General features: G+C 64.9%; 47 protein-coding genes and 1 riboswitch (1 of these 48 cut by a window edge). Of the genes, 19 read left to right on the forward strand and 28 right to left on the reverse strand.

Going from position 1 to position 57,671, the window contains the following annotated elements:
- A protein-coding gene (locus ACYCVF_RS26065) for a transporter substrate-binding domain-containing protein (RefSeq protein WP_459601115.1) crosses the window boundary here: on the reverse strand, nt 1-453 show its start. The gene continues 708 nt to the left of window position 1, outside the view; the window shows 453 of its 1,161 coding nt (coding positions 1-453); its start codon is at nt 451-453; its stop codon lies off the left edge, out of view.
- Between the two features lie 572 nt (nt 454-1,025).
- Here ACYCVF_RS26065 and ACYCVF_RS26070 point away from each other — a divergent pair.
- Nucleotides 1,026-2,162, forward strand: coding sequence for a GNAT family N-acetyltransferase (locus ACYCVF_RS26070; protein ID WP_459601117.1), 1,137 nt, complete (start codon nt 1,026-1,028; stop codon nt 2,160-2,162).
- Between the two features lie 26 nt (nt 2,163-2,188).
- Here ACYCVF_RS26070 and ACYCVF_RS26075 read toward each other — a convergent pair whose 3' ends face one another.
- On the reverse strand, nt 2,189-3,406 hold the full coding sequence (locus ACYCVF_RS26075) for an FAD-dependent oxidoreductase (RefSeq protein ID WP_459606677.1): 1,218 nt from the start codon (nt 3,404-3,406) through the stop codon (nt 2,189-2,191).
- 461 nt (nt 3,407-3,867) lie between these two features.
- Between ACYCVF_RS26075 and ACYCVF_RS26080 the strand changes: the two genes are divergently transcribed.
- The 3 genes from ACYCVF_RS26080 (at nt 3,868) to ACYCVF_RS26090 (ending at nt 8,188) form a co-directional block, all read left to right on the forward strand.
- The gene (locus ACYCVF_RS26080; RefSeq protein ID WP_459601121.1) at nt 3,868-5,214 is read left to right on the forward strand and encodes a lipopolysaccharide biosynthesis protein; all 1,347 of its coding nucleotides are present in this window, start codon (nt 3,868-3,870) and stop codon (nt 5,212-5,214) included.
- Between the two features lie 233 nt (nt 5,215-5,447).
- Complete coding sequence (locus ACYCVF_RS26085; protein WP_459601123.1) at nt 5,448-6,623, forward strand: glycosyltransferase family 4 protein; 1,176 nt, start codon at nt 5,448-5,450, stop codon at nt 6,621-6,623.
- A 29-nt stretch (nt 6,624-6,652) separates the two neighbouring features.
- Nucleotides 6,653-8,188 (forward strand): glucosamine inositolphosphorylceramide transferase family protein, encoded by a 1,536-nt coding sequence (locus ACYCVF_RS26090; protein ID WP_459601125.1) that lies wholly within the window; start codon nt 6,653-6,655, stop codon nt 8,186-8,188.
- Nucleotides 8,189-8,266: 78 nt separating this feature from the next.
- On the opposite strand, the gene ACYCVF_RS26095 is transcribed toward ACYCVF_RS26090, so the two are convergent.
- The 3 genes from ACYCVF_RS26095 to ACYCVF_RS26105 all read right to left on the reverse strand — a co-directional run bounded on the left by ACYCVF_RS26095 (nt 8,267) and on the right by ACYCVF_RS26105 (nt 11,569).
- On the reverse strand, nt 8,267-9,976 hold the full coding sequence (locus ACYCVF_RS26095; RefSeq protein WP_459601799.1) for an FAD-dependent oxidoreductase: 1,710 nt from the start codon (nt 9,974-9,976) through the stop codon (nt 8,267-8,269).
- Nucleotides 9,977-10,022: 46 nt separating this feature from the next.
- Nucleotides 10,023-10,490: a MarR family winged helix-turn-helix transcriptional regulator gene (locus tag ACYCVF_RS26100; protein WP_459601127.1), complete on the reverse strand. Its 468-nt coding sequence runs from the start codon at nt 10,488-10,490 to the stop codon at nt 10,023-10,025.
- A gap of 155 nt (nt 10,491-10,645) precedes the next feature.
- Nucleotides 10,646-11,569: a LysR family transcriptional regulator gene (locus ACYCVF_RS26105; protein ID WP_459606678.1), complete on the reverse strand. Its 924-nt coding sequence runs from the start codon at nt 11,567-11,569 to the stop codon at nt 10,646-10,648.
- Nucleotides 11,570-11,675: 106 nt separating this feature from the next.
- Here ACYCVF_RS26105 and ACYCVF_RS26110 point away from each other — a divergent pair, with 106 nt between their 5' ends.
- The 11 genes from ACYCVF_RS26110 (at nt 11,676) to ACYCVF_RS26160 (ending at nt 22,543) form a co-directional block, all read left to right on the forward strand.
- Nucleotides 11,676-11,999, forward strand: coding sequence for a Dabb family protein (locus ACYCVF_RS26110; RefSeq protein ID WP_459601131.1), 324 nt, complete (start codon nt 11,676-11,678; stop codon nt 11,997-11,999).
- Nucleotides 11,996-13,075, forward strand: a complete 1,080-nt coding sequence (locus tag ACYCVF_RS26115) for a maleylacetate reductase (protein ID WP_459601133.1) — start codon at nt 11,996-11,998, stop codon at nt 13,073-13,075. Before ACYCVF_RS26110 ends, ACYCVF_RS26115 begins: the two co-directional genes overlap by 4 nt.
- Nucleotides 13,076-13,080: 5 nt before the next feature.
- Nucleotides 13,081-14,454: an amidohydrolase family protein gene (locus ACYCVF_RS26120; protein WP_459601135.1), complete on the forward strand. Its 1,374-nt coding sequence runs from the start codon at nt 13,081-13,083 to the stop codon at nt 14,452-14,454.
- A 21-nt stretch (nt 14,455-14,475) separates the two neighbouring features.
- A complete protein-coding gene (locus tag ACYCVF_RS26125; RefSeq protein ID WP_459601137.1) occupies nt 14,476-15,378 on the forward strand; it encodes an NAD(P)-dependent oxidoreductase in 903 nt (300 codons plus the stop codon).
- A 15-nt stretch (nt 15,379-15,393) separates the two neighbouring features.
- Entirely contained in the window at nt 15,394-16,278 is an 885-nt protein-coding gene (locus tag ACYCVF_RS26130; protein ID WP_459601139.1) for an intradiol ring-cleavage dioxygenase, read from the forward strand.
- Nucleotides 16,279-16,333: 55 nt separating this feature from the next.
- A complete protein-coding gene (locus tag ACYCVF_RS26135; RefSeq protein ID WP_459601141.1) occupies nt 16,334-17,728 on the forward strand; it encodes an FAD-linked oxidase C-terminal domain-containing protein in 1,395 nt (464 codons plus the stop codon).
- Nucleotides 17,725-19,248, forward strand: a complete 1,524-nt coding sequence (locus tag ACYCVF_RS26140; RefSeq protein WP_459601143.1) for a sugar ABC transporter ATP-binding protein — start codon at nt 17,725-17,727, stop codon at nt 19,246-19,248. Before ACYCVF_RS26135 ends, ACYCVF_RS26140 begins: the two co-directional genes overlap by 4 nt.
- Nucleotides 19,241-20,191, forward strand: a complete 951-nt coding sequence (locus ACYCVF_RS26145; protein ID WP_459601145.1) for an ABC transporter permease — start codon at nt 19,241-19,243, stop codon at nt 20,189-20,191. The genes ACYCVF_RS26140 and ACYCVF_RS26145 overlap by 8 nt, the downstream gene beginning before the upstream one ends.
- Nucleotides 20,188-21,165, forward strand: coding sequence for an ABC transporter permease (locus ACYCVF_RS26150; RefSeq protein ID WP_459601147.1), 978 nt, complete (start codon nt 20,188-20,190; stop codon nt 21,163-21,165). Before ACYCVF_RS26145 ends, ACYCVF_RS26150 begins: the two co-directional genes overlap by 4 nt.
- Before the next feature lie 42 nt (nt 21,166-21,207).
- Nucleotides 21,208-22,182 carry a sugar ABC transporter substrate-binding protein gene (locus tag ACYCVF_RS26155; RefSeq protein ID WP_459601149.1) on the forward strand — a complete coding sequence of 325 codons (975 nt, stop codon included), beginning with the start codon at nt 21,208-21,210 and terminating at the stop codon, nt 22,180-22,182.
- A gap of 73 nt (nt 22,183-22,255) precedes the next feature.
- Nucleotides 22,256-22,543, forward strand: a complete 288-nt coding sequence (locus ACYCVF_RS26160; protein WP_459601151.1) for a YciI family protein — start codon at nt 22,256-22,258, stop codon at nt 22,541-22,543.
- A gap of 229 nt (nt 22,544-22,772) precedes the next feature.
- On the opposite strand, the gene ACYCVF_RS26165 is transcribed toward ACYCVF_RS26160, so the two are convergent.
- The 13 genes from ACYCVF_RS26165 to hydA form a co-directional block, all read right to left on the reverse strand.
- Entirely contained in the window at nt 22,773-23,765 is a 993-nt protein-coding gene (locus tag ACYCVF_RS26165; RefSeq protein WP_459601153.1) for an ABC transporter ATP-binding protein, read from the reverse strand.
- Complete coding sequence (locus ACYCVF_RS26170; protein ID WP_459601155.1) at nt 23,762-24,751, reverse strand: ABC transporter ATP-binding protein; 990 nt, start codon at nt 24,749-24,751, stop codon at nt 23,762-23,764. Before ACYCVF_RS26170 ends, ACYCVF_RS26165 begins: the two co-directional genes overlap by 4 nt.
- A 31-nt stretch (nt 24,752-24,782) precedes the next feature.
- Nucleotides 24,783-25,706: an ABC transporter permease gene (locus tag ACYCVF_RS26175; protein WP_459601157.1), complete on the reverse strand. Its 924-nt coding sequence runs from the start codon at nt 25,704-25,706 to the stop codon at nt 24,783-24,785.
- Nucleotides 25,703-26,644: an ABC transporter permease gene (locus tag ACYCVF_RS26180; RefSeq protein ID WP_459601159.1), complete on the reverse strand. Its 942-nt coding sequence runs from the start codon at nt 26,642-26,644 to the stop codon at nt 25,703-25,705. Before ACYCVF_RS26180 ends, ACYCVF_RS26175 begins: the two co-directional genes overlap by 4 nt.
- Before the next feature lie 17 nt (nt 26,645-26,661).
- On the reverse strand, nt 26,662-28,263 hold the full coding sequence (locus ACYCVF_RS26185; RefSeq protein WP_459601160.1) for an ABC transporter substrate-binding protein: 1,602 nt from the start codon (nt 28,261-28,263) through the stop codon (nt 26,662-26,664).
- Nucleotides 28,264-28,417: 154 nt separating this feature from the next.
- Nucleotides 28,418-30,088 carry a nickel ABC transporter ATP-binding protein NikE gene (gene nikE / locus ACYCVF_RS26190; RefSeq protein ID WP_459601162.1) on the reverse strand — a complete coding sequence of 557 codons (1,671 nt, stop codon included), beginning with the start codon at nt 30,086-30,088 and terminating at the stop codon, nt 28,418-28,420.
- Entirely contained in the window at nt 30,085-30,933 is an 849-nt protein-coding gene (locus tag ACYCVF_RS26195; RefSeq protein ID WP_459601163.1) for an ABC transporter permease, read from the reverse strand. The genes nikE and ACYCVF_RS26195 overlap by 4 nt, the downstream gene beginning before the upstream one ends.
- A complete protein-coding gene (locus ACYCVF_RS26200) occupies nt 30,930-31,964 on the reverse strand; it encodes an ABC transporter permease (RefSeq protein WP_459601801.1) in 1,035 nt (344 codons plus the stop codon). Before ACYCVF_RS26200 ends, ACYCVF_RS26195 begins: the two co-directional genes overlap by 4 nt.
- A 28-nt stretch (nt 31,965-31,992) precedes the next feature.
- Nucleotides 31,993-33,612, reverse strand: a complete 1,620-nt coding sequence (locus tag ACYCVF_RS26205) for an ABC transporter substrate-binding protein (protein ID WP_459601165.1) — start codon at nt 33,610-33,612, stop codon at nt 31,993-31,995.
- Between the two features lie 119 nt (nt 33,613-33,731).
- On the reverse strand, nt 33,732-35,168 hold the full coding sequence (locus tag ACYCVF_RS26210; protein WP_459601167.1) for an NAD(P)-binding domain-containing protein: 1,437 nt from the start codon (nt 35,166-35,168) through the stop codon (nt 33,732-33,734).
- Nucleotides 35,165-35,914 (reverse strand): SDR family oxidoreductase, encoded by a 750-nt coding sequence (locus ACYCVF_RS26215; RefSeq protein ID WP_459601169.1) that lies wholly within the window; start codon nt 35,912-35,914, stop codon nt 35,165-35,167. The genes ACYCVF_RS26210 and ACYCVF_RS26215 overlap by 4 nt, the downstream gene beginning before the upstream one ends.
- 1 nt (nt 35,915) lies before the next feature.
- Nucleotides 35,916-36,890: an NAD-dependent epimerase/dehydratase family protein gene (locus ACYCVF_RS26220; RefSeq protein ID WP_459601171.1), complete on the reverse strand. Its 975-nt coding sequence runs from the start codon at nt 36,888-36,890 to the stop codon at nt 35,916-35,918.
- A 16-nt stretch (nt 36,891-36,906) separates the two neighbouring features.
- On the reverse strand, nt 36,907-38,376 hold the full coding sequence (gene hydA, locus ACYCVF_RS26225; protein WP_459601173.1) for a dihydropyrimidinase: 1,470 nt from the start codon (nt 38,374-38,376) through the stop codon (nt 36,907-36,909).
- Between the two features lie 56 nt (nt 38,377-38,432).
- On the opposite strand from hydA, the gene ACYCVF_RS26230 reads away from it, so the two are divergent.
- Nucleotides 38,433-39,095 carry an aspartate/glutamate racemase family protein gene (locus ACYCVF_RS26230; protein ID WP_459601175.1) on the forward strand — a complete coding sequence of 221 codons (663 nt, stop codon included), beginning with the start codon at nt 38,433-38,435 and terminating at the stop codon, nt 39,093-39,095.
- Here the strand turns inward: ACYCVF_RS26230 and ACYCVF_RS26235 are convergent.
- From ACYCVF_RS26235 to ACYCVF_RS26270, 8 genes are all read right to left on the reverse strand, one after another.
- A complete protein-coding gene (locus tag ACYCVF_RS26235) occupies nt 39,092-39,751 on the reverse strand; it encodes a flavin reductase family protein (protein WP_459601177.1) in 660 nt (219 codons plus the stop codon). The genes ACYCVF_RS26230 and ACYCVF_RS26235 overlap by 4 nt on opposite strands.
- A 5-nt stretch (nt 39,752-39,756) precedes the next feature.
- A complete protein-coding gene (locus ACYCVF_RS26240) occupies nt 39,757-40,689 on the reverse strand; it encodes an N-carbamoyl-D-amino-acid hydrolase (RefSeq protein ID WP_459601179.1) in 933 nt (310 codons plus the stop codon).
- A 112-nt stretch (nt 40,690-40,801) separates the two neighbouring features.
- The gene (locus ACYCVF_RS26245; RefSeq protein WP_459601181.1) at nt 40,802-42,466 is read right to left on the reverse strand and encodes a long-chain-fatty-acid--CoA ligase; all 1,665 of its coding nucleotides are present in this window, start codon (nt 42,464-42,466) and stop codon (nt 40,802-40,804) included.
- 14 nt (nt 42,467-42,480) lie between these two features.
- The gene (locus tag ACYCVF_RS26250) at nt 42,481-43,776 is read right to left on the reverse strand and encodes a class-III pyridoxal-phosphate-dependent aminotransferase (RefSeq protein WP_459601183.1); all 1,296 of its coding nucleotides are present in this window, start codon (nt 43,774-43,776) and stop codon (nt 42,481-42,483) included.
- Between the two features lie 10 nt (nt 43,777-43,786).
- Complete coding sequence (locus ACYCVF_RS26255; protein WP_459601185.1) at nt 43,787-45,367, reverse strand: hydantoinase B/oxoprolinase family protein; 1,581 nt, start codon at nt 45,365-45,367, stop codon at nt 43,787-43,789.
- Nucleotides 45,364-47,373 (reverse strand): hydantoinase/oxoprolinase family protein, encoded by a 2,010-nt coding sequence (locus tag ACYCVF_RS26260; protein WP_459601187.1) that lies wholly within the window; start codon nt 47,371-47,373, stop codon nt 45,364-45,366. Before ACYCVF_RS26260 ends, ACYCVF_RS26255 begins: the two co-directional genes overlap by 4 nt.
- Before the next feature lie 447 nt (nt 47,374-47,820).
- Nucleotides 47,821-49,344, reverse strand: coding sequence for a MocR-like pyridoxine biosynthesis transcription factor PdxR (gene pdxR, locus ACYCVF_RS26265; protein WP_459601189.1), 1,524 nt, complete (start codon nt 49,342-49,344; stop codon nt 47,821-47,823).
- A gap of 89 nt (nt 49,345-49,433) precedes the next feature.
- Nucleotides 49,434-50,867 carry an NAD-dependent succinate-semialdehyde dehydrogenase gene (locus tag ACYCVF_RS26270; RefSeq protein WP_459606679.1) on the reverse strand — a complete coding sequence of 478 codons (1,434 nt, stop codon included), beginning with the start codon at nt 50,865-50,867 and terminating at the stop codon, nt 49,434-49,436.
- 273 nt (nt 50,868-51,140) lie between these two features.
- Between ACYCVF_RS26270 and ACYCVF_RS26275 the strand changes: the two genes are divergently transcribed.
- The 3 genes from ACYCVF_RS26275 to ACYCVF_RS26285 all read left to right on the forward strand — a co-directional run bounded on the left by ACYCVF_RS26275 (nt 51,141) and on the right by ACYCVF_RS26285 (nt 53,548).
- The gene (locus tag ACYCVF_RS26275; RefSeq protein WP_459601192.1) at nt 51,141-51,965 is read left to right on the forward strand and encodes an AraC family transcriptional regulator; all 825 of its coding nucleotides are present in this window, start codon (nt 51,141-51,143) and stop codon (nt 51,963-51,965) included.
- Nucleotides 51,966-52,072: 107 nt separating this feature from the next.
- Nucleotides 52,073-52,762 (forward strand): O-methyltransferase, encoded by a 690-nt coding sequence (locus ACYCVF_RS26280; RefSeq protein WP_459601194.1) that lies wholly within the window; start codon nt 52,073-52,075, stop codon nt 52,760-52,762.
- 60 nt (nt 52,763-52,822) lie between these two features.
- The gene (locus tag ACYCVF_RS26285) at nt 52,823-53,548 is read left to right on the forward strand and encodes a siderophore-interacting protein (protein ID WP_459601196.1); all 726 of its coding nucleotides are present in this window, start codon (nt 52,823-52,825) and stop codon (nt 53,546-53,548) included.
- Here ACYCVF_RS26285 and ACYCVF_RS26290 read toward each other — a convergent pair.
- Both ACYCVF_RS26290 and ACYCVF_RS26295 read right to left on the reverse strand, forming a co-directional pair.
- Nucleotides 53,545-54,963 carry a PepSY domain-containing protein gene (locus ACYCVF_RS26290; RefSeq protein WP_459601198.1) on the reverse strand — a complete coding sequence of 473 codons (1,419 nt, stop codon included), beginning with the start codon at nt 54,961-54,963 and terminating at the stop codon, nt 53,545-53,547. The genes ACYCVF_RS26285 and ACYCVF_RS26290 overlap by 4 nt on opposite strands.
- A 12-nt stretch (nt 54,964-54,975) precedes the next feature.
- Nucleotides 54,976-57,333 carry a TonB-dependent receptor gene (locus ACYCVF_RS26295; RefSeq protein ID WP_459601200.1) on the reverse strand — a complete coding sequence of 786 codons (2,358 nt, stop codon included), beginning with the start codon at nt 57,331-57,333 and terminating at the stop codon, nt 54,976-54,978.
- 117 nt (nt 57,334-57,450) lie between these two features.
- A riboswitch (cobalamin riboswitch) is annotated at nt 57,451-57,652 on the reverse strand.
- Between the last annotated feature and the right edge of the window lie 19 nt (nt 57,653-57,671).

Below are 57,671 nucleotides of genomic sequence, written 5' to 3' on the forward strand. Positions count from 1 at the left end.
GTTTTCCCAGGCCCAGATGTAGTTCGAGCCGACGCAGAAGGCACGCGAACCGAGGCGGGATGCCAGGTAGTCGACGAGCGGCAGCACGTGCTGGTTCGGCGCCGCGCCGGTGTAGATGACGTTATCGGAACTCTCGAATCCCTCGTAGTGAGAGGGATACCACAGCAGTCCATCGAGCTTCTCGAAGCACGGGATCACCTCCTTGCGGCTCGACGAGGTGTAGCAGCCGACCACATGCCGGACGCCGGAACCGAGAAGCTCGAGGCTGAGCGAGCGATAGCTCGCGAGGTCGCCGGACGGATTCACGACGACCGGCTCGAGCGCAATATCGCCGCCGCTCGCGTTGATCTCGCGAAAGGCGAGCAGCGCCCCGTTCAGCATCGACCTCGCGACGACGCTGTAGGATCCCGTCGTCGAGAGCATTACGCCGATCCGATATGTCGTCCGCGCCATCACTCGTCCCAAAATGAAAAAGGCGCCCATCGGCCGTTAAGCCGAGGGCGCCCTCGCCGCCAACCGAGCACGCGAAACCCGCGCGATGTTGGAAATGGTTGAAGCTCGTTGCGTTGACGGGCTGAACTGCCCAACGCTTGCGTAGCACGGTCGTTGAGATCAGTTACGAAGTCAAGCGCGTTATTGCAGCGAAAGCTGCCGCGATTCGTATCGTGCTGCAGCAAAACTGTGCAGCCGATCCGAAGCACTGCATCGATACTCCAGAGACATGACGGCACACCTGAAGCCCTGCTTTCACACCTGACGCACGCTATCGAAGCTCGCGCGGTCGAGCCCTGCCGATGGGCCTATGCCAATCCAAGTCGTCGGCACTTCCCACGACGAGCGGTCGCGTCTCTTTCGGCCCAGGGTCCATGCGCCTCGGGCATCTTAAGAACCTGGTAACGATACGAACGTCGTTGAACGCATTGATGCAGATCGCGCGCTGCTGGTGTCTGCCCCGTAACGACCTTGGTATAAGCGGAACCAGGCGCGATCGACCCTCGCGAAAGACCCGGTTTCATTGATTGCTCATGAACAAGCTTAGCAACGCGTTCGACATCGTCATCGAGCAGTCGTTCGACTTTCTGTCCCCGGAATTTGCAGAGCTGTTCGATCGTTCGGCCGCCACGGCGTTCCAGCATCCGATTTGGCTGCATAGCCTCTACACCAGGCTCGCGCCGGAGACGGGTGCAACACCTCTGGTCGTCGTGGTCCGTTACCGAGCGACGGACGCCCTTGCAATGGTGCTGCCCCTGCTCCGGATCAGGCGCGGTCCGCTACGGACCGTCGAGTTCGCCGACCTCCGCGTTTCCGATTATCTGGCGCCGGTTTGTAGCCCGGACGTGTTTTCGCAACTGCTCGACGACGCGGCTGCATGCGCGCAGATTCGGCGCCTTGTCCGTCCTTTCGATCTGCTGCGCATGGTCAAGCTGCCCGACGGGCGGCTTGCGATCGAAAACCTCCTGGGCGCGTCCCGCCGTGTATCGATGGACACCAACGCCTACGCGACGGTTCTCATCGCGCCGTTCGAGCAGTGGCGGGCCAGCGCGATCGACCGCTCCTATCAAAAGGAGCTCGCAAAGAAATATCGTCAGCTCCAGAAGAAGGGCACGCTGAGCTTCTCATGCTGTGGCGACGGCGCCTCCGTGCTCGAGGTGCTGGACGTGATGAGGAAGTTTCGCGGTCCGCGCTTTCACGCACAGGGCGACGGAGATCTGCTCCAGCGCCCCGCATATTACGGCTTCTATTCCGACGTCGCGCTTCGCGGCATGGGCTCCTTTGTCCGCCTCTATGCCATGAAGATGGACGGCGAAGTGATTGCCGCCGTGCTGGGACTGTGCCACCGGGACAGATTCCTCGTCATCATGAGCGCCTTCGACATCACCGGCTACAAGAGCCAGTCCATCGGCGCGTTGATGTTCGAACAAGTGGCGCGGGATTGCATCGGGCGCGGAGATCAGATGCTCGATTTCACCATTGGCGACGAGCCATACAAGAAATTGTTCGGCGCGCAGCCATCCCCGGTGTGGGCGGTGACGCAGGTTGGCAGCACAACAGGCGCCATCGCTGTCTTCGCGCTGAAGCAGGCGCCCTGGCTCAAGCGCGCGGCCAAGCGGCTATCGGATTTGAGGTTGCAGCCCGCCCGCCCTCCGACTCCCACGCGCTGACCGACGGCAGACGAAGGGGGCAGAGCTCAGGCGCGCAATGCGCCGCGGACACGCCCAAGCCAGCCCGGATGCATCTGGTCGACGCGATGTGCCAGACTGCGCCGCAGGAAGTGCAACCGTCGCCGCACGTCCCAGCCGATGTCGTTGCGGGATGTCAGGGCCTCGCGGAAGCGCGCCATCCTCAGCGACTGCTGGTCCGCCGCGATCTTGTCCCGATCGGAATAGAATTGCGAGATCTTCTCCAGGCCCATGCCCGGGGTCATGAGCCACCGCGACGCGTATTCGGTACAAAGACGATCGACGTCCACCAGCAGCCGGGCAACACCGGTGCCGGCGGCGGGACAGTTGGTCTGGAAAGCGTCGCCGATGAGCACGATGCCGGGCTGGAGATGGCCCTCGACGACGGTCAGATCCATCACCCAGTTCTGGACCCGGTCGATCACACCGAAATCGCCAAGATAGCTCCGCAATCCCGGCAGCAGCCGCAAGACTGTGGCCTCCGGTTCGCGACGCAACTCGCGCATGATCGGATCCGTCGGATCGCGGAACATGAAGAGATTGGCCCGCATGCCGGCACGAACGGGAAACAGGCTGAGATAATCGATACCGTCCGCCGTGCGTTCGCCGTAGCAGGTCAACGCCTCGAAATCGAACGGAGCGCCGTCCTGGCGAGCGATCGTGAAGCCGAATGAAACCGAATGGCGCTCGGCCAACACGCGCCGCCTGATGCCGAGCTTGTAACCGAGGACCCCCGCCATGCCCGTTGCCAGAACAACGAGGCGAGCCGTGATGCGCCGTCCGGAGGCCAACTCGAGATGCTGGACATCGTCGCTGCTGCTGATCGCGGTGACCTCGTCGACGATCATGTTGGATGGATCGGGGATCTGGCGACGCGCCATGGCGACGAGATCAGCATAGGGAAATCCGTAGGCTTGGCCGACGCTGACATCGACCACTTTGCCCTCCCGGATATTGAGCACCCGATCATATCGGCAAGCAGCATCCTCGAGCGCATTGAGAAAGCCCAGCTTGCGAAACAGCTCCAGCTGATGGCCGCCGATCTTCTCGACCCGGAATTCGTCCGGATAGATCGCGCGCTTCTCGACGAGAGCAACGCGATGCCCTGCCCGCGCCAGCACGGCCGCCGCAAGCGATCCTGCAAGGCCACCGCCGACAACGGCGATGTCGGAGACGATCGGTGCCGCCTCGTTCTCGTCCGTTGGCTCGGTTCTATCCGTCGTCATGGCCTCGGCTCCCACGGTTAACCGCGGTTCCAGTGCAATTCTCCCGCCTGATGTCGCATCACCGAGCCAAGCGCGATCATTTCCGGAGATTGAGGTTAATGAGCGGGAGCGCTGGCGCATTGCCACCGTCCCGGCACGCGTCTTGCTCGAGACTTTCCGTAGATTCCGGGTTCCGACATCCCGATGGTCGATCCCACCATTCCGCACTCGAACGGCCGATCGCGCCATCTCCGGTCATCGAATGCGGCGCCATGCCGTCAGTCGGTCGAGTTTGACTTTGCACCAACCGGGACAATGAGGACGACGATGTTCCAGAGTGAGGCAGGCGGCGAAGCCGCGATATCGTCGCAACCGGCGATTTCCCGCAAGTCGCCCGTTAACACTCGCGCTGTTTCGGCATGCTAGGTGTCGGCGGTACCGGAACATGCATCTCCAGGGGAACGTAGCCCCTTAAACCCCCCATGATTGAATCCATCCTCCAGTTCATGCGGCGCGATGTCACGCGCGGTGTTGCCGGGACCATCCTTCTCAAGGTTGGCAGCGGCGCCCTCGCGTTCGCATTGTTCTCGCTGGCGGCACGAACGATGTCGCCCGATGGCTTCGGCATCTTTGCGACGTGGCTTTCGGTCGCCCAGATCGCAGCCGTCGTGGGATTGGTCGGCCAGGAATCCCTGTTGGTGCGGTTCCTGAACGAGTATCAGGTCGACGACAGGCCGGACCTTACCAAGGGCCTTCTCCAGTCGAGCTTCAAGATCACCTCGGTCGCAATGCTGATCGTGATCGCCGGGATCGCCGTCGTGACGGGCGCGAGAGGCGACTGGTGGCTGCTGATTCTCGCGGTGTCGGCCTACACAGCCGTCAATGCCGGCGTGATGCTCGGCAGCCAGATTGCGCGCTCGCTTGTCAGCATTCTCATGGGCGAGGGAAATCGCGAGTTCTTCTGGCGAGTCATCGTCGTCCTATTCCTGCTCGCCATGCTGCTCGGCCACCGGCAACTCGATCCCGCCGAGTTGTTCGCCGTCATGACAATGGCCATGTCGGCCGGCCTCGTTGCGCAGATCGTATCGATCGCAAGAGTGCTGCCGGATTTGCGCGGTACGCCGGCGCGCTTCGAAACGACCCGTTGGCGATCGAGCGCCCTTCACTTCTGGCTCGCATCCATCCTTGAAGTCGCCAACCAGTATTTCGACGTCATTCTGGTCTACTGGATGCTGGATCCGGCGACCGCGGGAATCTACTTCGCCGCCTCGCGTCTCGCCAACATCTTCGCCATGCTGTCCGCAGCGCTGTACACTTTCGGCGCGCGCCGGCTTCCTTCACTGTATTTCAGCAAGAATCACCAGGAGTTCGAGCGGACTTTGCGGTTGATGGCCGAAGTGACCGCACTTTGCGTTATCGCCGGTCTCGCCACGATCTGGATCGGCGGCCCATATCTGCTCAACCTGTTTGGACCTCATTTCACCGAGCAGCACTCGGTCCTGGTCGTGCTCGCGATCGGAACCGCCATCCAGGCGGCAGGCGGCCCGTCTGCCGCGATCCTGCAGCTGACCGGCCACGAACGAGTCTATGTTCCGGTCGTTGCCGCCAACGTCGCGCTGCGCCTCGTGGGATTTCTCGTCCTCATTCCCTGGCTCGGTGTGCTCGGTGCGGCCATTTCGGCGACCGTGTCGCTCGGACTCGCGACCATCGCCCTGAACGTCCTCTGCCGCCGGCGGACCGGGGTGGATCCCTCAATTCTCGTGCTCCTGCGCTTCTCGGTCTTCAGGCGCGGCAACTATGCGGTGCGCGGCGCGGACTCGCGCGACTAGGTGTCATCACGCCTTCGCTGGCGTCCGCCGCCAAGCGCCGGCAGCGCGCAAGGCCGATGGTTAACACGCGCACTGCGCACCAGCCGAAAACCAGTGGAATTGCTGCGGGAACGACGCCGTGACCAAGCCACGCATTAACTCCGTTTGCTGCTAGCCAGTGTCCGCGCGATACCCGCATGATAGGTACGGAGTTAAGAAGGTGAAGATTTCGTTTCTTTAGCGGGTCGGGATCCGTGCTCCACTATCAGCCGAACAAGGAATTGGGCGAGACGAGCCCGACGGCACCGGCGCGACCGCACGGCGGCGGGCCGAAGCTGCACGTCCTCCTCGTACAAACCCAGGCCGAGAATGCCGGTGCGCAGGAGATCTCCCGGCTTCTCGGCGCCGGCCTAACCACTCGCGGCTACCGGGTCACCAATCTGTTCTTCTTCCGCAAATCGGACTCTTTCGTCGAGCCGCCCGACACGCTCTACTGCGCGTCGGACCGGCCCGGGAATCCGGTGGCGCTGCTGCGGATGCTCTGGACGCTCGGCCGCCACATCCGGACCACCAGGCCCGACGCCGTCCTGACCTTCCAGCATTTCGGCAACGTCATCGGCGGCGGCGTGACGCGCCTCGTCAGCCGGGCACCGGTTGTCGCAAATCAGGTTTCGTCCGCGCTGTCGATGAGCTGGCCGGTCCGCACTGCTGATGTCGTCATGGGCAGCCTCGGTTTCTTTGACCGCATCACGCTCAATTCGCGGGACATGGAGCGCGAGTATTCGCGTTACCCCGCGGCCTACCGTTCGCGCATGGTACATGTCCCGCACGGCTTCGACGACAAGGCCCTTACTTTGTCGAAGGAAGCAGCGCGACAGAAGTTCAACCTGCCGCCCGATCGCGTCCTGCTCGGCTGCGCGGCGAGGCTGCATCCGCACAAGCGGCTCGATCTGGCGATACGTCTGTTGCCGGATCGGCCATCCTGGCACCTCGCGCTCGCCGGCCAGGGAGCCGACGAGGCCCGGCTGAGGCTGCTGGCGAACGACCTGAACGTCTCGGACCGTCTGCATTTGCTCGGGGAGATCCCTCCCAGCCGGATGGCGGACTTCCTCGCCTGTCTGGACGTGTTCGTGTTTCCGACACAGGCCGAAACCTTCGGTCTGGCCGCGGTCGAAGCCGCGAACGCCGGCGTTCCCTCCGTCGTGACCGATCTTCCCGTCCTGCGTGAAGTGTTGTCCTACGAAGGAAGACCAACCGCGCTGTTCGTCGACGCCTCCGATCACACGAAGCTCTCAGCAGCCGTCTGCACGCTGCTGACGGACAAGCACCTGAACAACGAACTGCGACAAAATGCCAAAGGCCTGAGGTTGCGCTATTCGGTAGATGCCATGGTCGAGCAATACGTTCGAATTCTCGACCAGGTCGTTTGACCTGACACGTGGGACTAGATTGGCTCGGCATGATCATCGAGTTTCGCTGTGAACGGGAGTACGCGCGGCGTTGGATGAACCGCGAGACCCTGTCGATCGACGGGCGGGACGTTCCGGTTCAAATCGTATGGGTGCCAACGGCGGAGCCGCGGCCCGCAGGCCTCGATGCCCTGTTCGAGCTCGAGCGCGTGGTGTTGCACAAGGGCAGAGCTAGCGGTTCCGACAGGCTGAAGATCGTTCCGGAAAGCGCTAAGGTTCACACCGAGACGGCCGACGTGATCGTCGATTTCACGGGTGCCGCGCGGGATCCGAGTTCTTCTCCCCGGCTGTATCTCAGGCCCCTGTTCAACGGAGTTGCGGGCGAGAATGCCGCACTCGCCGCCGTTCTCGCCGGCGACCTGCCCGTGATCGACATCGTCAACGATATCGACGGTTCAGTCCTCGACCGCGGCCATCCATCCGGAGAAATCGCCGCCGGCCTCAGCGGCGCGCTCGAAACGGTCATGGCGCGAACCCTGACCCTGGTGGCGGCGATCCTGTCGGGAAGGCCGCGAATTGTGCCGCAGCTGGCGCGCCCCGTTGGAAACGGCTCGCACCGCGGACCTGTTGGCCATGTTGCTCGCGGCCTTGCCGCATCGATCGCCAAGGAGGTCTATCGCCTCTGCTGCTATGCACCGCATTGGCATGTCGGATGGCGGTTCAATGACGGCGCGGGCGTCTGGCAGACCGGCGATCTATCAGGTCCAAGCTGGAACGTTCTGGAAGATCCTGGAAACCACTTCTACGCCGATCCCTTTCCCATCACATGGCAGGGACGAACGTTCGTCTTCTTTGAGGATCTCGATCACCGTGTCGGAAAAGGCATCATTTCGGCGATCGAGTTCAATGACGCAGGACCAGTCGGCGAGGTGATGCCGGCGCTGGAGGAGCCTTGGCACCTCTCCTATCCGTTTCTGATCGAAGACGATGGCGAGCTGTGGATGATCCCGGAGAGCTCGACCCGCGGGGACGTCGCCCTCTACAAATGCGTTCGGTTTCCGGACAAATGGGAGCGATACGCGACGCTCCTTTCTGGCCTCGAGCTCGCCGACGCCACGATCACCCGGCACAACGGCCTGCATTATCTATTTGGCGCCTGGCGCGACGGCACCGGCGGCTATTCGGATTCGCTGGCGATCTATCACGCCGATCGCCTCTTGGGGAACTGGTTGCCCCATGCCAGCAATCCGGTCCTGATCGACCGCGCAAGCACGCGGCCGGCCGGGAATTTCGTCACTCTCAATGACAAATTGTGGCGCCCGGTCCAGAACTGCACGGACGGATACGGTGCCGCGCTCGCCCTGGCGGAAGTGGTCGAACTGTCGCCGACGGCGTTCAAGCAGATCGTGCGTCACTCTCTGAAGCCGGGACCGGCATGGCCCGGCAGGAAGCTGCACACCCTGAACCGCTGCGGCCGGCTCGAGGTGATCGACGGATCGCGCGTCCAGCCCAAGACGAGTGCCTTCGCAAGCAAAATTCCATCGGCCGTGTTGCCGGCGCGAACCAGCTCTTATACCGCCTGCTAGCTCGGGTGGCTGAACAGGTCCGTCGTGGCGCGGCAGAATCGCCGTACGGCCGCGGACCGCATGCGCAGCGGGATTCGATCAGCCGGCCAGCCGCGCGGCGTCACTCGCATCGCGTCCAAGCGCGCGCGCAAGGACGCGCCCGATCGTTCCTGCCTGCGACGCGGCACCGCGCCAGGCCACGATCTGATCGGGACGTATCAGGGCAAGGTCCGCCTCATAGAGATCGCGCAAGGATCTCGGCAGCGTGACGAGCTTCACATCGACGCCGATCGCGCCAATGGTTTCAGCGAATGACGCATGAGGGGACAGAACCTCGCCGAACTGAAGCAGCGTCCACTCGAAGCCGAACAGATCGTACAGGGAGGCGCCGCCCTCCAGCCACGCATGAGGCGCGCGGCCTCCCGGACAGGCGCTTGGAACGTAGACATTCGCGGCGTCGGGCGGCGGCAGGCTGCCATCGGAGACGATGATCGGCGAGTTGTCGTAGCGTCCGCCGAAGGTTACACCGGGGATGTTGAACTCCGCACGAGCGTGCCGCTCGAGATAGACGCCTGCCATCCGCCGCGCCTCGCGGCCCTCGTCCGTGTCGTCCTCGATCTCCGGCGCGGGCGCGAACAGGCCAAGGGAGTCGGCGAAGCGCCGCGCGTAGTCGGTGTTGCGGAGCGCCACCGGACGCCGCTCGATTTCGTAGCTGTCGAGCAGCGTCGCTGGACTCAAACCCTTGACGACGCTTGCGAGCTTCCAGCCGAGATTGACCGCATCCTCGGTCGCGGTGTTGTAGCCGAGCCCGCCAGTCGGCGTGAACAGATGCGCCGCGTCGCCGCCGAGAAAAACCCGGCCCCGTCGCATGCCGTCCGCGACCAGCGCGTGACCAGCGGTCCAGGTCAGGAAGGACAGCACATCGCAGTCGATTGGCGCACCGCAGGCGCGCTGGAACGCAGCCCTGGCATCGTTGATCGTAATCGCACTCCCGTCTTCGCCCGGCCGAAGCTGCGTATGAAATGCGAATTCGTCGCGTCCGTTCACCGATGCCATGAAAGCGCGGCGATCGCTGTTGAAGCAATTGTACATCCAGGCCCTTGCGTGCGGGACGCTCGCATAGAAGTCCGGTGAACGAAGATAGACCGCCAGCATGCGGCCCCCCATGAAATCGCGTTGCGTTCCGGTCTCGCCGCCATAGACGATGCCGAGCGATTGGCGGACCATCGAGCGCGGCCCGTCGGCGCCGACGAGGAAGTCGGCTTGGACCTGAAAACGGCAGCCATCATCGAGGCATTCGACTTCGCCCACGATGCCGTCATCCCTTTCGACGTAACCGATCATCCGATGGCCGTAGTTGAGTTCGATTCCAGCAAGCCGTTCGGCATGGCGGCGCAGCACGGCCTCGACATATTTCTGCGAGACCCGGTGCGGCAGCTCCGCAGCGCTCCAGGAACCCGACAGGCCCTTGATGAGCTCACCCGCGCGCGATGAAGACGGCAACGCGAACCGCGCCAGCTCGTAAGCCGCATAGCGCGTGAAATAAGCGACGTCGGTCGGATAGTCTGCAGGCAGGCCCTCGCGCCTGATCTCGTCGGCAAAGCCCAGCCGGCGATAGTGCTCCATCGAGCGCGCCTGCGTCGCATTCGCCTGCGGATTGAATGCGGTGCCGGGCTTTTCATCGACCAGGATCGCCGACACGCCGCGGCGGCCGAGCTCGTTGGCCAGCATCAGCCCGCACGGCCCCCCACCCACGATAAGCACCGCGGCCCTTAGACGTGTCTCCAAGACGCTTCTCCCCACCGGCATCGCATGCATGGTAAGGTCGCCTGACGAATATTGTCAAGTAGCCTGACTATTTGACGTCGCCGAGCGTGTCGAACTCCGCACCGTAGAGCGCGAGCCCCTTCAGGATCGCATCCATCGTGGCCTTGCCAAGCTCGGCACGCATCTCCCGCTCGGCACTGTCGACCGCATCGCGGAACGCGGCCAACCATTGGAGCCCTGCCGGGGTGAACTTGACGATGCGCGCACGCCGGTCGGTCGGATCGGCGACTCGATGCACGAGGCCGAGCTCGGCGCATTGGTCGACCAATTCACCCATCGCCTGCTTGCTCATGGACGCGCGGCGGGCGAGCTGGGTGAGCCTCGTCCCCTCCACATCGAGATTGCGCGTGAGACCGACGTGGGCGATGCGCGTTTCGTCGTGTCCCCGCTCGCTCATCAGCTCGAGCACGCGGCCCTCGAAACGCCGGACCGCGTTGTTGAGCAGGCGACCAATATTGGCGTGCCGCCACGCGGTCCCAGATGTTCTGGTCTTCAATGGATGCACTTTCCGAATCGACCGATCGAGATCGTGGGAAGTTACCACAGCGGCGGTGCGCTCATGTGGGCCGATCAGCACACGTGCGCTCGCAGCTCGTCTAGGGATGGCGTGATCGCGCGGGAGATCGATTCCGGGATCGATACACCGTCCGCTCACGTCGTCGCGTCGATCCAGATCCCCGGTTCTGAATGCTCGCGGATGTAGGCGACAAGGAAGTCGGAAAACACCCTGATCTTGGCCGGCAGCCTGACGCGGTTTTGATAGGCGATGTTCATGGTGAGCAGCGGAAGCTCCCAGCCCACCAGAACGGGCACCAGGCGGCCGGCTGCGATATCGCTCTGCACGATGTAAAGCGGTTGGATCAGTATCCCCAGCCCTGCGCGCGCTGCGCCGCAGATGATCTGGCCGTCATTGCTGTCGAGCGTCGGCGCGATCCGGACCGTCTGCGTGGTGCTGCCCTGGCTCAGCCGCAGCGAATAGGGATCATTGGCGAGGTTGTAGATCAGCATGCTGTGGCGGGCGAGATCGGCGGGATGCTCCGGCCGTCCGTGCTTTTCCAGGTAGGAAGGAGCCGCCGCGAGCACGCGGTGCATCTGGCCGATGCGGCGCACGATGATGTTGGAATCCGGCTCGTGCTCGCGCGTGCGGATCGCGACGTCGATGCCGGCTTCGATGAAGTCGGGATACCGGTTCGCGCTGATGATCTGCATGTTGAGATGGGGATAGAGCGCGCGGAAGGCCGGCAGCATCGGCGCGAGATAGATCATCGCGAAGGACAGCGAGCTCGTCACGCGCAGCATGCCCTTCGGCGACAGCGCGCGATCGGAGACCGCGTCCTCGGCCTCGGCCAGCTCGTTCAACAGCGTGCTGCAACGCTGCAACAGCTCCTGCCCTGCTTCGGTCAGCCATTGCCGGCGCGTGTTGCGCTCGATCAGCCGGACTGCCAGCCGCTCCTCGAGCGCGCTCAGATGACGGCTGGCGGCCGCGTTCGACATCCGCAGGGTTTCGGCGGCCTTGGAGAGGCTGCCGAGTTCGGCGGTTCTGGAGAAGACCTCGAGTTGGAGCAGGCGGTCCATTTTTGCTAAAATAGGAAAAGAGACTTACAAATTTTGGCCTTTATTTCCGATTTCTGCAAGGCAAAATGGCACCAACAAAACAAGTCGCAGGCGAGGAAACCAGGAAATGTCGGGCCCGATCAGGCACATCGTGATGTGGCGACTACGCGGGGAGACCCCTGAGGAGCGCGCCGCCGCCCGGGTCAAGGTCAAAACCCTGTTCGAGGGCCTGCGCGGCCGGATCGACGGCCTCACTCATATCGAGGTCGGCCTCGACGTCAGCGATGTCGACTACGCCTGCGACGTCGTTCTGGTCTCCGAATTCACTGACCACGCCGCGCTGGCGGCCTATGCCAGCCACCCCGAACATTTGCGGGTGCGCGAGGCGTTGGGCGACTTGCGCATCGGGCGCTTCCAGGTCGATTATCCCATCAAAGAGGCCGGCGCATGATCGGCTCGTTCACCTTCGAAAACCTGCCCTGCCGCGTCGTGTTCGGCAGCGGAACACTTGCGGCGGCAAAAGCCGAGGTCGAGCGGCTCGGCGGCAAGCGCGCGCTGGTGCTGACAACGCCGCAGCAGGAGGCGCAAGGAAGAGCTCTCGGCGCGGCGCTTGGCCCGCTCTATGCCGACATCTTTCCGGGCGCGACCATGCACACACCGGTCGAGGTGACGCAACGCGCGCTCGCGGCGCTGAAGGCGTGCGAGGCCGATTGCGTCGTTTCGCTCGGCGGCGGCTCGACCACGGGCCTCGGCAAGGCGCTGGCGTTGCGCACCGGAATCAACCAGCTCTGCATCCCCACCACCTATGCCGGCTCGGAGATGACGCCGATCGTCGGCCAGACCGAGAACGGCCTGAAGACGACGGTGCGCGATCCCGCTGTGCTGCCGGAGACCGTGATCTATGATGTTGATCTCACCCTGACCCTGCCGGCAAGTCTGGCCGCAACATCCGGGATCAATGCGATCGCGCATGCGGTGGAAGCGCTTTACGCACGTGACGCCAATCCCGTGACGTCGCTGATGGCGGAAGAGGGCATTCGCGCGTTGGCACGCGCCCTTCCCGCCATTGCCGTCAGAAGCGACGACCGCGAGGCCCGCACCGAAGCGCTCTACGGCGCCTGGCTGTGCGGCGTCTGCCTCGGCACCGTCGGCATGGCGCTGCATCACAAGCTCTGCCACACGTTAGGCGGCACTTTCGACCTGCCGCACGCCGAAACCCACACCATCGTGCTGCCGCACGCGCTGGCTTACAACGCGCCAGCCGTGCCCGATGCGATGGCGCGCATCTCGCGCGCGATCGGCGCTGCCGACGCATCGCAGGGGCTTTTCGAGCTTGCGCAACGGCTGGGTGCGAAGGTCGCGCTGCGTGATATCGGGATGCCTGAGGGTGGCATCGATAAGGCCGCCGATCTTGCGGTGACGAATGCCTACTGGAATCCGCGGCCGCTTGAACGAAATGCCATTCACGATCTGATCGCACGCGCCTGGGCCGGCGAGCCGCCGGGCGCCGTTGCAGCGGCAGCGTGAAAACGATGCGGCGCACGCTGATCAGATCTGCGACCGTCATCAGCATGGATGACGCGATCGGCGACCTTTCGAGCGGCGATGTGCTGGTCGAAGGCAGCCGGATCGTCGACGTGCGCCCCTCGATCGACCTCGGCAGCGGTGCCACCGAGACCGACATCGTCGACGGCGCCGGGCGCATCGTGATCCCCGGCCTCATCAACGCGCATATGCACACATGGCAGACGGGCTTGCGAGGCTATGCCGCAAACTGGACGCTGCTCGAATATTTCCGCCGCATGCATGCCGGGCTGGCGACCGTGTTCCAGCCCGACGACATCCACATAGCAACGCTGGTCGGCGCATTGAACCAGATCAATGGCGGCACCACCACGCTGGTCGACTGGTGCCACAACAATCCGACGCCTGACCACACCGATGCCGCCGTGCGCGGCCTGATTGACAGTGGCATACGCGCCGCGTTCTTCCACGGCTCTCCGAAACCGGAGCCGAAGCCGGGCGAGCCGCACTTCTCGGAAGTGCCGCATCCGCGCCGCGAAGTCGAGCGGTTGCTGAAAGGCGCCCTCGCCGACCGCGACGGTCTCGTCACGCTAGGGCTCGCCATTCTCGGCCCGCATTACTCGACTCTCGACGTCGCCATGCACGATTTCCGCCTGGCGCGAGAACTCCAGCTGATCGCATCGATGCATCAGGGCGGCGGTCCGGCCAAGACGCCCGGCGGCTGGGACAAGCTGATCGAGGCCGGGCTCGTCGGCGCCGGCATCAACGTCGTCCATGGCAACGATCTGGCCGATGAACTCCTGGACCGGATGGTCGATCTCGGCGTGTCCTTCTCGGTGACACCTGAGAACGAGATGATCCAGGGCCACGGCTTCCCGATCACCGGACGCCTCCTGAAACGCGGCGTGCGGCCGACGATCGGCATTGATCTGGAATCCGTGCTGGCCGGCGATCTTCTCTCGGCCGCCCGCGTCGCGCTCTCGATGCAGCGCGCACTCGACAATGCGGAGTCGCGAAAGAAGAGCGGCACGATTCCGGTGACGACTACAATTCCGGTCCGCGAGTCACTGCGCTGGATCACGACGGAAGGCGCCCGCATGCTCGGCCGCGAGCACCAGATCGGGTCGCTGACGCCGGGCAAGCTCGCCGACCTCGTCATCATCAACGCGTCCGACCTCAATCTTGTCCCGGTGCACGATCCCGTCGCCACCGTCGTGATGCAGACGAGTCTCGCCAACATCGAGGCCGTCATGATCGGCGGCGCCTGGAAGAAGCGGAACGGCCAGTTGCTGGCCGAGGGGCTGGAGACGAAGAAGCATCTGCTTGCGCAATCCGGCGAGCGGCTGGTGCAAGACATCGAACGACAGGGACGCGCTGCTTGACGGCGCCAATGGACAACAACAATGACTGACGCTTCAAGAAATGTCGCTTTCATCGGGATCGGCAAGATGGGCTTACCGATGTCGATGCTCGTCGCCAAGGCCGGCTTTGCCGTCACCGCGTTCGACCAGAGCGCGGTGCGGATCGACGAGGCACGCGCGCAAGGCATTGCGATCGCCGCATCGCCGGCCGAGGCCGTGAGCGGCAAGGCGACTGTCATCACGTCCTTGCCGGATGACGCCGCCCTGCGCGGCGCGCTGCTCGGCCCTAACGGCCTGATCGCCGCGATGAGCACAGGCGCTGTTCTGATCGAAACCAGCACCGTAAGCGTTGAGGCTTCGACAGAGGTTGCAGCCGCCGCGCAGACGCGCGGCATTGCCTATCTTCGTTCGCCGGTCTCCGGCAACGCCAGCATCGTGCACACGGGTGCGCTGACCTGTTTCGTGTCGGGGCCGAAGGACGCCTTCGAACGCGCAAAGCCGCTGTTCGGCGCCTTTACCCGGGCCCAGACCTATCTCGGCCCGGCCGAGGAAGCGCGCTATGCAAAGCTCTCGGTCAACCTGATGATCGCGGTGTCGGCGGCGATGATGGCCGAGAGCCTGGCGCTGGCGCGCAAGGGTGGCATCGCCTGGCAGGACATCTTGAAGGTGCTCGACGACAGCGCGGTCGCCTCGCCGATGGTGAAGTACAAGACCGCGCCCCTGCGGGCCCGCGATTTCGAGTCCACCTTCTCCTGCAAGCAGATGGCCAAGGATCTCGATCTCATCCTCGGCGCCGGCCATGCCGTCGGCGTGCCGCTGCAGCTCGCCGCTCAAGTGCGCGAGACCTACGGCTCGCTGGTGGCGCAAGGCGACGGCGACACCGACTTCATCGCAACGGTCAAGCATCTCGAACGGCTGTCCGGCCTCGGCGAGCCGAAGCTGTGATCAACGGAGACACGCATGCGTAACTTCAACGAGAACACGATCACCGACGCGGTACTGGAGCGGATCGCAGGCGCAACCGACCCGCGGATCAAGCAGGTTAGCGAAGCGCTGGTCCGTCACCTTCACGCCTTCGTCCGCGAGGTGCGGCCCACCCAGAAGGAGTGGGAGTACGGCATCGAGTTCCTGACCCGCACCGGACACATGTGCAATGACAAGCGCCAGGAGTTCATCCTGCTGTCGGACACGCTCGGCGTCTCCATGCTGGTCGATGCGATCAACCACCCGGTGCCGGAAGGTGCGACCGAGACCACGGTGCTCGGGCCGTTCTTCGTCCAGGCTGCGCCGGACAAGGATAGCGGCGCCGACATCTCCGGCCCGATGGAGGGCGATCCGATGCTGGTCACCGGCTCGGTCTCGACCGTCGACGGCAAGCCGCTGGCTGGCGCCATCGTCGACGTCTGGCATTCCGACGACGACGGCTACTATGACGTGCAGCAGCTCGAGGCCATCGGCGATCTCGCGATGCGCGCCCGCTTCCACACTGACGCGAGCGGCCGCTTCCATTTTTGGTCGATCAAGCCCGCGGCCTACCCGATCCCGCATGACGGTCCGGTCGGCGAGATGCTGGAGGCGCAGGGCCGCCATCCCTGGCGCCCGGCGCATGTGCATTTCATGATCTCGGCGCCAGGTTTCGAGCAGCTGGTGACGCACGTGTTCGTTGCGGGCGACCAATATCTCGACAGCGACGTTGTATTCGGCGTCAAGGACAGCCTGATCCGGGAGTTCGTCCGGCATCCCGCCGGCCGTGCGCCGGATGGTCGCATGGTGGACAGCGCGTATTTTCATCTCAACTACGATTTCGGCCTGAAGCAGGTCGCGAGCAACGCAAGAGCCGCTTAAACTCGAGCGGCGGCGGACCGGCAAGAGTCCGACAGGGAGCAGACGGGAGCTGAGGATGGGACCGCGGGTCAGCACGAGCATATTGGCCGATCGTCTCACCGGCATGATCGGCCCGCGCGCGAGCGTCGCGCGCGGCGTGCTCGATCAGCATGGACAGAGCGAATCGCACTATCGGAGCCTGCCGCCGGACATCGTCGTCTTCCCTGAGACGACGCAAGAGGTCGCGGACATCATCAAGCTCTGCGCCGGCGCGGGCATGCCGATCGTTCCGTTCGGCGCCGGCACCTCGCTCGAAGGCAATGCGGCCGCGGTCGCCGGCGGCGTCTGCTTCGACTTCGCACGCATGAACAAGGTGCTGGCCGTGCACGACAGCGACATGGATGTCGTGGTGCAGCCAGGCATCACGCGCAAGCAGCTCAATGCCGAGCTGCGCAATACGGGCCTGTTCTTCCCGATCGACCCGGGCGCCGACGCCTCGATCGGCGGCATGACCTCCACCCGCGCCTCCGGAACCATGGCGGTGCGCTACGGCACCATGAAGGACAATGTGATGGCGCTGGAGGTCGTGCTGGCCGATGGCCGCGTGATCCGCACCGCCCGGCGCGCGCGCAAGTCGGCGGCCGGCTACGACCTGACGCGCATGTTCGTCGGCGCCGAAGGCACGCTCGGAGTCATCACCGAGATCACGCTGAAGGTTCATCCGGTGCCGCAGGCGATCTCGGCTGCGGTGTGCAGCTTCGACACACTGCACGATGCCGTCGACACCGCCATCTCCGTGATCCAGTCGGCGATCCCCGTCGCGCGCATCGAGCTCCTCGACGACGTCATGATGCGCGGCATCAACGCCTACGCCAAGCTCGGCTATCGCGAGGCGCCCACCCTGTTCTTCGAATTCCATGGCTCCGAGTCCTCCGTCGCCGAGCAGGCCGAGGCCGCGCAGGAGATCGCGGCCGACCATGGCGGCCATGGCTTCGCGTGGGCCAAGGCGCCGGAGGACCGCAGCCGGCTCTGGCATGCCCGCGACAACACGCTCTATGCCGGCCTCGGCCTGCGGCCGGGCGCACGCGCGGTGATCACCGATGTCTGCGTGCCGATCTCGCGGCTGGCGGAATGCCTGACCGAGACGCGGCGCGACGCGGACGAGCACGGCTTTACCGCGCCGATCGTCGGCCATGTCGGCGACGGCAATTTCCACATGCTGATCCTGATCGATCCGGCAAAACCGGACGAAGCCGAAGGGGCCAAGGCGCTCCAGGCCCGCATGGTCGCCCGCGCCATCGCCATGGACGGCACCTGTACGGGCGAGCACGGCATCGGTCTCGGCAAGATCGGCTATCTCACCGACGAGCTCGGCGAAGCCGTCGACGTGATGCGATCCATCAAGACCGCGCTCGATCCTGATGGTCTGATGAACCCCGGAAAGATCTTTGCGAGCGGAGCCGGGACATGAGCGACGCGCTTCCGATCGAGGTCACCTCGCCTACGCCGCTGCTGGAGCTGCGCGGCATCAGCAAGGAATTTCCCGGCGTCAAGGCGCTGGACGACGTGTCCTTTGCCGTCTACCCCGGCGAAGTGCACATGCTGCTCGGCGAGAACGGCGCAGGCAAATCGAGCCTGATGAAGGTGCTGTGCGGCGCCTACCGCGCCGACGCCGGCGAGTTCTATCACAAGGGCGAGAAGGTCGCGATCTCGTCGGCTGCCGATGCGCAGAAGCTCGGCATTGCCGTGATCTTCCAGGAATTCTCGCTGGTCCCCCATCTCGACATCGCCCAGAACATCTTTCTTGGCCGCGAGCCGAAGGGCCGTATTCCCGGCACCATCGATCGGCGCAAGATCCTCGCGGATGCGAAGCGCGTGCTCGGCACGATCGGATTCGACATCGATCCCGCCACCAGCGTCGACAGATTGGGCGTGGCACAGCAGCAGATGGTCGAGATCGCCAAGGCGATCAGCCAGAACGCCCGCATCCTGGTCATGGACGAACCGACCGCGGCGCTGTCCGACCGCGAGACGGAGCTGCTGTTCGCGCTGATCGCGCGGCTGAAGGCCGACGGCGTGTCCGTCGTCTACATCTCCCACCGCATGGCCGAGGTGTTTGCGCTCGGCGATCGCATCACCGTGCTGCGCGACGGCCGCCGCATCGACGGCGTCCGTCCCGCCGACGTCACGCCGGACCAGCTCGTCCGCATGATGGTCGGCCGCAACGTCGACATGACCTATCCGCGCCACTTTGCCGACAAGCCCGGGGAGATCCTGCTCGAGGTCAAGGCTCTGACCGCGTCGACCGGCATCTCCGACATCAACATCGAGGTGCGCAGGGGCGAGATCGTCGGCCTGTGCGGGCTGGTGGGTTCCGGCCGCAGCGAGGTTGCGCGCGCCATCTTCGGCGCCGATCCCGTGACATCAGGCGAGATCATTTTCGAGGGCAGGACCATTTCCGGCGAACCCGACCTCGCCGTCCGCCGCGGCATTGCGTTGATCCCGGAGAGCCGCAAAAGTGAAGGTCTCGCCCTGCTGCGATCCGTGAGCGACAACCTCGTGGTGTCGGCGCTGCGAAAGCTGTTCCCGAGCGGCCTGTTCGATCAGCGTAGCGCGCAACGCACCGCCGACGGCCTGATCCGCCAGTTGAGGATCGCGACACCGAGTGCACGGCAAACCGTCGGCCTGCTCTCGGGCGGCAACCAGCAGAAGGTCGTGATCGGCAAGTGGCTGGCGGCCGGCTCGAAGCTGTTCATCTTCGACGAGCCGACGCGGGGCATCGACGTCGGCGCCAAGTCTGAGATCTTCGCGCTGATCGACCGCCTCGTTGCCGACGGCGCCGCCGCCCTGATGATCTCGTCCGAGCAGGTCGAGATCTGCCACGTCTGCGACCGCGCCTATGTGATGCGCGAGGGGCGCATTGCCGGGCACCTGACGCGCAGCGAATTGACGGAGGAAAACATCGTGCGACTGGGGATGCATCATGCGTGAAGCCGCGATCGTCTCTGAACCCAATCCGCTGCAACGCATTCCCGGCGTTGCCATGGTGCTGGTGCTGCTGATCGCGCTGTTCAGCGTGATCGCGCCCGGCTTCCTGTCGGTCGCCAACCTCTCCAACGTACTGGTGCAGTCGACCATCCTGACCATGCTGGCGCTGCCGATGACGCTGATCATCATGACGGAGGGACTGGATCTGTCGATGGGCGCGGTGCTGACGCTGACCTCGCTCTGCGTGGCGATCGTGTCGCTCGCGACCAAGTCGATGCTGCTGGGCCTTGGCGCCGGCCTCCTCGTTGGTACGGCCTTCGGCGTCGCCAACGGCTGGCTGGTGGCGATCCTGGGCATCCCGCCCTTCGTCGCGACGCTGGGCACACTCGGCATGGCGCAGGGCCTGTCGCTGATCGTCAGCGACGGCCAGAGCGTGGTCGGCATTCCCCACAGCGTGCGCGACATCTATTCGGCGACGCTTCTCGGCGTCCCCGTTCCGATCGTGATGGCGCTCGTGACCTACGCGGTCTTCCACGTGCTGCTCTATCACACCCGCTTCGGCACCTACATCTTCGCCCTCGGCGGCAACCGCGAGGCGCTGCGCTATGCCGGTCTCTCGCCGAACCGGCTGCTTATCGCAGTCTACGCGATCGGCGGCGCCATGGCCGGCATCGCGGGTCTGCTGATGACTGCGCGGATGAACTCCGGTCACCCCACCGCCGGCCTCGGCCTCGAATTCGATGCCATCGCTGCCGTCGCCGTCGGCGGCACCTCGTTCGAGCGCGGCAATGGCTGGCTGCTCGGCACGCTGCTCGGCGTCCTCTCGGTCGGCGTGTTGCGCAACGGGCTGAATCTGATCTCGATGCCCTCCTCCGTGCAGGTCGCAAGCGTCGGCGTGCTCGTCATCGTCGCCCTGTTCCTCGATGGCCTCAGGAGCCGCGCATGACCGACATCACCAAGGACGCCATCGCGCCACCGCGCTCGTTCCTGTCGCAGGACGCGATCCAGCTGTTCTACCGTCTCCTGGCGGCGCTCCTGATTTGCGCTGTGCTCGCCGTGCTCAGCGACTCCTTCCTGAGCCTCGGCAACATCCTCAACGTGCTGAGGCAGGCGAGCCTGACCTTCTTCATTGCTTCCGGTCTGACACTCGTTGTGCTGACAGCTGGCCTCGATCTGTCCGTGGGCGCCAATGTCGCGCTGTCCGCCTGTATCGCCGGCACCGTGATCCACACGACCGGCTCGCCGGCGCTCGGCATCCTCACCGGCCTTGCCTGCGGCGGCATCGTCGGCCTGCTCAACGGCATCATGGTCACGGCGCTCCGCATCCCCTCCTTCATCGCCACCTACGGCATGCTCTGGGTGCTGAACGGCCTCACCTATTGGTACATGGCGGGTGAAACCCTTCATGGCTTCCCGGCCGGCTTCCGCCAGATCGGCAGCGGCTATCTGTTCGGCCTGCCCATCCCGGTCTATCTGCTGCTGGTGTTCCTCGGGATCGGCACGCTGTTCGCACAGCGCACGGTCTGGGGCCAGGAGATCTATGCGATCGGCGCTAATCCGGTCGCGGCGCGCCTCTCCGGCATTCCCGTCGCGCGCCGCCTGTTGCTGGTCTATGCCGTCTCCGGCACGATGGCGGGGCTCGCCTCGATCATCTTCCTGTCGCGGCTCAATTCGGCCGAGGCCGACATCGGCGAGAGCCTGACGCTGCCGGCCATCGCGGCCGTGCTGATCGGGGGTACCTCGCTGTTCGGCGGGGTCGGCACCGTGTTCGGCACTTTCATCGGCGCGCTGATCCTGACGCTGGTGCTGAACGGCATGAACCTGCTCTCGGTCAGCGCAAACTGGCAGCCGCTCGTGACCGGCGTCATCGTCATCCTCGCGGTCTGGCTCGACATGAAGACCCGCCGCCGCACGCAATGAGTTCTCGAGGTTCCAACAAGCAAAATGAGGGATGGAGGCAACATGAAACGGAAACTGGGCTATCTGACGCTGCCGCTGCTGATGGCCGCTGCGTTCACCACGCAAGCACGTGCCGATGGCGAGACCATCGCCGTCTTCACCAAGAACCAGACCAACCCGTTCTTCCAGACGGTGCGGGTCGGTGCCGACAACATGGCAAAGGCACTGAACGCGAAGACGCTGCAATACATCCCGACCAAGCCGGATTCGATCCCCGAGCAACTCAGCCAGATCGAGGACGTCGTGGTGAAGAAACCGAGCGCGATCGTCTTCACGCCGGTCGATTACAAGGCGATGGTGCCGGGCGTCGAGAAGATCAACGAGGCCAAGATCCCGGTCGTCAACATCACGGACCGATCAGCCGGCGGAAAATTCCTCTCCTTCGTCGGCGCCGACGACTACAGCCTTGGGCTGGAGACCGCACGCTTCCTGCTCAAGACGCTGGGCGGCAAGGGCAACATCGTCATCATCGAGGGCGTCAAGGGCTCGCTGACCAATGTCGACCGTGTCCGCGGCTTCAACGACGCGCTGAAGGAGGCTCCGGGCGCCAAGCTCCTGGCCTCGCAGCCCGGCAACTATCAGCGGCTGCAGGCGCTTCAGGTCATGGAAAACCTGATGCAGTCGAACTCGCAGATCGATGGCGTGCTCGCGGCCAATGACGCCATGGCGGTCGGCGCGATCGAGGCGCTCGACGGCGCCAACCGCAAGGCCCAGGTGATCGGCATCAACGGCACCAAGGAGGCGATCGACGCGATCAAGTCCGGCAAGCTATTGGCGAGCGGCGACTACAACGGCTTTGCGCAGGGTTGCCTCGGCACCATGATGGCGATCCGGTCCTTGCGCAACCAGCCGGTCATCGCCGAAATCGTGCTGAAGCCGACCGTCATCACCAAGGGCAATTACCAGCCGTTCGACGTGCCGCTGGAGCAGCGCACCTGCCCGACCTTCGAGGACGCCGGCAAGCTCGCCGGCAAATGAACGTATTCACGACAAGGACGGACGGCCGCTGCTGCGGCCGTCCCAAGAACTCGAGCAAGAACCGGAGCCCGCAATGCTGTTCGCCATCCACGCCCTCGACCGCGCCGGCGCGCTGCCGACCCGGCTCGCCAATTACGACGCCCACAAGACCTTCCTGAGCGACACCTCGCGCTTCGGTGTCAAGATCGTGATGTCGGGGCCGCTGGTCTCCGACGATGGCCAGACGATGATCGGCAGCTTGTTCCTGATCGAGGCACCGGGCCGCACCGAGGTGGAAGCCTTCAACCGCGCCGATCCTTTTGCTGCGGCCGGCATCTGGGAAAAGGTGACGATCACGGGCTTCCTGCGCCGGCAGGGTTAGGCCAGCCACATCAAAAAACGCGAAAACAACCCCATGCACAGTAGAACGGGGTTGTTTCTGCTTACGAATTTCCATCGTCGCCAGCGCGATCGGGATGGGGTTCGTCGACGAAGCCAGGGCCGATCGGCAGTTGCGCTTTGACACGTCGGGCAACACAGGGGCATAATACTATTATTCCCCGATCGTCGTTTCGCTCTCGGACCTGTCGCCAGCAGGGCTGGCGCAACGGCTATTCGGCCGCCGCCGGCACGCCCTCTTCCAGGTGACACGCCACCCACTGCTCGGTTCCGGCCGAACGCAGCATCGGCTCCTCGGTCCGGCAGCGATCGAATACGAAGGGACAGCGGGTATGGAAGCGGCATCCGTTGGGCGGATTGATCGGGCTCGGCACGTCGCCCTTGAGGATGATCGGATTGCGCTGGGCGCCGGGCTCGGGCAACGGCACCGCGGAGAGCAGCGCCTTCGTGTAGGGGTGCCTTGGCGCGGCAAAGATCTCCCGCCGCGGCGCCACCTCGACGATCTTGCCGAGATACATGACTGCGACGCGATGGGTCATGTGCTCGACGATCGCGAGATCGTGGCTGATGAACAAGAGCGCGAGGCCGAACTCGTGCTGGAGATCCTGGAGCAGGTTGACGATCTGCGCCTTGACCGAGACGTCGAGCGCGGAGACCGCCTCGTCGCACACGATCAGCTCGGGTTCGGCCGCGAGTGCGCGCGCAATGCCGATGCGCTGGCGCTGGCCGCCGGAGAATTCGTGGGGCCTGCGGTTCAGCGCCTCGCGCGGCAGACGCACCGTGTCCATCAGTGCCGTGACGCGAACCTCGAGATCCTCCGCGGATTTGGCGAGGCCGAAATTGCGGATCGGCTCGGCGAGAATGTCGCGCACGCGCATGCGCGGATTGAGGCTGGAGAACGGATCCTGGAACACGACCTGCACGCGCCGGCGCATCTGGCGCATCGTGCTCGGCGCGGCGTCGTCGATCCTCTGGCCGTCGAGGATGACCTGGCCCGAGGTGATCTCGAACAGCCGGAGGATAGCCCGGCCGACGGTCGACTTGCCGCAGCCGGACTCCCCGACCAGCGACAGCGTCTCGCCGCGCGCGATCTCGAAGGAGACGCCGTCCACCGCATAGACGAATTCCGACTTGCGGCCGAAAAGACCGCTCTTGACCGGAAAGTGCTTCTTGAGATCGTTGACCTGGAGCAGCGGAGGACTCATGCCGCGACGGCTCCCTTGGAAGCATAATGGCAAGCGGCAACGTGGCGCGGCCCCTTCTCTTCGAGCCCGGGCGCATACTGCCGGCAAAGATCGGTTGCGAGCGCACAGCGGCCGGCGAAGACACAGCCGACAATGGGCTTTCGGAGATCAGGCACCTGCCCGGGAATCTCGGCTAGCCGCCTCGCCGTTCCCGTCAGCGACGAGCCAAGCCGCGGCACTGCGCCAAGCAAACCTTGTGTATAGGGATGGCGTGGCGAACGGAACAGCTCGGCCACCGGCGCCTCCTCGACCTTGCGGCCGGCGTACATCACCATGACGCGCTCGGCGATCTCGGCCACGACGCCGAGATCGTGAGTAATCAGGATGATGGCGGCGCCGACCCGCCGCTTCAGATCGAGCATCAGCTTCAGGATCTGCGCCTGGATCGTCACATCGAGCGCTGTGGTCGGCTCGTCCGCAATGAGAAGCTTCGGATTGCAGGCCAGCGCAACCGCGATCATCACGCGCTGGCGCATGCCGCCGGAAAGCTGGTGCGGATATTCGCGCACACGGCGCTTCGGCTCGGGAATGCCGACCAGCGTCAGCATCTCGATCGCGTGCGCCTCCGCCGCCTGCTTGTCGAGGCCCTGATGGATCATCAAGGTCTCGCGGATCTGGCGGCCGACGGTGAGCACCGGATTCAGGCTCGTCATCGGCTCCTGGAAGATCATCGAGATGTCGTTGCCGCGGATCGCGCGCATCTCGCGATCGGAGAGCTGCAGCAGGTCCCTGCCCGCAAAGCGGATCGCGCCGGCGATCCTGCCCGGCGGCTCCGGGATCAGCCGCATCAGCGACATCGAGGTCACCGACTTGCCGCAGCCGGACTCGCCGACGATGGCCAGCGTCTCGCCCTCGTCGACGTGAAAGGACACGCCGTTGACCGCGCGGTTGATGCCGCCGGGGGTGCGGAAATGGGTCTGGAGGTTCTCGACTTCGAGCAAAGCCATCGCGATCAGCCTCGATCCATCAGAGGCAACATCACAGACTCTTGGCCATGCGCGGATCGAGCGCATCGCGAAGGCCGTCGCCGAGCAGGTTCACGGCGAGAACGGTGACGGACAGGAACGCCGCCGGGAAGAACACGATGTAGGGCTTCACCTGCCACAGCGCGCGGCCCTCGGCCATGATGTTGCCCCAGGACGGAATGGTCGGCGGCGTGCCGGCGCCGATGAAGGACAGGATCGCCTCGGTGATCATGGCGCTGGCGCAGATGTAGGTCGCCTGCACCAGCATCGGCGCCAGCGTGTTGGGCAGGATGTGGCGCAGGATGATCATCGGCGTGCGCGTGCCGCAGGCCACGGCCGCGTCCACATAGGGCTGCTCGCGCAGCGACAGCACGACGCTGCGCACGAGGCGCGAGACGCGCGGGATCTCGGCGACGGTGATGGCCAGGATGACGTTGCCGACGCTGCCACGCGTCAGCGCCATCAGCGCGATCGCGAGCAGGATCGGCGGAATGGACATCAAGCCGTCCATGAACCGCATCAGGATGCCGTCGGCCCAGCGGATGAAGCCGGAGATCATTCCGATGGCGAGGCCGACTGCCGACGCGAAGATCGCGACCGACAGACCGACCGTCAGCGAGACGCGCGCGCCAAACAGCACGCGGGAATAGATGTCCCGGCCGAGCACGTCGGTGCCGAACCAGAAATCGGCCGACGGCGCCCGTGTGCGCTTGGCGGGCGCAAGCGCGGTCGGGTCGACCGTGCCGAGATATGGCGCAAAAACTGCGACCAGGACGAGGGTCAGCAGCAGCGCGCCGCCGATGGCGACCGTCGGATGGCCGCGCAGAAGGCCGAGGAAGCCGCGCCGGATCGTGACCGGCCGCAGGATCTCGGGCAGTTGTGGCGCGACGACGAAGCCGGCCGGCAGCGATTGCGGATTGACGGTGGTGTCGGTCAATAGCGGATCCTCGGGTCAACGAGCGTATAGACGACGTCGATCATCAGATTGACGAGAACGTAGACGAAGCTGAACAGCAGCACGATGCCCTGGATCACCGGATAGTCACGGCGCAGGATCGCATCGATCGTGAGGCGGCCGAGGCCGGGGATCGCGAACACGCTCTCGGTCACGACCGCGCCGCCGATCAGGAGCGCGATGCCGATCCCGATCACGGTCACGATCGGTACCGCCGCGTTCTTCAGCGCGTGAATGAACAGGATGCCGCCCTGCCCGAGGCCCTTGGCCTTGGCGGTGCGGATATAGTCCTGCTGCAGCACTTCGAGCATGGCTGCCCGCGTGATGCGCGCGACCAGCGCGATGTAGACGCAGCCGAGCGCGATCGCCGGCAAGATCAGGTTCTCGAGCCACGGCCAGAAGCCCTGCGTGAGCGGCGTATAGCCCTGCACGGGGAGCCATTCCAGCTCGAGCGCAAAGACGTAGGCGAGCATGTAGCCGACGACGAATACGGGCAGCGAGAATCCGAACACGGCAAAGCCCATGATGACGCGGTCGATCAGGCTGCCGGCCTTCCACGCCGCCACCACGCCGAGCGGCACCGCAATCACGATCGTGAGCAGCAGCGTCACGATCATCAGCGACAGCGTCGGACCGAGACGCTGCCCGATCATCGCCGAGACCGGCAGATTGGTGAAGATCGAAGTGCCGAGATCGCCGTGCAGGATGCGCCAGACCCAGCTTCCGAACTGGACCAGGAACGGACGGTTGAGGCCGAGGCTCTGCCGGATGCGCTCCACATCCTCCGGGCTCGCCTGATCGCCCGCGATCACCACGGCCGGATCGCCCGGCGCGATGTAGAGCAGGCTGAACACGAACAGCGCGACGATCGCCATCACTGGCAGGGTCGCGACGATGCGACGGAGGATGTAGGAGAGCATTTGGCCTCAGCGCACGATCATGCAGACTTCGACACGCCCCAGAAGAACGGCAGCGGCCCCTTGGTGATGCCGGAGACGTTCTTGCGCCACGCGGTGTAGCTCAGGAAGAAGCCCGTCGGCGCGTAGACGACGTCATCGAGCGCCGCCTTGTTGAGGCGGCCGATGGCGGCCTTCTCCTCGTCGAGGCTCTTGGCCTCGAACCAGGACGCGACCTCCTTCTCCGTGCCGGGACTGTTCGGCCAGCCGAACCAGGCCTTGTCGCCGTTGGCGCGAATGGCGGTGTATGGTGCCGGATTGATGCAATCGGCGCCTGCGTGCCAGGTGTGGAACATGTTCCAGCCGCCCTGTCCCGGGGGCGTCTTCGCCGCACGACGGGAGCCGACCGTCCCCCAGTCGGTGGCGACGAAGTCGACATTCATGCCGAGCTTCTTCAACAGGTCCGCGGTGACGTCGCCCTGCGCCTTGGTAATCGGCTGGTCCTGCGCCACGAGGCACGTCACCGGCTGTCCGGAATAGCCGCTCTCGGCGAGAAGCTTCTTGGCCGCATCGAGATCGCGCTTGCCCTTCAGGATCTCGCCGCCGGCTTCGCTGTAGAGCGGCGTCTCCGGTGTGAAGAAGCCAGGCAGCTGCTTCCAGAGCGCGGTATCGTCGCCGACGATCGCGCGCATGTAGTCTTCCTGGCTGAGCGCCATCAGCACCGCCCGCCGCGCCCGCACGTCGTTGAACGGCGCAAAGAGATGGTTCATGCGGAACGAACCGATATTGCCGAGGGGATCGCCGATGTCGACGCTGATGTTCTTGTTCTTCTTCAGGACCGGCACCAGGTCCGCGATCGGGCTCTCCCACCAGTCGACCTCGCCGTTTTGCAGCGCGGCGGCCGCCGTGGCCGGGTCCGGCATCACGATCCATTCCACGCGATCGACCAGGATCTGCTTGCCGCCTGCGAGCCAGGATGCCTTCTCTTGCCGCGGCACGTAATCGGTGAACTTCTCGAACACCGCCTTGGCGCCAGGCACCCACTCGCCCTTGGCGAACTTCATCGGCCCGGAGCCGACATAGTCGGTGATCTGCTTGAAGGGATCGGTCTGCGCGATCCGCTCCGGCATGATGAAGCCGCACGGCGAGTTGTTCTTGGCCAGCGCATAGAGCATCTTCGGGAAGGGCTGCTTGAGCACCCATTTGAAGGTGCGGTCATCGACGGCAGTCAGCTCCTGCTGCAGCGCCTTGATCATCAATCCCATCGGATCGCGCGCCGACCAGCGCGTCAGGCTTGCAACAACGTCCTTGCTGAGCACCGGCTCGCCGTCGTGGAACTTGAGTCCCGGCCGCAGCTTGAAGGTCCAGGTGGTACCGTCGTCGCTCATCTGCTCGGACTCGACCATCTGCCTCTGCGGCTGCAGCGAGGAATCGATGCCGTAGAGCGTATCCCAGACCATCGCCGCAGCATTGCGAACGACATATTGGGTGCCCCAGATCGGGTCGAAATTGGCGAGATTGGCCTGCGGCACGAATCGCAGAGTCCGGGCGGATGCGCCTTGTGCGATCGCCGGGGCCGAGAGGCCGGTCAATGCCAGACCGCCCGTGCCGGCCAATCCCTTCAATACGGTCCTGCGATCCATGAAGTCCTCCAGTAGTGCCGTGATGCCGGCCATCCTTGGCCAAGAGCAGTTGAAGCCAGAGCCCATTGGCGTGCAAATGGTATGCCACTAACCGGACTTTCGCGAGCAGGATCTGACGGCCGTCTGGCCGGGTCCGGGGCTCAGGTCCAGGACCTTAGAGGGCAGCCGCCAGCGTCCGTCCCGTCTCGATATGCGGGATCGCCTCGACCAGTTTGCGCGTGTAGTCGGTCTTCGGATTGTCGAACAGCGCCCGGCTCTCGCCCTGCTCCACGATACCGCCGTTGCGCAGCACGATGGTGCGGTCGCAGAGCATGCGCACCACGTTGAGATCATGGCTGACGAACAGCAGCGCGATGTCGTTCTCGCGCCGCAGGCGGTCGAGCAGTTGCAGCACCACCGCCTGAACCGAGACGTCGAGCGCAGCGGTCGGCTCGTCCAGGACCAGGAGCCGCGGGCGGCAGGCGATGGCGCGGGCGATACCGACGCGGGCTTTCTGCCCGCCGGAGAGCTGATGCGGAAACCGCGGCAACAGATCGAGCGGCAGTCCCACGCGTTGCGCGCATTCCTCCACCCGCTGGCGCAGCGCCTCACCCGTGCGCATGCCGTCGAGCCGCATCAAGGGATGGGCAATACAATCGAATGCCGTGAAGCGCGGGTTGAGACTCTCGTTCGGATCCTGAAAGACCATCTGGATGTCTTTGCGCAATGGCGAGCGGTGAAAATCACGCGACGCCACGTGCCCGATCGACTGCCCGTCGAACACGATGTCGCCTTCGCTCGGGTCGATCAGGCGGCAAATCATGCGCGAGGTCGTGCTCTTGCCGGAGCCGGACTCGCCGACGAGCCCGACGCTCTCGCCGCCGGCCATCGTCATCGAGAAATCGGCAACCGCGGCAGAGCCCTGGTCGAAGCGCTTTGCGAGCTTTCGCACTTCCAGGAGCGGTGGCGTACCGTGTGGCAACACCTGCCGTGGTTTGTCGAGAACGGCGTTGTAGCGTTCTCTTTCCTCTTCCGTCACGAGGTCTTCGATCCGTGACGTCGCCGTCGGCGATGCTGCAACCAGGCGCCTCGTATAGGCATGCTGCGGCGAGCCGAAGAGCGTGCCGGGGCTCGCCTCCTCGACGATCCGGCCACGCTCCATCACGGCGATGCGGCGGCAATAGCGCGCGGCGAGGCCGAGGTCATGCGTGATCAGGATCGTCGCCATGCCTCGCGCGGCGGCAATGTCTGCCAGCAGATCCATCACCACCTTCTGCGTGGTGACGTCGAGCCCGGTCGTCGGCTCGTCGGCGATCAGCAGCGCGGGATTGCAGGAGATCGCAATCGCGATCATGACGCGCTGGCACATGCCGCCGGAGAGTTCGTGCGGATAGGCATTCATCCGCTGCTCGGGATCGCGGATCTGAACGGCGCGCAGCAAGTCCAGAGCCTCGGCGCGCGCGGCCTCCTTCGAGATGCGCTTGTGGGTGAGGATCGCGTCCGCGATCTGCAATCCGATGGCCCTGATCGGATTGAGCGCCGCCCGCGGGTTCTGGAAGATCATCGACATCGCGGCGCCTTGGAGCTGACGGAGGTCATCGCCCCTGAGCTTGGTGACGTCCTGCCCGCGGAAAAGGATCCTGCCGCCGGTGACGCGCCCGGCGGCATCGAGCAGCCGTGTCGTCGCGAAACCCGTGACCGACTTGCCCGAGCCGCTCTCGCCGACGAGGCCGAGCATCTCACCGGCCTTGACCGTCAGCGTCACGCCGCGCACGGCCTCGACCATGCCGCGCCGCGTCGAGAACGCGACGTGGAGGTCGTCGATCCTGAGCAGGTCCTCGCTCATGTGCGCATCCGGGGATCGAGAATATCCCGCATCCCGTCGCCGAGGAGATTGAAGCACAGCACCGCCATCATCAGCGCGAGTCCCGGAAATGCCACCAGCCACCACCGGCCCGTCGAGATGAAGCGCGCGCCTTCGGCGACCATGATGCCCCATTCCGGCGTCGGCGGCTTGACGCCGAGGCCGATGAAGGACAGGCCGGCGGCATTGAGGATGGCCCAGCCGAGATTGAGCGAGATCTGCACCGCCATCGCCGGCAGGATGTTCGGCAGCAGGAAGCGCAGCACCACGGAAAAATGGCTCTCGCCACAGGCACGTGCGGCCTCGACCCAGCCGAGATTGCGCCTGACGTTCACCTCGGCCCGCGCGAAGCGGATGTAGAAGGGAAGATTGATGATCGCGGTCGCGATCACGATGTTCTCGATCCTGTTGCCGAGCGCAGCCACCATCGCCATCGCCAGCACGAACAGCGGGAACGCCATCATCACGTCGACGAAACGACCGACGGCGCGATCGAGCCGGCCGCCGGCATAGCCGCAGAACGCGCCGACGACGGCTCCGATCATGAAGGAGATGCCGACCGCCGAGACGGCGATGGCAAGGTCAAGCCGCGCTGCGATGATGAGACGGCTGAAGACGTCGCGCCCGAGCTGGTCCGTCCCGGCAATGTGCGTCGCACTCGGCGGCAGCAGGGCCTCCGAGACGTTCGAGGCCACGGGATCGTAAGGCGCGATCCAGGGGCCGAAGATCGCGATCAGGACGAAGACGAGGACACCGGTCGCGGCAACTGCGGTGAGCGGATTGCCGCGCAGGATCCAGACCGAATGGCGAAGGGTTGCGCTGGTCATTCGATCGACACCCTGGGATCGGCGATGCCGTAGCAGATATCGACCACGAGATTGACCAGCACGAACAGGCTGGCCATCAGCAGCACGAAGCCCTGCACCGGTGCATAGTCGGACGACAGGAGCGCATCGAGCGCGTAGGAGGCAACGCCCGGCCAGGAGAACACCTTCTCCACCAGCACATTGGCCCCCAGCATGGTCGAGAACACGATGCCGGCGATGGTGATGACGGGAAGGATCGCATTACGCAGCGCATAGGTTACGACTACCTTGTGCCAGGACAATCCGACCGAGCGCGCGGTACGCACGAAATCGCTGCCGAGCGACACCAGCATCGAGGCGCGCGTGATCCGCGCGAGCGGAGCGATGACGAACAGGGCCATGCTCACCGCCGGCAGAACCAGCTGCTTGCAGGCCGCCCACCAGCCCTCAAAATCGCCCGCCAGCAGGAAATCGATCGAGAGAAAACCGGTGCGCTGGGGCGGCAGCGAGGTGAACACGTCGATCCGCCCGGTCGGATCAGGCGCGAGCCCGAGCAGGTAATAGAAGACGTAGATCAGCAACAGGCCCGACACGAAAGTCGGCACGCAGACGCCGAGCGCGCAGAACAGCCGCACGCCGTGATCGATGATCGATCCCGGCCGCAGCGCCGCGACGACGCCGAGCGGCACCGCCGCGATCAGCGCGATCAGGAGCGCGGTGAAGGTGAGCTCGAGCGAAGCCGGCAGCCGCTCGCGCAGGTCCTTCAGCACCGGCTGTCCCGTCATCATGGAGCGGCCGAGATTGCCGTGGCCGATGTCGGAGAGATAGAATACGAGCTGCTCCGGCACCGATTTATTGAGTCCCATCTGCTTGCGGATCTGCTCGATCTCCTCCTTGCCGGCATTCGGCCCCGAGGCGAAGAACACCGCGGGGTCGCCGGGCAGAACGCGCATCAACAGAAAGGTGAAGACCAGCACGCCGAACAGCGCGGGCAGCGACGACAGAAGCCGCCTGCCCGCCCGCACCATTGTTGCACCAAGACCGGTCATCACCATTCTGCGCTCCTGCAGGCCGCGGACGTCACTTGCGGCTGACGTCCCGATAGTCCACCTGGCGATGGAACTCGTAGGTGTAGCCTTCGATCGACGGCGCCATGACGGCGTCCTGGTTTGGCTGCCACAGCATGATCTGCGGCATCAGATCGAAGTGCATCGCGTTGAGCTTGCGGCCTGCTGCCTCATACTTGGCCTTATCCAGCTCGAAGCGGGCTTCCTGCGCGATCGCGGCAAGGTCCGGGTTGTTGATCGAGCTGTAGTTCCAGCGCTGATTGCCGGTGTAGAAGTTGCGGTAGAAATAATCCGTCGACGGCAGCCAGGCGACGATACCCTCGGTGAAGAAGGGCAGCTTCTTCTCGTTGATCTGCGTCGACATCTGCGCGTCCGGCAGCTTCTGAATGTCGACCTTGATGCCGATCTTGGCAAGCGACTCCTTGACGAGGGCGGCCATCGGCTCGGCGGTCGACGACTGACCGACATTGAAGCTGAACGTGGTCGAGAAGCCTTCCGGCAGACCGGCCGCCTTCAGATATTCCCTGGCCTTGTCGAGGTCCATCTTCACCGGCTGCTGGAACGGATAGATGCCGTTCAGCGGCTTCCCGTCCGGCCAGGTCGCGCCGAACAGCGGCGCGCCGCGGCCGAACAGGGCGGCTTTGAACATGTCCTCATAGGGCAGCGCATAAGCGATCGCGCGGCGCACGTTCGCGTTGTCGAAGGGCGGCATCTGGTTGTTCATCGAGACGTAGGTGATCGCATTGTATTGCGGCGTCGAGATCACCTTGAGCTTGCCCTTGGCCTCCAGCGACTGCACATCGCTGGCCTGCAGATCGACGACGAGATCGGCATCCCCACGTTCGACCAGATTGGCGCGGGTCGCCGGCTCCGGCACCGATTGCACGATCACGCGCTTGAAGAAGGCCGGCTTGTTGGCCGAGCTCCGGTTCCAGTTTTCGTCCCGCTTGAGGATCACCTGCTCGCCGGGCTTGAAGCTCTCGACCACATAGGCGCCGCTGCCGGCGGTGTGCTCCTTCAGCCATGCGGTGGCCCAGGGATCATCCGGCGTCGCATGCGCCTTGGCGACCTTCGAGTTGATGATCATCGGATAGACCGTGGCCAGATTCGGCAGCGCGAGCTTGTCGGGCTTGGGCAGCGTCACCTCGATGGTGAGAGGGTCGATCACCTTGAACTGGTCGGCCGAGGTCAGCGAGCCCGTGAGCAGCTGTGCCTTGCCGAGGATCGGTGCGGTGACGCAGCGATCGAGCGACCATTTCACGTCCTCGGCGGTGACGGGCGAGCCGTCCTGGAATTTTGCGTCCTTGCGCAGACGGAACGTGAGCTTCAGACCGTCGGGACTGACGTCATAAGATTCGGCGAGCTCGCCGGTGATCGTGTCGAGATCGAACACCCACTTGCCGTTGAGCTGCTTGCGGCCGAACGCCACCAGCCGGTCATACGTGCTCATGCTCAGTGCGAAGGACTCGCGGGTCGAGCCGGGAATGTTGGGATCGAGCGTGTTGACGGATGCGCCGGTGACGTAGCGCAATGTCTCCGCCCTTGTTTGCGCCTGTGAAGGCGCGGTGGCGACGAGCAACAGCGCAGCGGTGGCGAGGACGCAGGACGCCGGCCTGAAAGACACAAAACGCATTGGTTTTTCCCTGAATTTCGAACGAGAACGCCAGCAAGGCAGGTTTAGAAGGAAGCAAGTTGCGCGCCAGTCTCAAGGCGTGCGCGTGGAGGCGCGCCGTCGCGGCGGCGCATGGGTGATCATCGCGATTCCTCCGCTTTTCCCGCACGCCGCGTGACCACAGCCTGCGGCACGTCATAGGCGCTGAACGAAACCCAGTGCCGTTCGACATCGGCGCGAAACAGGCCGCGCGTCAGCCCGTTCACGAGCTTTGGAACCGCCGTCGTCATCGCATTGATCGACGATCCCGATGGACCAAAACTCATGGTGGAGGCGATGGCGAAGAGATGAACGTCGGAGATCCACGGTGTCATGCCCGGCACTCGCTCGGTGAAAGAGTAGTCGTCGGCGAGATAGGGGAAGCGGCCAAGCCGTTCGTTGCGCTCGCCCTCCGGCGGCTGGTAGCGGTCGGCCCAGGTCGCGATGTTGCCAGCGAATGCGGAGAGTTCGCCGCGCCCGGCGAAGTTCATGTCGATGCCTGTGCCGCAGATGATGAAATCGGCGGTGATGGCGCCGCGCGCCGTCTGCAACTCAACGGCTTTGCCGATCTCGCGCGCCGCTTCGACCGGCGCGCCCTCGCGCAAGATGAAATTGAGGTGCCGCGCGCAGCGGTCATAGGTCGCTTGCGGAAATCCTTCCCGCATCTCGAGGACCTTGCGCATGAAGCGCCAGCGCCAGGCATCGTCGAGATCGCTGAGATGGCGCAGGAAGCCGCGAAAGGTCAGCCAGCGATAGGGCTGGATCACCTGAATCTGCGCCCGGCGGCACAGCAGGTGCACCTCTGCGGCGCCCGATTCCAAAGCCGAGGCCGCATTGTCGAAGGCGGAGGCGCCGGCGCCGATCACGGCGACACGCTTGCCGTGGAGGCTCTTGAAATCGATATCGTCGGCGACAGTCGCGACCGAACTCGCCGGCAGATCGCGCAGCGGCTCGGGGATCATCCAGTTGCCCATGCCCTCCTGCCCCGTCGCCAGCACGATCTTGCGGGCATAGAGCGTCTCGATGCTATCGGCACGTTTCACGCGCGCGGCAAGCAGGCCGTCCGAGGCAGGCGCAATCTCCAGAAGCTCGCAAGCATTGCGCACCGGCAAGCCGATCGTGCGCCGCAGCCAGAGCAGATATTCGGCCCAATGCTCTCGCAGGATCAGGTTCAGCGTCTGCCAGCTCTCCTTGCCGAAGCGTGCTTCATGCCAGGACTGGTAGGTCAGGCTCGGGATATCGAGGTCCGGGCCGGTGTAATCCTTCGGGCTGCGCAACGTCGGCATCCGAGCATAAGTGAGCCACGGGCCCTCCTTCCCCTCTTCGGCCTTGTCGATCAGCAGGATGTTGCTGACGCGGGAGCGCATCAGGCCGAAGCCGATGGCGATGCCGGACTGGCCGGCGCCGACAATGAGCACGTCCAGCGCAGGCTTGCCGTCCGGCGCGGTCTTCGGTTCGAGCCATGCGGCGCCGGGATGCGCGATCATGGCGAGATCGGCGCGGACGTTCGCTTCGAGATCTGTCAGCGTGTCACTCATGCCACGAGCCAACCTCCGTCGACCACCATCACGGTGCCGGTCGTGAACGAGGACGCATCGCTGGCGAGATGCAACGCGGTCTGCGCGATCTCCTCCGCCCGACCGAACCGCTTCATGGCGTGGCGGTTGCGCGAGGCCTCGCGCACCTCGTCCGAATTGGCGTGCCGGGCGAAGCTGCGGCGAAGCATCGGCGTATCGATCGCGCCCGGCGCAATCGCGTTGACGCGAATGCCGTCGGCGGCGAAATCCACGGCCATCGTCCGGGTCAGGCTGATGATCGCGCCCTTGGCGGCGATATAGGCGCTGTTGCCCTTGCCGCCGGCCATTGCAAGCTGCGATGCCAGCGTGATGATCGATCCGCTCTTTTGCCGCTGCATGTGCGGCACCGCGGCCCGCGCCCACAGCCAGGTGCCGCCGACATTAGCGCGGAACACCGCGTCCCAGTCTTCCACGCTCGTCGTCAGCACCGTGCCGCCGCAGGAGAAGCCTGCTGCCGTCATCAGGATGTCGAGCCGGCCATGCCCCGCGATGATTTCGCCGACAACCGCCTCGGCGAATGCGGCATCGCCGACGTCGCCGACATGCACGGTTGCATCGCCGACCAGTCGCCGGGTTTCATCAAGCCCCGCGGCATCGCGATCGACCAGAGCGAGACGCGCTCCTTCCTCCGCAAACAATTTTGCGCTGGCGCGGCCAATGCCCGAGCCTGCCCCGGTGATGATGGCGGTGCGCCCCTGCAGCCGCATGTCAGATCCCCTCCTTGTGCTGCATCCACCAGGTGCTCATCGCGGCGGCGGACTCGGCGCAGCCGAACCGCGCGCGCCAGCCGAATTCGTCGGCCATCCGCGCAACCGAGAGCGGTGCACGATCGCCGCCATGCAGCTTGATGACGGCTTTCTCGCCCGGCACTGCCAGCCGGCAGTGCAGGCCGGGATGAAGCGCCGCAAAGGCCTCGCCCCATTGCAGCGCCGACCAGGCTGCGCCGCTCGAGATATTGTAGAGATGATGGCATGGCCGCGCGGCCTCGATCAGCACAGCCACGGCCTCGGCGGCGTCGACCGCGTAGGTCCAATCTTTAGCGCCTGGTCCCGGCATGATCGCCGGCTCGCCGCGGGCGAACGCCGCCAGGATCTGGAATTGGAGGCTGGGCGTATCGCGCACCGCGCCGGCCCGCTCCCACGGGCCAAACACGGCGCTCAGCCGCACGCTCAGAAAATCGCCGCCAAAAAGCTCGGCATGGCGCGCGACCGACCGTTCCGAGGTGAACTTGCTGATGGCGTAGAACGAGACGGGATCGCAGGGCGTTTCCTCGTCCAGGACCTGATGACGCTGTCCCGCGGCACCATAGGCGGACGCCGAGGACAAATTGACGACGCGGCGAACGCCGTGGCGGATCGCCGCCTGCAAGATCGGGATCTGCGCCATCACGTTGATCTCGAGAACGCGCGCCGGCGACGCCCTCTCGAGATCATCGCCGGCGGTGATGGCCGCACCCAGCACGATTGCGTCCCAGCCTTCAGCGATGAGGGCGTCGATACCGGCCGCATCGGTGATGTCGCCCTGAACGACCCTGAGCCGCTCGCGATAATCGGCCAGCGATCGCTGCGCAGCAGGCGGCAGCGGCGAACGATCATGCAGCGTCACGTCGTGGCCGCGCGCGAGCAGCACCTCGGCCAGATTGAGGCCGACAAAGCCGGTGCCACCGAAGATGACGATCTTCATCGCGCGCGATCCACCGTCACAGCAGCTTCGCTCCGAAATTCCGTTCCGGATCCATGTCGGCAACGAGCCGGCCCGTCGGCCTCGCCGCCTCGCCGCCGCTGCGCGCCAGGAATTTCCCGCTGCCGGCGCTTGCGAGGCACTTGTCGCCGTCGATGATCACGCGGCCGCGCGAGAGCACCGACACCGGCCAACCCTTCAGCTTGCGGCCCGCGAAGGGCGTGTAGCCGGTGAGATCGTGCATCATCTCATCCGTGATCGTCACCTCGCGGTTCGGATCCCAGATCGCGAGGTCGGCATCGGCGCCGACGGCGATCGAGCCCTTGCGCGGATGCAGGTTGTAGATCTTTGCCGGCGCCGTCGCCGTCAGCTCGACGAATTTCTCCAGGCCCAGCCGCCCCTTCGAGACCATCGCGTCGAACAGCAGTGGCAACCGCAGCTCCAGTCCCGGCAGACCATTGGCGACCTGCTTGAAGTTCGGATTGGGGCCCGCGCGCAGCTTGCCTGTCTCGTCGTAGCGATACGGCGCGTGGTCCGACGAGATGGTCTGGAGGTCGCCGAGCGAGAGCGCCTGCCAGAGCGCCTCCTGGTCTGCATGCGTACGCGGCGGCGGGCTGCACATCCATTTGGCGCCCTCCGCGCCGGGCTTGTCGAGATCGCCTGCGGTGAGGAACAGATATTGCGGACAGGTCTCGGCGAAGACCTTGAGCCCCTGTCCACGCGCATCGCGGATCACCTTGGCGCCCTCAGCGGTCGAGACGTGGAAGATCATGATCGGCTGGTCGATCAGCGCCGCCATGCCGATGAGCCGGGTGAAGGCCTCCGCTTCCGACACGCGCGCGTGGCTGACGGCGTGATATTTCGGCATGGTGTAGCCGCGCGCGAGCAGGCGCCTGACCATCCAGGCGATGATGCCGTGATTTTCAGCATGCGCGCACAGCATCGCGCCGGATTGGCGCGCCGCTAGAAGAATGTCGAGCAGCGGCTCGTCGTCGACCTTGAGCCGGTCGTAGGTCATGAAGATCTTGATCGAGGCGTGCCCCTGCTTCACCAGCGCCGGGATGTGCTCCTCGACCGTCTCCTTGGTCGCATCCGCAATGATCATGTGAAAGGCGTAGTCGATGACCGCGCCCTTCTTCGCCAGCGCGTGATAGTCCTCCACCACCTGCGGCAGCTTCATGCCGACATGCTGGGCGGCAAACGGGATCACCGTGGTGGTGCCGCCGAAAGCGGCAGAAACCGTAGCACTCTCGAACGTATCGGCATTCATGATGCCGGCAGCGGAGAGCTGCTCGATATGAGCGTGACTGTCGACGCCGCCCGGCAGCACCAGCTTGCCTCGCGCGTCGATCTCGCGTTTGGCCGCCGGCAGGCCCTTTCCCACGGCTGCGATGGTCTCGCCGGAAATCGCGACGTCGGCCTCGAACACGTCTGTCGTGGTGGCGACGCGGCCTCCACGGATGATCAGATCGTAAACTGGTTCAGTCATGAGGCACTCCATGATATGCCTAGAACGAGTGATCTCCATTTTGCAGGAAGACCATCATGTCCCGGTCGCGCATTCTCGTCATCAACCCAAACTCCAACCACAAGGTCACGCAAGGGCTGGAGGATGCGCTGAAGCCGCTCGACTTCGAGGGCGGACCGGAAGTGGTCTGCCAGACGCTGGCCGAGGGTCCCTTCGGCATCGAAAGCCAGGCCGACGTCGACAGCGTCGCGATGCCGCTGCGCCGGCTGGTCGAAAGCGACAACAGCTCGGCCGCCTTCGTCATCGCCTGCTACAGCGATCCCGGGCTTCAGGTGTGTCGTGAAGGTACCGACCGCCCCGTCTTCGGCATTGCCGAGTGCGGCGTGCTCACCGCGCTCGCCCGTGCCGAAACCTTTGGCGTCATCGCGATCGCCCAGCGCTCGATCCCGCGACACATGCGCTACCTGAGGCAGATGGGGTTGACCGACCGCCTCGCGGGCGAGCGACCGCTGAACATGAGCGTTGCGGAAACCGCCTCGGGTGAAGGCACGCTGGCGAAAATGATCGAGATCGGCCGCGCGCTGCGCGACGAGGACGGCGCCCGCGCCATCGTGATGGGCTGTGCCGGCATGGCACGCCATCGGCGCCCGCTGGAAGACGCGCTGCAAATCCCCGTGATCGACCCGACACAGGCGGCCGTTACCATGGCGCTGGGCACGGTACGGTTCTCGGCTCACTAGGCGTCCTTCAGCTCTTTGGCGTCCTGCCGCGCGAGCCATTGCGCATGGCTCTCGCGGACAAGCGCAAACGTATCCCGCTGCGTCGTGTAGAGATTGCCGAACATGCGGCCGATCGGCCGGTACGCGCCGAGATCGACATACATGTTGGCCTCGTCGACGAGGCCCTCGCGGGCATGCACCCTGAGCACCTCGGCAACCAGCAACTCGCGATCCGGCGAGAAGGTCAGCACCACATGGCGCCGGCATTCCAGCGCAAACGGTGCTGCGGCCAGGCGCGGCACCTTCACATCGATCGACGGAAGCGTGGCAAGCCCGGTCGCGGCGACCTCGCTGTCGCCGGAGGGGAAATCGACCGCGCAGTCGTTCATCGCCACCGACAGCGCTTCATCCACCATGTGCACGACGAACTCGCCGTCGCGATGGATGTTGCGCGTCGTGTCCTTCGGGCTGTGATCGGGCTTGTGCTGCAGCCCGAGCACGATCAGCGCGGGGCTTTCCGAGAAGACGTTGAAGAAGCTGAACGGCGCGGCATTGACAGCTCCGTTCTCGTCCAGCGTCGTCACCAGCGCGATCGGCCGCGGCACCACAACGCCGCAGAGCAGCTTGTAGCGGTCACGCGCGTCAAGCTCGCGCAAGGAGATGCCTTTGTCCGCCATCGGCGTCACGTCTCCGGCGGCGGCACCGCGCCGGTCTGGCTGGTGATCAGGCCGTAATGCTCGATGCGGCGATGCCGGGCGAAATCGAAGATCGTGGTCTTGCCGAACGTCGTCGCATCGAGATCGCAGGGATGGACCAGAAGCTCGTCCTCCTCCGTCTTCGCTTCGGCCACGATCTCGCCATTGGGATCGACGATCAGGCTGCCACCAAACAGCGGGTGACCGTCCTCGACGCCGGCCTTGGCCACCGCCACCACCCAGGTCGCGTTCTGGTAGGCGCCGGCCTGCACCGAGAGGCGGTTGTGGAACAGGCGCTTCTCGACGCCCTCCTCGCTCTTCTCGGCATTCACGGATGGCGTGTTGTATCCGATCAGCACCATCTCGACGCCCTGCAAGCCCATGACGCGATAGGTCTCGGGCCAGCGGCGGTCGTTGCAGATCGCCATGCCGATGATGCCGCCGAGTTCGCGCCAGACCTTGAAGCCGAGATCGCCCGGCTCGAAATAGCGCTTCTCCAGATGCTGGTGCGAGCGCTTGGTGTCGTACTCCACATGGCCCGGCAGATGGACCTTGCGGTATTTGCCGACGATCTTGCCGGACTTGTCGGTGAGGACAGCGGTGTTGAAATGATTGCCGTCGGGCGTCAGCTCCGCATAGCCGAAATTCATCGCCATTCCGTGCTGCGCCGCACGCTCGAACAAGGGATGCGTTGCTGCGTTCGGCATCTCCCGCTCGAACCAGACGTCGAACTCAGTCCGGTCCTCGACATACCAGCGCGGGAAGAACGTCGTCAGCGCCAATTCAGGATAGACGATCAAGTCGGCGCCCTTGCTCTTGGCCTCGTCCATCAGCGCGATCATGCGCTTGACCACGGCCTCGCGGCTGTCGGCTTTCTGGATCGGCCCCATCTGGGCGGCGGCGACATTGACGATGCGCATCAGCGAATTCCTGATCTCTTCACGAATTTCCTGGCAAGGCTGGGGATCGCAGCTTCAGGGGCGTAGCGGCAGCATAACGCCGCCCTGCGTCCGTTTTCCAGCCAAGCAGCTTTCATGCCGTTCGCCCCCATTCGGCGTCCTGCAACAGCCGCCAGTTGATCTTGTTGCTTGCGGTGCGCGGCAGCTGGTCGACGAAGACGACCGTGCGCGGCGCCTTGTAGCTGGCCATCGCGCCGCGCGCCCAGCCGACGATGTCATCGGGCGATGTTGTTGCCCGTGCCGCCTCATCCAGCACGACCAGCGCCTTGACGGTCTCGCCGCGGTAATCGTCCGGCGCTGAAATGATGCAGCACTCGCGGATGGAGCGGTTCTGATACATCGCGGCCTCAACCTCGGCCGGCCACACCTTGAAGCCGCTGACATTGATCATCCGCTTCAGGCGATCGACGGCGAAGAAATACCCCTCGGCGTCACGGTAGCCGAGATCACCCGTGCGCAGGAACCGCTTGCCGTCAAGTTCGATGAAGGCCTCGGCATTCGCCTGCGGCCTGTTCCAGTACCCCTGCAACACTTGCGGTCCGTGCACGACGATTTCGCCGACCACGTTGTCGCCGAGCTCGATCAGGCTCTCGGGATCGACGACTCTCGCGTCGGTCTCCTGCACCGCGATGCCGAGGCACTGCCGCTTCGGCGCCGCCATCGGGTTGAGATGGGTCGGCGACATCGTCTCGGTCATGCCATAGCCCTCGACGAAGTCGAGCCCGAAGCGCCCCTTGAGCCGTTCGGCGACCGCGGTCGGCATCGCCGCGCCGCCGCCGGTCAGAACCTTGAGCTTCGCAAAGCATTGGTCGCGAAACCGGGCGCTGGCGAGCACGTCGACGATCATGGTGGGCGCGGCGTTCCAAAACGTCACGCCATAGGTCTCGAACAGATCCGGCAACAGATCCTTGTCCCAGCGCGCGATCAAGAGCAGCGTGGCGCCAGTGACCATCGCCGCATTCATCGAGCCCTGCATGCCCGCAACATGGAACAGCGGCATGAATCCAGTCATCACGTCGTCGCCGCCGAGCCGATACCAGCGCGCCTGCAAGACGGCGGTGAACAGCGCGCTGCGATGCGTATGCATGCACGCCTTGGGCTTGCCCGTGGTGCCCGAGGTGTAGGGCAGGATCATGAGATCGTCCGGCCCCGCGGTCATCATGCCCGGCTTCACGCCCTGTGCGATTGCGGATGACCAGGAATGCCAGCCTGGCGTTGACGGCACCTTGGCCGGCGCTTCCGTCACGCATGATGGCAGCGTATAGGGCGTCGCGGCTGGAATCTCGTCGCGATACTGCGCGACGATCGCGTGCCTGATGGCCTCGCCCAGCAGCGGGGCAAACACATCGATCAGTTCGCTGCCGACGATCGCGACCTTGGCGCCGCTGTCCACGGCGAGATAAGCGATCTCGGCGGTCTTGTTCATGGGATTGACGGGTACGATCACGGCGTCCGCCCGCATCACCGCGTAATAGGCGATGACATATTGCGGCGAGTTCTGAAGAGCGATCATGACGCGGTCGCCGCGCTTGACGCCGCAGGCGCCCTGCAGATAGCCGGCCATGGCATCGACGCGGTCGCACAGCTCGGCGTAGCTCAGGCTCGCGCCGTAGAACACCGTGGCCGGATGCGACGGTCGTTCACGTGCAACGCGCGCCAGCGCATCGTAAAGCGTTCCCTCTGGCATCGCGAGGTGCCAGGGCTCATCCGCCGGCCAGGCCGGCGACCGGCGGAGCATTGCGTGATCCGCGCTCACCCGTGCTCCTCGTCGGCGATATCGAGGCCGTGATCGAGCGCGTCCAGAAGCTGGTCGGCCTCGCGCTCGGAAATGACGAGCGGCGGCGCCAGAAACAGCGACGTCTGCTCGCCGCTGGTTCCGATCACCGCACCGGCTTGCAGCGCCCGCTCCGCGACGCGCGAGGCGATCGGCACCTCCGTGGTGTCGGCATGCCAGGTGCGCCAGTCCGGCCCGTGCAGCTCCACCGTCCAGTGCAGCCCCTGCCCCGCGACGCGTTGCACGCTCGGATGCTTCTGCGCGATCGCGAGCAGGCGCCGGGTGAACAGCTTCTCGAGCTGCTGCACACGGTCCAAAATCTCCTCCTCGGTGACAACCTTCAGATAAGCGCTGACGGCCGCCATGCTGATCGGATGGCCGCGCAGCGTGCCGTAGTTCTGCCAGCTCGTACCCTTGAGACGTTCGACGATGTCCTTGGAGACCACGACCGCTGCCACCGCGGCGGCGCCACCGCCGAGCGATTTGCCCAGCGTGACGATGTCCGGGCGGCTTTGCGCCCCCTGGAACGCGAACCAGCGGCCCGCGCGCCCGGCGCCGGTGACGACCTCATCGGCGATCCAGTATGAGCCCGCCTGCCGCGCGCAGCGCGCCACTTCGTCCTGATAGGCTCCGTCGTAGTAGATGCCGCCCTGGGTGTAGTCGATGATGGTTGCCGCCGTGTCCGAGAGCAGCCGCGTGGCATCCGCGAGATACTCGCTTGGTGGCCTATTGTTGGCCGGCGCACCATAGATCGCGCCATCGGGCGCTGGCAGAATCCGCACCGGCGCCATCGGCGCCGGCAGCTTCGAACCGCCGGCATGCACGGCAAGACCGCCGTGCCATTGCGGCTGCACCGTCATGCTGCGCGACAGGCCGGTGATGCCGTGATAGGCGCGTTCGCGCGTCGCCAATGCGGACCGCTGCGTCAGCGCCTGGCAGAGCGACAGCGCCATGTCGTTGGCCTCGCTGCCGCTGATGCAGAAGCGTACCGCGCCGACCCAGTCCTCCTCGCCTTTGAAAGCAGTCGCCATCAGATCGTCCGCGGCCTGCTCGCGGCCGACCCAGGTCCAGCCTTCGTTGACGACAGGGGTATCCGCCGCGCGGCGGATCGCTTCCACCATTGCCGGATGGCGATGGCCGAGGCCGCCGCCGGTGTTGCTGCCGTCGATGAGCTTGCGGCCATCGGACAGGTGGAAGTAGACGCCCTCGCCGCCGACCACGGCCATCGGCGCGCTGTCGCCCGCATTCAGCCCGGTTCGCAACAATCTGCTCATCGCAATCCCCTCACTCTGCGGCCGCAGCGCCGTAGCCGCCGCCGCCGCACATCTCGATTGTGACGAGATCATCTTGCTGCAACACCAGATTCGACTTACCGTCGATCGCGACGTTCGCGCCCTGCCTCACCAGCGAAATACGACAGGCCTTGCCGGCTTCGCCGCCCTGCATGCCCCAAGGCGCAATTGCCATCCGTTCGATGCAAGTGGTCAGGTGCATCGAAGGTGCGAGGATGCGATAGGTTCGAACCGATCCGTCGCCGCCGCGATACGCCCCCGCGCCGCCGGAGTTCCTGCGAATGGCCTGCTGCTCGAGCCTAATCGCATAGCTCGCCTCGATCACCTCGACCGGCGTGTTCGAGGTGTTGGACAGATGCACCCGGGTGGCCGACACGCCGTCCCGATCGTGGCGCGCACCTTCGCCGCCGCCGTGAACCTCGTAGAGCATCTTCCAGGAACCGTTCGGCCGCGGCTCGGCAAAGAACAGTACGCCGGCGGTGGTCGCGCCGCCGGCCGACAGGCGCTCCGGTATGGTGCCCTGCATCGCACGGAAGATCGCATCGACGATCCGCATGGAAGTCTCATGGTTGCCGGCGGCGACGGAGGCGGTCCATCCGGGCTCCAGGATCGAGCCCGGGCGCGTGATGATGGTCAAAGGCCTGAGCGCACCGGCGTTCTGCTGCATGTCGCGCCCGCTCATGATGCGCGCGGCATAGGCGACGGCCGAGCGCGCCATGAACGGTGTCGTGTTGCAGAAATTCGAGACGCGGTCGCAGCTTCCGGAGAGGTCGAACGCCGCTTCGTCGCCGCGAATGGTGATCTTCACATGGATGCGCGCCGGCGCGTTGTTTTCGCTGCCGTCGTCGAGATAATCCTCGCCCTGGTAGACGCCGTCCGGCAGCGCGCGGATCGCCTCGCGCATCTCGATTTCAGAGAGGTCGTGCAGGCGCGACTGCGCCGCCGTGAACACCGCCTTGCCGTGCTCGCGGCAAAGCTCGACGATGCGCCGCTCGCCGGCCTTGGTCGCGGCGATCTGGGCGAGGAGATCGCCCTCGCAGGATTCGGAGTCGCGAACATTGGCCTTGAGCAGCTGCACGATCGGCGCATTGACGCCGGCCGCAGTCGCGATCAGCACCGGCGGAATCCGCATAGCCTCCTGGAAGGTGTCGATCGCCTTGGCAAAATAGCTGCCGGGCCAAGTGCCGCCGATGTCGGGCCAGTGCGCGAGGCTGACCGCGAACGCCACGATGTCGCCGTCGACGAAGACGGGCCGCACGACCTTGACGTCGTTGAGATGATTGCCGCCGAGCGCGCCGACATTGTAGATCAGGACGTCGCCGTCGTTGAGGCTGTCGCGCGGCACCACCTTCAGCAATTCGGGGATGGTGTAGGCCATCGCGCCGAGGTGGATCGGGATGTCGCGCCCCTGCCCGACCAGGCCGCCGTGGCCGTCGGTGATCGCGGACGACAGATCGCCGGCCTCGCGCAACAGGGGCGAGCGCGCCGAGCGCGTCATCACCAGGCTCATTTCCTCGGCTGCGGCCGAGAGACCGTGCCTGATGACTTCGACGACGAACGGATCGAGCTTCATGCACTCCTCCGCGTCAGGAACAGATTGCCGGATACATCAGGCTTTGCCTGCCAGCCTGGCGGCACGACCACGGTGGACCATGCGTCTTCGATGATCGCGGGGCCGCTCACCATCTCTGTCAGCGAAGCGCGGTCGATGATCGCAGTCTCGATCTCGTGCAGGCCGTCGAACGAGCAGATCCGCTTGCCTGTAGACACGGCCCTCGCTGCCGTCGCCGGCCGGCTCACGACGGTGGTCGATGGGCGGCGGGCCTGCACCCGCACGGATTCGATGACGCAGCTCTCGCTCGTGGCATAACCGAACAGCTCGTGATGCCGCGCGAGGAAATCCTGCTTGAGCTTGGCGACATCCAGCGGCAAGACGAAGGGCACCGGAATGGCGTCGTTCTGCGCCGCGTAGCGCATCAACGCGACCAGCTCGACCTGGATCTCCGGCTTCGCAACGCCATTGGCGAGCAGCGGCGCGGATGCATCGGCAATCAGGGCCTCGATCCGCTTCGAGACGCGTGCGAGATCGATGCCGTCGAGGGCGGCGCGAAGAGTCTGCTGCTGGAGGAAGCTGAAATCGGCGGTGAGGCAGCCCAGCGCCGAGAAGGCGCTGGATGCACTGGGCACGACGACCGCTGCGATCCCGTAGAGATCGGCGAGACCCGCGGCATGCATCGGGCCGCCGCCGCCGAAGGCGAGCAGCGTGCAGTCACGTCCATCGATGCCGCGCTCGACCGTGACGCGGCGGAGCGCCCGGGCCATGGTCGCATTCGCGACCTTGATGATGCCCAGCGCCGTTTCCGTCAGGCTCAGTCCGAGCGCGCCCGCGATCGGCGCGATGACGCGCTTGGCTGCCTCGATGTCGATGCCAATGCGGTCACCAAGCTTGGTCTCGGGATTGAGATAGCCGAGCACGGCGTTAGCGTCCGTGATGGTCGGCTCCGTGCCACCGCGGCCGTAGCAGGCCGGCCCCGGCTCGGAGCCGGCACTCTCCGGCCCGACCGTCAGGCCGCCGGGTCCGTTGCGCACGATCGATCCGCCGCCCGCACCGATCGAATGCACAGCGAGCATCGGCTGGCGCAGCGGCTTGTCGCCGAGCATGCGGCCGTCGGTCATTTCGGCCTGGCCGTCGATGATCAGGCAGACGTCGGTGGTGGTGCCGCCCATGTCGAACGTCAGCATCCGCGAGGTGCCGAGCTGGCGCGCAATGCTGACGGACGCCGAGACACCGGCGGCCGGTCCCGACATCGCCATCACCAGCGGCCGCCGCTTCACCGCTGAAATCGGAATCATGGCGCCTGCGGAATGAAACACCTGCAGGCCCGGCCCGATCGGAAGCCGCTGCTCCAGCTCGCTCAGATACTCGACCGCGATCGGCATGGCGGCCGCATTGAACACGGTCGCCGAAGTCCGCTCATATTCTCGTGCCTCGGGATTGATCTCGTGCGACAGCGAGACATGGGCGACGACCTCCTTGAGGCGCTCGCCGAGCATCTTCTCGTGGACGGGATTGGCGTAGGCGTGAAGCAAGGCCACCGCGACGCTCTGGACGCCGGTCTCCCTCAGCCAGGCCACGAGACGCTCGATCTCCGCTTGTTCCAGCGCCTTCAGCACCCGGCCCTCGTGATCGAGGCGCTCGGCAAGCCCGAAGCAGCGTTCGGGCGGCACCAGCGGCGGCGATTTGGGCGGAACGTCGAGACGATAGAGATCGCGCCGGCGATAGCGGGCAATCTCGAGCACGTCGGCAAAGCCTTCGGTCGCGACCAGCGCAACCTTCGGCAGCCGGTTCTCGACGATCGCGTTCGTGACGCGTGTGGTACCATGGACGAAGCGCCTGACCTCGTTCTTGCGCAGGCCCACCGCCTCGATCGCCTCCAGCATGGCCTGAACCGGCGCCTGCGGGCGCGACGGCACTTTCGCGATCCGGGCCTCAGCGGAATCGCGCCTGATGGCAATGATATCGGTGAAGGTGCCACCGATATCGGTGCCGACTTCCCAGTGGCTTTCGAAAGAGCTCATGTGCGGCGTCAGCTATGCGTGACGTCCGAACCGGACGCCGGGCCCTTCCCGTCCATCGCAACCTCGAATGCCGAACCGAGAGCGTTCATCATGCATCCCCTGTCATGCCACCACCTGCGAGCGTGCGACAGAGCCGTGGCCCTCCGATAGGGCCAGAGTTGCTGCAATTCACTGGGCCAGAAAGATGCCGGCGTCGCGCGCCCCGCAAGGGGTGCACGTTCTGGTGCAGCCGTGCCTGCGCAGACAGCACGCGAGCGCGCGTTGTTCCACGCCAGAAACGTGCAGCGCGCCACGGATTTCTCTGGGCAAATGGCGATGTCCATTGCACCGCAGTTCGAGCGACCGAAATCAGTTGTCTAATTTTCAGGCGATCAATCGGCAGCACGAGATATTGAGATGCCTATGAGCTATGCACGGCGGACGAGTCAGCCTCTCTTTATTGTACGGTCAGTAAGAGAGCGTCTTGGGCGGTTCGGACGGTGCATTGGGAGAAGCGCCGCCGATGCGGGATGCAATCCTCGCAAGCAGCGGAGCGGCATCCTCGACGCGCAGCCGCCCGTAGCCGAACACCAGGCCTTGCCGTGTCGGCCGTTCCAGAAAGTTCTGCGATAGCGGTTGCACGTGGATACCGGCCTGCTTCAGGACCGCGGCCGCCTCCCGATCGCTCATCCGCGCCTGCATTGTTTCGGTGAACAGCGCCACGAGGTGCAGGCCGGTGACGGCGGAGGACACGGTCAGATCATCCGGCATCAGGGCTCCGATCGCGTCGATCAGCGCCTTTCGCCTCGCGGCATAGACCCGCCGCATTGCGCGCAGGTGCCGCAGCAGATGGCCTTCCCGCATGAATTCCGCCAAAGCGAGTTGTCCGATGCCGGATGTGTGCACGTCGATGCGCGCGCGGCCCTTGGCGAATCCTTCGATGAAATGCCTGTTCGCGACGAGGTATCCGAGCCGCAGGTTCGGCATCATGATCTTCGAGAAGGTGCCGAAGTAGATCACCCGGCCCTCGCGATCGAGCGAGCGCAGCGAGGCGATCATGCTGTCCTGATGCCTGAACTCCGAGTTATAATCATCCTCGATCACCCAGATGTCGTTCCTGTTCGCCCAGTCGAGAAGCTCGAGCCGCCGCTCCAGGCCCATGCTGATTCCGAGCGGGTATTGATGCGATGGTGTGACCACGATCAGCCGCGCACGTGGTGCGCGCCGAATTCCCTCCGATACGACCAGCCCCTTGTCGTCGACCGGAATCGGAACGATGTTTGCGCCGGCCGCGGTGAGCGCCCATCGCGCCTCGACGAAGCCGGGCTCCTCGACCCAGACCTCGTCGCCGGGATCGAGGATCATCCGGCTGCAGAAATCCAGCGCTCCCGACGTGCCGGAGGTGACGACCACCTCTTCAGGCGAACAAACGAGACCACGCACGGAGCCGAGGAAGTTCGCGATCTCGCTCCGCAACCGCGGATGGCCTTCGGGCGGAAGGTCAAGGCACTCCTGCTCTCTTGGATTTTGCCAGGCCTGGCGCAGCAGGCGCGACCAATCCTTGAAGGGAAAGGTTGAAATGTCAGGTGCACCCGGACTGAACTCCGACGGCCAGTTGGTCTCATAGTTGGAGGCCAGCAGCGATCGCCAGCGCTGCGACATGCGGGCGGGCCTGGCCGCAGACAAGGCGGACGATGGCTCGGCATGAGGCGACCCAACCGATGCCACCATGACGCTGCCGCGCGGCGTCGATTCGAGATAGCCCTCGGCGTAGAGCAAATCCCAGGCCGTCAGCACGACGGTCCGGGAGCATCCCAGCTCGCGAGCGATCTCGCGCGAACCCAGAAAGTGCGTTCCTGCGGGAAAGACGCCGCACAGAATGCCGTCCCGGATGTGCTTTGCGATCTGCAAGTGCAGCGGCACCGCGGACGTCCGGTCGATATGCATCCCGGCAAGGGATAGGCGCTTGCTCGGGTGACGGCTGTTGTTCATGTCTCGTCTGCCAGGCAACGCAGGTGCTATCCACCGCAGTCGGGGCGCGCTCCTTGGCGCGCGCCCCGAAATCACAACGCGACTTTTGCTTACGCGCTCGCCTGGGTCACGAACTTCGTGTTGAGGTAGCCCTCGATCGCCTCGAGGCCGCCTTCGGACCCGTAACCGGAATCCTTGATGCCGCCAAACGGCACTTCAGGCAGCGCGAGGCCGTGATGGTTGATCGAGACCATGCCGCTCTCGATGTCGGCACCGATGGCCTGCATCGTCTTGGACGAGGTGGTGTAGGCATAGGCCGCCAGGCCGTAAGGCAGGCGATTGGCCTCGGTCACCACCTCGTCATAGCTGCGGAAGGCGGTGATCGGCGCCAGCGGGCCGAACGGCTCCTCGTTCATGATACGCGCGTCGCGCGGCACGTCGGTGAGCACCGTCGGCTCGAAGAAGAAGCCTTCGTTGCCGATGCGCTTGCCTCCGGCCTTGATTTTCGCGCCGCGCTGGACGGCGTCGGAGACGAAGCCTTCCATGGCGTCGACGCGACGCGGGTTCGCCAGCGGTCCCATGCGGGTATCCTTGTCGAGGCCATTGCCGACCTTGAGGCTCTTGGCCGCCGCCACGAACTTGTCGACGAAAGGCTCGTAGACGCTCTCATGCACCAGGAAGCGCGTCGGTGAGACGCAGACCTGGCCGGCGTTGCGGAACTTGTTGGCCGACAGGATTTTTGCGGCGTTGTCGAGATCGGCGTCCGCAAACACGATCGCCGGCGCGTGGCCGCCGAGCTCCATGGTGACGCGCTTCATGTGCAGGCCGGCGAGCGCGGCCAGATGCTTGCCGACCGCGGTCGAACCGGTGAAGCTGATCTTGCGGATGATCGGATGCGGAATGAGATATTCCGACACTTCCGAAGGCACGCCGAACACCAGCTGGACGACTCCAGGCGGAATGCCGGCGTCCGCATAGGCCCGCACCAGCTCCATGCAGCTCGCAGGGGTTTCCTCCGGGCCCTTGACGATGATCGAGCAGCCCGCGGCGAGCGCGGCCGAGATCTTCCGCACCGCTTGATTGATCGGGAAATTCCAGGGTGTGAAGGCCGCGACCGGGCCGACCGGCTCCTTGGTCACGAGCTGCGAGACGTTGCCCATGCGCGGCGGCACGATGCGGCCATAGGCGCGGCGCGCCTCTTCCGCGAACCAGTCGATGAGGTCGCCGGCCAGCATGGTCTCGCCCTGCGCTTCCACCACGGGCTTGCCCTGCTCGATGGTCATCACGGGCGCGATCTCGGCGGCGCGCGAGCGGATGATGTCGGCGGCCTTGCGCATCAGCTTGTAACGATCGAACGGCGAGGTCTTGCGCCACACCTCGAAGCCGGCCTTGGCGGCTTCCAGCGCGCGGTCGAGATCTCCGCGCGAGGCGTGCGGGGTCTTGCCGATCGGCTGGCCGGTAGCGGGATTGAGGATGTCCTCCGACTTGCCGGACGAACCATCGGTCCACTCGCCGGCGATGAACATCTGAACTTTCGGATACATCCGTGCTGCCTCCTGCATGGTTTCGGTCGGCGGCGGCATTGGCGCCCGCCGTTTCAAGCCGGCGCAGAGCTACACCGAAAGGCTTCCGGCGAAAAGGGACCAATGATGCCGTGGCAAGGCATCGCTGCCCCCTCGGCTGCCATGATCACGGAGGCCGGCGGGAATGGCCCCGTTAGAACCAATCGAGACTGGTGCTTTCCCCATTGAAAGTCGGCAGCTCGATCTCGATATAGCCGGAGCCAGCCAGTCATCATCGGATCGACCATCGCCACCATGCCCTTCTTCCGGCTCAACGAAAACGATCTTCGTTCCGATGATGCTGTCGATTTCGATCCGGAGGACGTTCCGCGCGCCCTCGCCGCCTTCGGCGGCGAGATGGTCACCAAGGGCACGGAGCTTGCCATGCACACCCATTGCAAGGACGAACTCGTCCTGACCTTGCGGGGCGTCGTCCGCTGCGAGGCCGGGCCGGGCGTCTGGATCGTGCCGCCGCGCTGTGGGCTGTGGATTCCCCGAGATGTCCCCCACAGTGTCAGCGTCGCTGGAAACGTCGAAGTGTATTGCCTGTTCGTCGAAACGGGTGCGGTGCCAAGGCCGCCCCGGCAATGCTGCACGCTGTCGATCTCGCCGCTGCTGGAACGTCTGCTGGTGCACGTCACCCGGATGCCGGCCCTGTATGATACCGACGGCCCCGACGGGCGGATCGCAGCTGTCCTGCTCGACCAGCTGGCGCTGGCGCCCACCGAAGAGCTGAGCTTCCCGATGCCGGCCGATGCAAGGCTGCGCAGGATCGCGAGTGCGATGATCGCAGACCCCTCCGACCGCGCGACGATCGACGAATGGGCCAGCCGCATGGCCGTCGCTCCGAGGACCCTGACCCGCACCCTGCAACGCGAGACCGGCATGAGCTTCGGCCGCTGGCGCCAGCAACTCCACATCCTGATTGCGCTTCAGCGCCTCGACCAGGGAGCGTCGGTGCAGGCTGTGGCGCTCGATCTCGGCTATGAGGGCGCGAGCGCCTTCGTCACCATGTTCCGCAAAGCCCTGGGCAAGCCGCCCGCGCGGTACCTCGCGGAGCGCCGCGTCCTCGCGCACTGACCGGAAATCGCAATCGATTGTCACGTTCGCGGAATGCGGCCGGCAGACCGATTCCGTATTCAGGCTCCAAGGCCCGTCCGCGGGCGCATTTTCCGGAGCCGAGAAACATGGATTCCCTCAGCCGCGGCCTTGTCGCCGACGTTCTCCTTCGTCTTCATCGGGAAGCGGAGGCGGCCGATGCGCGGCTGATGCAAGCCATGGGCAAGGCAACCGATCATCAAAGCACCATCAGCCACTTCATCGAAGCCGAGACCAGGGATCTCGCGGGGGTCTATCGCGGGCTCGCGGACAATTTTCTGAATGTATCCCCCGAATTCGGACGGTTTCTCTACGCCTGCGCCCGCGCCTGCAAGGCGACGCGCATCGTGGAGTTCGGCTCTTCGATGGGGATTTCCGCCATCTACATGGCCGCCGCCTTGCGCGACATGAGCGGCGGCCGCCTGATCGGGACCGATCTCGAGCCCGCCAAGATCGCGCGTGCACGCGTCAACCTCGCTTCGGCGGGGCTCGACGACCTGGTCGAATTTCGCGTCGGCGACGCTCGCGAGACCCTGAAAGCCGGTGTCGGCGGCGACATCGACATGGTGATGCTCGACGGCGCCTTCACGCTCTATCTTCCCGTCCTCAAGCTGCTGGAGCCGCACATGAAGCCCGGCACGCTCATCGTCGGCGAGAACGCGTTCGAAGAGGCGTCCGGCTATATCGACTACGTGCGCGATCCGCAGAACGGCTATCTCTCGCTGCCGCTGCCGTTCAACCCGGGGCGCGGCAACGAACTGAGCATCAGGACCAGGTAGTCCCGCCGCTGAGATTTCAACGATTGGAGCCAGGCTTTGAACAGGCCCGACCAACCACAGATGTTCGAACCATCGAAACCGCCGCAGGGACGGGTCACGCGCATGTTGCTGCAATGGCTGATGCGCCCTGCGTGCATCGCCAGGATCGAGGAGCTCTCGCCGCGCTTCCGATCGATCGCGCTCGAGGGCGACGCACTCAAGGCCCTCGCGTGGACCGTGGGCCAGAAGATCCAGGTCGCGATGGGATCCGGCCTGATCGCGCGAACCTACACGCCGATGTCATGGGACACGGAGAACGGCCGCACGACATTGCTGGCTTTCGCGCACGGCAGCGGTCCCGGCAGCCGATGGGCAAGCAGCTTGCGGGAAGGTGACATGTGCTGGTTCTTCGGCCCGCGCCGCTCGCTCGATCTTTCCGCCGGAAAGTCGCCCACAGTTTTGTTCGGCGATGAAACTTCGTTCGGCCTTGCTTCGGCACTCCAGGAGATCCGACAGGCAGGTGACACAATCTACGTGTTCGAAGTTTCGGATGCCGCAGAAGCAAGTCCCGTTCTGGCAGCGATCGGTCTCGGCAGTGCGACACTGATCGCGCGCAGCGCGGAGGATGCCCATCTCGCAGCCGTCGACGCCGAACTGCTGCGCTTTTCCGCAAGCGCGCATTTCGTCCTGACCGGCAAGGCCTCGTCGATCCAGCGCGTCAGCCGGGCCCTGAAAGCGGCCGGCGTCGCAACATCGCGGATGAGGACCAAGGCCTATTGGGCGCCGGGCAAGACCGGACTGGACTAACGCAAACGCCGCCAGCCGATGACGATGCCCGTGATCGAGAATGCCAGCCCGAGCGCGCAGAGCCCGACGATCAAGACGTCACGCAGACGCGGGTGTGCCATGAGGGCTGGGAAGTCCAGCGTGTGCAGCGCGCTGTAGACCCAGCGATAGGCCCGCCGCGACGCATCCAGCCGTTGCAGCACGCGACCGTCCGCGCCGTCGATGTCGAACCAGAGTTCGCCACAGCGCGAGCGATAGACAGGTGAACCCGGGAGAGCTGATCGCACGAGGTAGAAATCATCATCGGCGACGACGGACGGTGCGTCGCAGCGCGGAGCGAGGCGCGCCGTCAATGCCAATAGCTCGCGCGCGCTGAGAAATCCCGTCTGCTCATCGTGCGGCAGATCCCCTACCCTGATCAATCTCTGACCACCAAGCGCCACCCGGTCGCGCCGATAGACTGTGTCGTTGAAGCCGAACCATTCGACCTCGCGGGCCGAGGAGGATACTGACTGGCGATCGAGCGACGCGGCCTCCCTCCAATCCGGCACACCGTTGATCACGCCGGCCTCTGTCGGCGTCAATTGCCCGGGCGAGAACAGCCGTCCGTGATCCATCGAGAGCCAGCCGCTGAAGATCCAGCTCAGCACAAAGAGCATCGCCGCGAGGCCCATGAGGTGGTGCAGCGCATGCCAGCCGCGGTAGGGCGAGGAGATCCGACGTCTTCGAATCTTCACCCGCACGACCCCGAGCACCGCACCCAGCAATGCTGCGATCAATGCGAGCAGCGACAACGTCCAGACCACCCGATCCCACAGCGCCCAGTTACTTCGCAGAACCCTGGGATAGATCCAGTGCAGAACACTGCCGGCCCAATTCCAGGCGCGCTCGCTCCGCGTCGTATCAAGCACCACCTCGCCGGTCGAGGACGAGACATAGATCTCCGTTCCGGCGTCATCGTCGAGGACAGCGCGGAACAACGGCCGATGGCGATCGAAACCGTTCGGCACGCTCCATTGATCGTAGTCCCAATGCCCGACGATCGCGGCGCGTGCGGCATCGAGGCCGCGGCTGCGGGCGTGATCCCGCGCGATGGCCAGCGCGACATCGAAAGACGCGACCGAAGCGTCGGACCCATCCGAGGCGCGGACTGCGCCCGCGCGCGACAGCCCTGAAACGATGTAGACCGGTCCGTCACTCCGCTGGATCAGCCGCACGCGCGTGGCATCCGTGATCCCGCTCGCTGCCACGGCGTCTCCGACCGAAATCCTGGTCTCGCCGCGATCCACCGGCGCCAGTCCGGCAAACCGCTCCGCTTCCGTCAGCGACGGAAACGGAACGAAATGCATGACGATCCCGGTCGCGAACCACATCGCGAACAGGAGGCAGAACGCGATCCCGAGCCAGCGGTGCGAGAGGACGATCGCGCCCATCATGCGTTCAGCGCCCTACCATTTGAACGCGGCCGAGATCTCGTAGGTCCGCGGCGCGCCCAGCAGGATCTGATCGGGGTAGAACGGATCGCCCCAGATCGCGTAGCGCTTGTCAGCGATATTGCGGATACGGAAGGTCAGGCGAGCCTGGTCCACCGCATTGAACACCGTCTTGGGAATGTCGACGAAGGCGTAGACGTCGGCCACCGTGTACGCCTTCATCGTCACGACGTTGGCATCGGTGTTGTAGCGGTCGCCTATATGGCGGCCGGTGATGCCGAGTTCCACCGGCCAGGGTGTGAAGAACCGGTACGACGCGCCGGCATTGGCTACGATACGCGGCACGTTCGGCGGCGTGTTCCCCGAGAACGAGCCGCCGACGAAGTTGTAGTCGGCATAACGCGCATCGACATAGGCGATGTTGCCCCACAGCCGCAGCGGCTCGATTGGCCGCACCGAGGCGGCGAGCTCGACGCCCTTCGACTCCTGTCGTCCCGCAATATTGAGCTGCATGCCGCCGGCCGCCGCATAGACGTTCTTGCGTACGATGTCGTAGGCCGAGAACGACCATTCCGCCCTGTTGTCCCAGAACAGATGCTTGACGCCGGTCTCGTAGGTGCGCGCGGTCGTCAGGTCGAGCGGCTGGGTTGGGCTCAGCAGGAAGATGTTGTTGGCTGCGATATCCGCGCCGGTGGCGTACTGGCTGAAGAAAGTCAGGCCGGGAACGGCCTCCCAGGTGTAGCCGATGCGCCCCGTCGTCGGCACCCAGGATTTCGAGAACGGGAAGCCGGCCTTCTCCAGGCCGCTCACGTTGGTCGAATTGCGGTCGAGCCCGATATGCTCGACGCGCAGGCCGCCAATCAGCGCGAAGTTACGCGTCAGCTTCAGCCGGTCCTCGAACGACAGCGCCTCGTTGTCGATGCGCGCGGTCTGCTGCTGTGTCGTGAGCAGGCCGTAAAAGCCCCGATTGGGATCGACCAGCGAAACGGAATCACCTGGAAAGTTTGCCGCGCCGGGCCTGACGAAATCGAGATAGCTTGACGACAAGGTCGTGACCATCCGGTTGTCGAAGCCAGCGATGTTCGTGTCCCAGATCAGGTCGGTGACGTTGCCAACCAGACGCTGGCTGTGCGCGACATAGAAGCGCTCGCGATCGACCAGGTTCGTGGTGGAGTTGAACGCCTCGATCTCGTTGTTGAACCAGCTTCGTTCTGCACCGTAGCCATAGGCCTGGCTCTTCAGCGTCAGATCGGGCGTCAGCTTCAGCTCGAATCCGCCACGCAGCCAAACCTCCTGCGCGACGTTGCGATTGTCGAGAACGTTGTAGTTGGTGTTGAAGGTGCGGTCGTCGATGGTGACGGCGCCGAGATTTGTTCCGTTGTAATTCGAGACGTAATTGCCGGAGACGATGCCGCTGGTCGCGTGCGAGCCGCTGTAGGCGACGGGCACCAGCGGCGCACCCCAATACGCCTTGGAGCGATCCTCCCGGTACTCGATCGCGCCCCAGACCTTAAGACTGTCGGAGATGCGGTAATTGAGCTGGCCGGACGTGCCGAACGTCTTGACGTTGGTATCGTCGGCAAAGCCGTTGAGCGTGGAACGGCTGATGTCGAAGCGGTAGTCGAGGCCTTGCACGTTGGTGCTGCCGCCGGAGCCGTAGTGGGTCCGAAACGAATTCAGCGAGTCCCAGGAAAAATCGGCTTCGTTCCGGATCGCTCCCGTATGCGGCTGCCTGGTCACGAAGTTGATCGCGCCCCCGGCGGCACCCTCGCCCGACATCAGCGAGGCCGGCCCCTTCAGGAACTCCACGGCCTCCAGATTGGCGGTGTCGGTGATCCGCGAGGTCATGTTCTGCGGACCGATCTTGATGCCATTGTAAAGCGTGTTGATCTGGCTGTTGGTGAAGCCGCGCATGGAGAACGCTGCGGGCTCGGCCGGATTGTCGCCGGAGGTGACGCCCACCGCGCCCTGCGCCACCTCGGACACGGTGCGATAGCCCTGCTCGCGCATGGTTTGAGCCGAGATCACCTCGACGGTCGCAGGCGTTTCGCGCACCGTCAGGCCGAGCCGCGAGGCGCTTTCCGCCACTGCATTGCTGTTGAGCGGCGTCTGTGCCGCCTCATTCGGTACGACGGGTTTCGGCGCAGCAGGTGCCGTTGCCGGCCTGCGTGCAATTGCCCGGCGTGCACCCTGCGCCTCGCGGCCCGCCGGCTTGGCCTGCTTGCGGGGTTGAGCGGGCGACACCTCGACGGGCGGCAGGGGCTCGCGAACCTGTTGCGCGAAGGCGGCGGGCATATCGGCGACGACAAACGGCGTGAGCGCAGCGGAGGCGAGCAGGAAGCGGCGCGGTCGTACACTGGGGATGGAAGACACGGTTTTGGACCTCGGTATGACGTCAGTGGCACGTCACAGCGAACGAGGTCTCACCCTTTGGCCCTAAGGCCGTCCGATGAAGCCGAAATGTCTGTACTCCCCGACCGACATCTTCGCGTGTGACCACGGCTGACGGCAGGTCTCCTGGCTCGCGGGTCACGACCGCTTCGTCGCCTTCCCGGGACCGAGGACCCAGTGGCTTCTGACGAAGGATTCGCCGCTTACAGTTGCGGGGGCAGCCGCGGCATTGGGGACAATGTCCCCGCACCGCATTCCCTTTTCATCCCCTCTCGGGGAAACCGTCAAAAACCATCTAGGATTACCATCGAGACAGAGTC

This window comes from Bradyrhizobium cedriense, assembly GCF_054602315.1.

Bases quoted from the DNA above. Each gene is read 5' to 3' on its own strand.
- ACYCVF_RS26125 (WP_459601137.1), top strand. From the start codon at position 14,476: ATGACTGACGCTTCAAGAAATGTCGCTTTCATCGGGATCGGCAAGATG.
- ACYCVF_RS26220 (WP_459601171.1), bottom strand. From the start codon at position 36,890: ATGAAGATCGTCATCTTCGGTGGCACCGGCTTTGTCGGCCTCAATCTG.
- ACYCVF_RS26165 (WP_459601153.1), bottom strand. From the start codon at position 23,765: ATGAGTCCTCCGCTGCTCCAGGTCAACGATCTCAAGAAGCACTTTCCG.
- ACYCVF_RS26245 (WP_459601181.1), bottom strand. From the start codon at position 42,466: ATGCTCCGCCGGTCGCCGGCCTGGCCGGCGGATGAGCCCTGGCACCTC.
- ACYCVF_RS26150 (WP_459601147.1), top strand. From the start codon at position 20,188: ATGACCGACATCACCAAGGACGCCATCGCGCCACCGCGCTCGTTCCTG.
- ACYCVF_RS26205 (WP_459601165.1), bottom strand. From the start codon at position 33,612: ATGCGTTTTGTGTCTTTCAGGCCGGCGTCCTGCGTCCTCGCCACCGCT.
- ACYCVF_RS26260 (WP_459601187.1), bottom strand. From the start codon at position 47,373: ATGAGCTCTTTCGAAAGCCACTGGGAAGTCGGCACCGATATCGGTGGC.
- ACYCVF_RS26215 (WP_459601169.1), bottom strand. From the start codon at position 35,914: ATGCGGCTGCAGGGGCGCACCGCCATCATCACCGGGGCAGGCTCGGGC.
- ACYCVF_RS26155 (WP_459601149.1), top strand. From the start codon at position 21,208: ATGAAACGGAAACTGGGCTATCTGACGCTGCCGCTGCTGATGGCCGCT.
- ACYCVF_RS26090 (WP_459601125.1), top strand. From the start codon at position 6,653: ATGATCATCGAGTTTCGCTGTGAACGGGAGTACGCGCGGCGTTGGATG.
- ACYCVF_RS26110 (WP_459601131.1), top strand. From the start codon at position 11,676: ATGTCGGGCCCGATCAGGCACATCGTGATGTGGCGACTACGCGGGGAG.
- ACYCVF_RS26210 (WP_459601167.1), bottom strand. From the start codon at position 35,168: ATGAGTGACACGCTGACAGATCTCGAAGCGAACGTCCGCGCCGATCTC.
- ACYCVF_RS26120 (WP_459601135.1), top strand. From the start codon at position 13,081: ATGCGGCGCACGCTGATCAGATCTGCGACCGTCATCAGCATGGATGAC.
- ACYCVF_RS26070 (WP_459601117.1), top strand. From the start codon at position 1,026: ATGAACAAGCTTAGCAACGCGTTCGACATCGTCATCGAGCAGTCGTTC.
- ACYCVF_RS26255 (WP_459601185.1), bottom strand. From the start codon at position 45,367: ATGAAGCTCGATCCGTTCGTCGTCGAAGTCATCAGGCACGGTCTCTCG.
- pdxR (WP_459601189.1), bottom strand. From the start codon at position 49,344: ATGAACAACAGCCGTCACCCGAGCAAGCGCCTATCCCTTGCCGGGATG.
- hydA (WP_459601173.1), bottom strand. From the start codon at position 38,376: ATGACTGAACCAGTTTACGATCTGATCATCCGTGGAGGCCGCGTCGCC.
- ACYCVF_RS26230 (WP_459601175.1), top strand. From the start codon at position 38,433: ATGTCCCGGTCGCGCATTCTCGTCATCAACCCAAACTCCAACCACAAG.
- nikE (WP_459601162.1), bottom strand. From the start codon at position 30,088: ATGAGCGAGGACCTGCTCAGGATCGACGACCTCCACGTCGCGTTCTCG.
- ACYCVF_RS26185 (WP_459601160.1), bottom strand. From the start codon at position 28,263: ATGGATCGCAGGACCGTATTGAAGGGATTGGCCGGCACGGGCGGTCTG.
- ACYCVF_RS26250 (WP_459601183.1), bottom strand. From the start codon at position 43,776: ATGAGCAGATTGTTGCGAACCGGGCTGAATGCGGGCGACAGCGCGCCG.
- ACYCVF_RS26080 (WP_459601121.1), top strand. From the start codon at position 3,868: ATGATTGAATCCATCCTCCAGTTCATGCGGCGCGATGTCACGCGCGGT.
- ACYCVF_RS26115 (WP_459601133.1), top strand. From the start codon at position 11,996: ATGATCGGCTCGTTCACCTTCGAAAACCTGCCCTGCCGCGTCGTGTTC.
- ACYCVF_RS26135 (WP_459601141.1), top strand. From the start codon at position 16,334: ATGGGACCGCGGGTCAGCACGAGCATATTGGCCGATCGTCTCACCGGC.
- ACYCVF_RS26180 (WP_459601159.1), bottom strand. From the start codon at position 26,644: ATGCTCTCCTACATCCTCCGTCGCATCGTCGCGACCCTGCCAGTGATG.
- ACYCVF_RS26280 (WP_459601194.1), top strand. From the start codon at position 52,073: ATGGATTCCCTCAGCCGCGGCCTTGTCGCCGACGTTCTCCTTCGTCTT.
- ACYCVF_RS26105 (WP_459606678.1), bottom strand. From the start codon at position 11,569: ATGGACCGCCTGCTCCAACTCGAGGTCTTCTCCAGAACCGCCGAACTC.
- ACYCVF_RS26240 (WP_459601179.1), bottom strand. From the start codon at position 40,689: ATGCGCATCGTCAATGTCGCCGCCGCCCAGATGGGGCCGATCCAGAAA.
- ACYCVF_RS26195 (WP_459601163.1), bottom strand. From the start codon at position 30,933: ATGACCAGCGCAACCCTTCGCCATTCGGTCTGGATCCTGCGCGGCAAT.
- ACYCVF_RS26285 (WP_459601196.1), top strand. From the start codon at position 52,823: ATGTTCGAACCATCGAAACCGCCGCAGGGACGGGTCACGCGCATGTTG.
- ACYCVF_RS26130 (WP_459601139.1), top strand. From the start codon at position 15,394: ATGCGTAACTTCAACGAGAACACGATCACCGACGCGGTACTGGAGCGG.
- ACYCVF_RS26095 (WP_459601799.1), bottom strand. From the start codon at position 9,976: ATGCCGGTGGGGAGAAGCGTCTTGGAGACACGTCTAAGGGCCGCGGTG.
- ACYCVF_RS26160 (WP_459601151.1), top strand. From the start codon at position 22,256: ATGCTGTTCGCCATCCACGCCCTCGACCGCGCCGGCGCGCTGCCGACC.
- ACYCVF_RS26270 (WP_459606679.1), bottom strand. From the start codon at position 50,867: ATGTATCCGAAAGTTCAGATGTTCATCGCCGGCGAGTGGACCGATGGT.
- ACYCVF_RS26075 (WP_459606677.1), bottom strand. From the start codon at position 3,406: ATGACGACGGATAGAACCGAGCCAACGGACGAGAACGAGGCGGCACCG.
- ACYCVF_RS26145 (WP_459601145.1), top strand. From the start codon at position 19,241: ATGCGTGAAGCCGCGATCGTCTCTGAACCCAATCCGCTGCAACGCATT.
- ACYCVF_RS26235 (WP_459601177.1), bottom strand. From the start codon at position 39,751: ATGGCGGACAAAGGCATCTCCTTGCGCGAGCTTGACGCGCGTGACCGC.
- ACYCVF_RS26140 (WP_459601143.1), top strand. From the start codon at position 17,725: ATGAGCGACGCGCTTCCGATCGAGGTCACCTCGCCTACGCCGCTGCTG.
- ACYCVF_RS26290 (WP_459601198.1), bottom strand. From the start codon at position 54,963: ATGATGGGCGCGATCGTCCTCTCGCACCGCTGGCTCGGGATCGCGTTC.
- ACYCVF_RS26275 (WP_459601192.1), top strand. From the start codon at position 51,141: ATGCCCTTCTTCCGGCTCAACGAAAACGATCTTCGTTCCGATGATGCT.
- ACYCVF_RS26170 (WP_459601155.1), bottom strand. From the start codon at position 24,751: ATGGCTTTGCTCGAAGTCGAGAACCTCCAGACCCATTTCCGCACCCCC.